At 51.3% G+C, this 57,671-nt stretch carries 56 protein-coding genes and 1 pseudogene (2 of these 57 cut by a window edge); 32 read left to right on the top strand and 25 right to left on the bottom strand.

Features of this window, described 5'->3' with window-relative positions; all coding sequences use genetic code 11:
- Nucleotides 1-164, bottom strand: the 5' end (the start) of a protein-coding gene (locus tag A3849_RS07710) for a DUF1304 domain-containing protein (protein ID WP_074110881.1). The gene continues 205 nt to the left of window position 1, outside the view; 164 of the gene's 369 nt are visible here — the first part of the coding sequence; the start codon lies at nucleotides 162-164; its stop codon lies off the left edge, out of view.
- A gap of 24 nt (nucleotides 165-188) precedes the next feature.
- Nucleotides 189-686, bottom strand: a complete 498-nt coding sequence (locus tag A3849_RS07705; RefSeq protein WP_074110880.1) for a DinB family protein — start codon at nucleotides 684-686, stop codon at nucleotides 189-191.
- A 221-nt stretch (nucleotides 687-907) separates the two neighbouring features.
- On the opposite strand from A3849_RS07705, the gene A3849_RS07700 reads away from it, so the two are divergent.
- The 3 genes from A3849_RS07700 to A3849_RS07690 all read left to right on the top strand — a co-directional run bounded on the left by A3849_RS07700 (nucleotide 908) and on the right by A3849_RS07690 (nucleotide 4,301).
- Nucleotides 908-1,423, top strand: a complete 516-nt coding sequence (locus tag A3849_RS07700; protein WP_074110879.1) for a GNAT family N-acetyltransferase — start codon at nucleotides 908-910, stop codon at nucleotides 1,421-1,423.
- An 87-nt stretch (nucleotides 1,424-1,510) separates the two neighbouring features.
- Nucleotides 1,511-2,242: a ZIP family metal transporter gene (locus tag A3849_RS07695; RefSeq protein ID WP_074110878.1), complete on the top strand. Its 732-nt coding sequence runs from the start codon at nucleotides 1,511-1,513 to the stop codon at nucleotides 2,240-2,242.
- Between the two features lie 400 nt (nucleotides 2,243-2,642).
- Nucleotides 2,643-4,301, top strand: a complete 1,659-nt coding sequence (locus tag A3849_RS07690; protein WP_074110877.1) for an S-layer homology domain-containing protein — start codon at nucleotides 2,643-2,645, stop codon at nucleotides 4,299-4,301.
- Between the two features lie 90 nt (nucleotides 4,302-4,391).
- On the opposite strand, the gene A3849_RS07685 is transcribed toward A3849_RS07690, so the two are convergent.
- The 4 genes from A3849_RS07685 to A3849_RS07670 all read right to left on the bottom strand — a co-directional run bounded on the left by A3849_RS07685 (nucleotide 4,392) and on the right by A3849_RS07670 (nucleotide 8,110).
- The gene (locus tag A3849_RS07685) at nucleotides 4,392-5,300 is read right to left on the bottom strand and encodes an aldo/keto reductase (protein WP_074110876.1); all 909 of its coding nucleotides are present in this window, start codon (nucleotides 5,298-5,300) and stop codon (nucleotides 4,392-4,394) included.
- 129 nt (nucleotides 5,301-5,429) lie between these two features.
- Nucleotides 5,430-6,419 carry an aldo/keto reductase gene (locus A3849_RS07680; RefSeq protein WP_074110875.1) on the bottom strand — a complete coding sequence of 330 codons (990 nt, stop codon included), beginning with the start codon at nucleotides 6,417-6,419 and terminating at the stop codon, nucleotides 5,430-5,432.
- Nucleotides 6,420-6,742: 323 nt separating this feature from the next.
- On the bottom strand, nucleotides 6,743-7,591 hold the full coding sequence (locus tag A3849_RS07675; protein WP_074110874.1) for an AraC family transcriptional regulator: 849 nt from the start codon (nucleotides 7,589-7,591) through the stop codon (nucleotides 6,743-6,745).
- Nucleotides 7,592-7,798: 207 nt separating this feature from the next.
- Nucleotides 7,799-8,110 carry a (2Fe-2S) ferredoxin domain-containing protein gene (locus A3849_RS07670; RefSeq protein ID WP_083613397.1) on the bottom strand — a complete coding sequence of 104 codons (312 nt, stop codon included), beginning with the start codon at nucleotides 8,108-8,110 and terminating at the stop codon, nucleotides 7,799-7,801.
- Nucleotides 8,111-8,460: 350 nt separating this feature from the next.
- Between A3849_RS07670 and A3849_RS07665 the strand changes: the two genes are divergently transcribed.
- From A3849_RS07665 to A3849_RS33945, 7 genes and pseudogenes are all read left to right on the top strand, one after another.
- Nucleotides 8,461-9,177: a general stress protein gene (locus A3849_RS07665; protein WP_074110873.1), complete on the top strand. Its 717-nt coding sequence runs from the start codon at nucleotides 8,461-8,463 to the stop codon at nucleotides 9,175-9,177.
- Between the two features lie 537 nt (nucleotides 9,178-9,714).
- Nucleotides 9,715-10,236: a MarR family transcriptional regulator gene (locus A3849_RS07660; RefSeq protein ID WP_074110872.1), complete on the top strand. Its 522-nt coding sequence runs from the start codon at nucleotides 9,715-9,717 to the stop codon at nucleotides 10,234-10,236.
- Nucleotides 10,217-10,996 (top strand): Fe-S cluster assembly ATPase SufC, encoded by a 780-nt coding sequence (sufC, locus tag A3849_RS07655; RefSeq protein WP_074110871.1) that lies wholly within the window; start codon nucleotides 10,217-10,219, stop codon nucleotides 10,994-10,996. Before A3849_RS07660 ends, sufC begins: the two co-directional genes overlap by 20 nt.
- Nucleotides 10,997-11,019: 23 nt before the next feature.
- Nucleotides 11,020-12,366 (top strand): Fe-S cluster assembly protein SufD, encoded by a 1,347-nt coding sequence (sufD, locus tag A3849_RS07650; protein ID WP_372237751.1) that lies wholly within the window; start codon nucleotides 11,020-11,022, stop codon nucleotides 12,364-12,366.
- Between the two features lie 14 nt (nucleotides 12,367-12,380).
- The gene (sufB, locus tag A3849_RS07645) at nucleotides 12,381-13,778 is read left to right on the top strand and encodes a Fe-S cluster assembly protein SufB (RefSeq protein ID WP_074110869.1); all 1,398 of its coding nucleotides are present in this window, start codon (nucleotides 12,381-12,383) and stop codon (nucleotides 13,776-13,778) included.
- A gap of 288 nt (nucleotides 13,779-14,066) precedes the next feature.
- The gene (locus A3849_RS07635) at nucleotides 14,067-14,306 is read left to right on the top strand and encodes a NifU family protein (RefSeq protein ID WP_074083165.1); all 240 of its coding nucleotides are present in this window, start codon (nucleotides 14,067-14,069) and stop codon (nucleotides 14,304-14,306) included.
- A 24-nt stretch (nucleotides 14,307-14,330) separates the two neighbouring features.
- Nucleotides 14,331-14,513 (top strand): annotated as a pseudogene (locus tag A3849_RS33945) (transposase); the annotation flags it as partial.
- 246 nt (nucleotides 14,514-14,759) lie between these two features.
- On the opposite strand, the gene glpX reads toward A3849_RS33945, so the two are convergent.
- The 4 genes from glpX to A3849_RS07610 all read right to left on the bottom strand — a co-directional run bounded on the left by glpX (nucleotide 14,760) and on the right by A3849_RS07610 (nucleotide 18,943).
- The gene (glpX, locus tag A3849_RS07625; protein WP_074110867.1) at nucleotides 14,760-15,755 is read right to left on the bottom strand and encodes a class II fructose-bisphosphatase; all 996 of its coding nucleotides are present in this window, start codon (nucleotides 15,753-15,755) and stop codon (nucleotides 14,760-14,762) included.
- A gap of 53 nt (nucleotides 15,756-15,808) precedes the next feature.
- A complete protein-coding gene (locus tag A3849_RS07620) occupies nucleotides 15,809-16,621 on the bottom strand; it encodes a pyruvate, water dikinase regulatory protein (protein WP_074083168.1) in 813 nt (270 codons plus the stop codon).
- A 19-nt stretch (nucleotides 16,622-16,640) separates the two neighbouring features.
- Entirely contained in the window at nucleotides 16,641-17,285 is a 645-nt protein-coding gene (locus tag A3849_RS07615; RefSeq protein ID WP_074101131.1) for a helix-turn-helix transcriptional regulator, read from the bottom strand.
- 698 nt (nucleotides 17,286-17,983) lie between these two features.
- A complete protein-coding gene (locus tag A3849_RS07610; protein WP_074110866.1) occupies nucleotides 17,984-18,943 on the bottom strand; it encodes a DMT family transporter in 960 nt (319 codons plus the stop codon).
- Between the two features lie 204 nt (nucleotides 18,944-19,147).
- Between A3849_RS07610 and A3849_RS07605 the strand changes: the two genes are divergently transcribed.
- From A3849_RS07605 to A3849_RS07595, 3 genes are all read left to right on the top strand, one after another.
- Nucleotides 19,148-20,569: an aminotransferase-like domain-containing protein gene (locus A3849_RS07605; RefSeq protein ID WP_074110865.1), complete on the top strand. Its 1,422-nt coding sequence runs from the start codon at nucleotides 19,148-19,150 to the stop codon at nucleotides 20,567-20,569.
- 164 nt (nucleotides 20,570-20,733) lie between these two features.
- The gene (locus A3849_RS07600; protein WP_074110864.1) at nucleotides 20,734-22,002 is read left to right on the top strand and encodes an alkaline phosphatase; all 1,269 of its coding nucleotides are present in this window, start codon (nucleotides 20,734-20,736) and stop codon (nucleotides 22,000-22,002) included.
- 231 nt (nucleotides 22,003-22,233) lie between these two features.
- Entirely contained in the window at nucleotides 22,234-22,785 is a 552-nt protein-coding gene (locus A3849_RS07595; RefSeq protein WP_074110863.1) for a hypothetical protein, read from the top strand.
- Nucleotides 22,786-22,875: 90 nt separating this feature from the next.
- On the opposite strand, the gene A3849_RS07590 is transcribed toward A3849_RS07595, so the two are convergent.
- From A3849_RS07590 to A3849_RS07540, 10 genes are all read right to left on the bottom strand, one after another.
- On the bottom strand, nucleotides 22,876-24,285 hold the full coding sequence (locus tag A3849_RS07590) for a nucleoside recognition domain-containing protein (RefSeq protein WP_074110862.1): 1,410 nt from the start codon (nucleotides 24,283-24,285) through the stop codon (nucleotides 22,876-22,878).
- Nucleotides 24,263-24,994, bottom strand: a complete 732-nt coding sequence (locus A3849_RS07585) for a FeoB small GTPase domain-containing protein (RefSeq protein WP_074110861.1) — start codon at nucleotides 24,992-24,994, stop codon at nucleotides 24,263-24,265. The genes A3849_RS07590 and A3849_RS07585 overlap by 23 nt, the downstream gene beginning before the upstream one ends.
- Nucleotides 24,991-25,245, bottom strand: coding sequence for a FeoA family protein (locus A3849_RS07580; protein WP_074110860.1), 255 nt, complete (start codon nucleotides 25,243-25,245; stop codon nucleotides 24,991-24,993). The genes A3849_RS07585 and A3849_RS07580 overlap by 4 nt, the downstream gene beginning before the upstream one ends.
- Nucleotides 25,246-25,524: 279 nt before the next feature.
- On the bottom strand, nucleotides 25,525-25,980 hold the full coding sequence (locus tag A3849_RS07575) for an SRPBCC domain-containing protein (protein WP_074110859.1): 456 nt from the start codon (nucleotides 25,978-25,980) through the stop codon (nucleotides 25,525-25,527).
- Between the two features lie 101 nt (nucleotides 25,981-26,081).
- Nucleotides 26,082-27,038, bottom strand: a complete 957-nt coding sequence (locus A3849_RS07570) for a helix-turn-helix transcriptional regulator (protein ID WP_074110858.1) — start codon at nucleotides 27,036-27,038, stop codon at nucleotides 26,082-26,084.
- Nucleotides 27,039-27,189: 151 nt separating this feature from the next.
- A complete protein-coding gene (locus A3849_RS07565) occupies nucleotides 27,190-28,287 on the bottom strand; it encodes a GerAB/ArcD/ProY family transporter (RefSeq protein WP_074110857.1) in 1,098 nt (365 codons plus the stop codon).
- A 253-nt stretch (nucleotides 28,288-28,540) separates the two neighbouring features.
- Nucleotides 28,541-29,773 carry a Ger(x)C family spore germination protein gene (locus A3849_RS07555; RefSeq protein WP_074110855.1) on the bottom strand — a complete coding sequence of 411 codons (1,233 nt, stop codon included), beginning with the start codon at nucleotides 29,771-29,773 and terminating at the stop codon, nucleotides 28,541-28,543.
- Complete coding sequence (locus tag A3849_RS07550) at nucleotides 29,770-30,873, bottom strand: GerAB/ArcD/ProY family transporter (protein ID WP_074110854.1); 1,104 nt, start codon at nucleotides 30,871-30,873, stop codon at nucleotides 29,770-29,772. Before A3849_RS07550 ends, A3849_RS07555 begins: the two co-directional genes overlap by 4 nt.
- Entirely contained in the window at nucleotides 30,870-32,495 is a 1,626-nt protein-coding gene (locus A3849_RS07545; RefSeq protein WP_074110853.1) for a spore germination protein, read from the bottom strand. Before A3849_RS07545 ends, A3849_RS07550 begins: the two co-directional genes overlap by 4 nt.
- Nucleotides 32,496-32,727: 232 nt before the next feature.
- Nucleotides 32,728-33,882, bottom strand: a complete 1,155-nt coding sequence (locus A3849_RS07540) for a phosphodiester glycosidase family protein (RefSeq protein ID WP_074110852.1) — start codon at nucleotides 33,880-33,882, stop codon at nucleotides 32,728-32,730.
- 225 nt (nucleotides 33,883-34,107) lie between these two features.
- On the opposite strand from A3849_RS07540, the gene A3849_RS07535 reads away from it, so the two are divergent.
- Together A3849_RS07535 and A3849_RS07530 are read left to right on the top strand one after the other, a co-directional pair.
- A complete protein-coding gene (locus A3849_RS07535; RefSeq protein ID WP_074110851.1) occupies nucleotides 34,108-34,695 on the top strand; it encodes a histidine phosphatase family protein in 588 nt (195 codons plus the stop codon).
- 261 nt (nucleotides 34,696-34,956) lie between these two features.
- Complete coding sequence (locus tag A3849_RS07530) at nucleotides 34,957-35,868, top strand: GGDEF domain-containing protein (protein WP_074110850.1); 912 nt, start codon at nucleotides 34,957-34,959, stop codon at nucleotides 35,866-35,868.
- A gap of 30 nt (nucleotides 35,869-35,898) precedes the next feature.
- On the opposite strand, the gene A3849_RS07525 is transcribed toward A3849_RS07530, so the two are convergent.
- The gene (locus tag A3849_RS07525) at nucleotides 35,899-37,155 is read right to left on the bottom strand and encodes an SLC45 family MFS transporter (RefSeq protein ID WP_074110849.1); all 1,257 of its coding nucleotides are present in this window, start codon (nucleotides 37,153-37,155) and stop codon (nucleotides 35,899-35,901) included.
- Nucleotides 37,156-37,157: 2 nt separating this feature from the next.
- Complete coding sequence (locus tag A3849_RS07520; RefSeq protein WP_074110911.1) at nucleotides 37,158-37,895, bottom strand: glycerophosphodiester phosphodiesterase; 738 nt, start codon at nucleotides 37,893-37,895, stop codon at nucleotides 37,158-37,160.
- A gap of 465 nt (nucleotides 37,896-38,360) precedes the next feature.
- Here A3849_RS07520 and A3849_RS07515 point away from each other — a divergent pair, with 465 nt between their 5' ends.
- Nucleotides 38,361-38,894, top strand: a complete 534-nt coding sequence (locus A3849_RS07515; RefSeq protein WP_256700688.1) for an NAD(+) diphosphatase — start codon at nucleotides 38,361-38,363, stop codon at nucleotides 38,892-38,894.
- On the opposite strand, the gene A3849_RS07510 is transcribed toward A3849_RS07515, so the two are convergent.
- A complete protein-coding gene (locus A3849_RS07510) occupies nucleotides 38,895-39,494 on the bottom strand; it encodes a hypothetical protein (protein WP_074110848.1) in 600 nt (199 codons plus the stop codon).
- Nucleotides 39,495-39,762: 268 nt separating this feature from the next.
- Between A3849_RS07510 and A3849_RS07505 the strand changes: the two genes are divergently transcribed.
- The 5 genes from A3849_RS07505 to A3849_RS07485 all read left to right on the top strand — a co-directional run bounded on the left by A3849_RS07505 (nucleotide 39,763) and on the right by A3849_RS07485 (nucleotide 44,245).
- Nucleotides 39,763-40,215 (top strand): NanQ anomerase/TabA/YiaL family protein, encoded by a 453-nt coding sequence (locus A3849_RS07505; RefSeq protein ID WP_074110847.1) that lies wholly within the window; start codon nucleotides 39,763-39,765, stop codon nucleotides 40,213-40,215.
- Nucleotides 40,216-40,460: 245 nt separating this feature from the next.
- Nucleotides 40,461-41,408, top strand: a complete 948-nt coding sequence (locus tag A3849_RS07500) for an AraC family transcriptional regulator (RefSeq protein WP_074110846.1) — start codon at nucleotides 40,461-40,463, stop codon at nucleotides 41,406-41,408.
- 6 nt (nucleotides 41,409-41,414) lie between these two features.
- A complete protein-coding gene (locus tag A3849_RS07495; protein WP_074110845.1) occupies nucleotides 41,415-42,491 on the top strand; it encodes a Gfo/Idh/MocA family protein in 1,077 nt (358 codons plus the stop codon).
- Nucleotides 42,492-42,544: 53 nt separating this feature from the next.
- Nucleotides 42,545-43,276 (top strand): ThuA domain-containing protein, encoded by a 732-nt coding sequence (locus tag A3849_RS07490; RefSeq protein ID WP_074110844.1) that lies wholly within the window; start codon nucleotides 42,545-42,547, stop codon nucleotides 43,274-43,276.
- Nucleotides 43,277-44,245, top strand: a complete 969-nt coding sequence (locus tag A3849_RS07485; RefSeq protein ID WP_074110843.1) for a sugar phosphate isomerase/epimerase family protein — start codon at nucleotides 43,277-43,279, stop codon at nucleotides 44,243-44,245. It abuts the gene before it with no gap.
- Nucleotides 44,246-44,343: 98 nt separating this feature from the next.
- On the opposite strand, the gene A3849_RS07480 is transcribed toward A3849_RS07485, so the two are convergent.
- Nucleotides 44,344-44,853 carry a GNAT family N-acetyltransferase gene (locus A3849_RS07480; RefSeq protein WP_074110842.1) on the bottom strand — a complete coding sequence of 170 codons (510 nt, stop codon included), beginning with the start codon at nucleotides 44,851-44,853 and terminating at the stop codon, nucleotides 44,344-44,346.
- A gap of 102 nt (nucleotides 44,854-44,955) precedes the next feature.
- Between A3849_RS07480 and A3849_RS07475 the strand changes: the two genes are divergently transcribed.
- From A3849_RS07475 to A3849_RS07465, 3 genes are all read left to right on the top strand, one after another.
- Complete coding sequence (locus A3849_RS07475; protein WP_074110841.1) at nucleotides 44,956-45,663, top strand: copper homeostasis protein CutC; 708 nt, start codon at nucleotides 44,956-44,958, stop codon at nucleotides 45,661-45,663.
- Between the two features lie 96 nt (nucleotides 45,664-45,759).
- On the top strand, nucleotides 45,760-46,815 hold the full coding sequence (locus A3849_RS07470; protein ID WP_074110840.1) for an SPFH domain-containing protein: 1,056 nt from the start codon (nucleotides 45,760-45,762) through the stop codon (nucleotides 46,813-46,815).
- Nucleotides 46,812-47,837, top strand: a complete 1,026-nt coding sequence (locus A3849_RS07465; protein ID WP_074110839.1) for a diacylglycerol kinase catalytic domain-containing protein — start codon at nucleotides 46,812-46,814, stop codon at nucleotides 47,835-47,837. Before A3849_RS07470 ends, A3849_RS07465 begins: the two co-directional genes overlap by 4 nt.
- Nucleotides 47,838-47,953: 116 nt before the next feature.
- Here A3849_RS07465 and A3849_RS07460 read toward each other — a convergent pair whose 3' ends face one another.
- Nucleotides 47,954-48,424, bottom strand: coding sequence for a hypothetical protein (locus tag A3849_RS07460; protein ID WP_074110838.1), 471 nt, complete (start codon nucleotides 48,422-48,424; stop codon nucleotides 47,954-47,956).
- A 242-nt stretch (nucleotides 48,425-48,666) separates the two neighbouring features.
- Between A3849_RS07460 and A3849_RS07455 the strand changes: the two genes are divergently transcribed.
- From A3849_RS07455 to A3849_RS07420, 8 genes are all read left to right on the top strand, one after another.
- Nucleotides 48,667-49,629 (top strand): L,D-transpeptidase family protein, encoded by a 963-nt coding sequence (locus A3849_RS07455; RefSeq protein WP_074110837.1) that lies wholly within the window; start codon nucleotides 48,667-48,669, stop codon nucleotides 49,627-49,629.
- A 106-nt stretch (nucleotides 49,630-49,735) separates the two neighbouring features.
- Nucleotides 49,736-50,293: a P-loop NTPase family protein gene (locus A3849_RS07450; RefSeq protein WP_178382632.1), complete on the top strand. Its 558-nt coding sequence runs from the start codon at nucleotides 49,736-49,738 to the stop codon at nucleotides 50,291-50,293.
- A gap of 3 nt (nucleotides 50,294-50,296) precedes the next feature.
- Nucleotides 50,297-50,608, top strand: coding sequence for a hypothetical protein (locus tag A3849_RS07445; protein ID WP_083613394.1), 312 nt, complete (start codon nucleotides 50,297-50,299; stop codon nucleotides 50,606-50,608).
- Between the two features lie 447 nt (nucleotides 50,609-51,055).
- Nucleotides 51,056-52,882, top strand: a complete 1,827-nt coding sequence (abc-f, locus tag A3849_RS07440; RefSeq protein ID WP_074110836.1) for a ribosomal protection-like ABC-F family protein — start codon at nucleotides 51,056-51,058, stop codon at nucleotides 52,880-52,882.
- Nucleotides 52,883-53,011: 129 nt separating this feature from the next.
- Complete coding sequence (locus A3849_RS07435; RefSeq protein WP_074110835.1) at nucleotides 53,012-53,440, top strand: hypothetical protein; 429 nt, start codon at nucleotides 53,012-53,014, stop codon at nucleotides 53,438-53,440.
- A 26-nt stretch (nucleotides 53,441-53,466) separates the two neighbouring features.
- Nucleotides 53,467-53,952 carry a hypothetical protein gene (locus A3849_RS07430; protein WP_074110834.1) on the top strand — a complete coding sequence of 162 codons (486 nt, stop codon included), beginning with the start codon at nucleotides 53,467-53,469 and terminating at the stop codon, nucleotides 53,950-53,952.
- 15 nt (nucleotides 53,953-53,967) lie between these two features.
- Nucleotides 53,968-54,534: an RDD family protein gene (locus A3849_RS07425; RefSeq protein ID WP_074110833.1), complete on the top strand. Its 567-nt coding sequence runs from the start codon at nucleotides 53,968-53,970 to the stop codon at nucleotides 54,532-54,534.
- 234 nt (nucleotides 54,535-54,768) lie between these two features.
- Nucleotides 54,769-57,671 carry the start of a chitobiase/beta-hexosaminidase C-terminal domain-containing protein gene (locus tag A3849_RS07420; RefSeq protein ID WP_074110832.1) on the top strand. Its footprint extends 2,965 nt past the window's final position, so the window shows 2,903 of its 5,868 coding nt (coding positions 1-2,903); it begins with the start codon at nucleotides 54,769-54,771; its stop codon lies beyond the right edge, outside the window.

Below are 57,671 nucleotides of genomic sequence, written 5' to 3'. Positions count from 1 at the left end.
AGACCTTGATTGGCTGCTAGCGATTTCGTATCCTGCGCGAACTCCTTGGTGGTCCCGAACGCCTTCTGCGCTCTGGGGGTAGTCCACATAAACATCTCCAAAGCTAAAATATACACATGCTCCAGCGCTACGAGCGCCACAAGTATAGTACTCACAATCATCATTTTAATACCCTCTTTTGTATTGGATTAGGCGGGATAGCCTCCGCCGGGTGGCGGCCAGGCCCCGTGTAGACGGCGAAGCAGAACAATTTCTCCTAAATGGTAGGAATTATGAGAGGCGATATTACGTAAAATCCCGCCCTTGGTCTCTCCTGGAAAACCGGGGAGCGGTTCGTCCAGCTGTTCAGTCCGGGCAAAAGCAACCGCCTTCTCCACGCCTTGCAGCAAATGCCTCACGGTGTCCTGCCATTCTGCCTCGTCCTTGGGGGCCTCCTCTTCAGGCCAGCTCTCCATTACACTACCTGGAGCTTGCGGCTTACCCCCCTCCACGAAGGTCAGCATGAAATCCTGCCAATAGCTCATATGCTTCAATAATTGATAAATGCTGTACGGAATTCCTTCCGTACGTTGTCCGGCAAGCTCCGGTGTAATATCCGGCAAAGCTCTGGCAATCGGAATATGTCCCCGTTCGCCAATTAATGATTTCACAAGAGCTTGACCAAAGGCAGAATTGGACTCGGACATCATGAAGCTCCTTTCCATATTTTAATATTTGTATTTAAATTATATTTTGCAAAATCGAATTTTACAAAAGTAAATATACCTAAGTTCAGTAATTTTGTCAATTGTTCAGGCGGTCTGCCCCTCCAATGTAAGTCGAAATATCTAAGCCCAGAATACAGGGGAAACCGGTATAATGTTAACAGGCAGAACCGAAATTTAGAGTTGAGACCGGAGGGATACCCTTGTACATAAGAATACTGACATCCGCCGATGCGGAGATTTACCGCGAGCTCCGGCTGCAGTCGCTGCTGCAGAATCCGGAGGCTTTCCTCAGCTCCTATGAGTCGGAGTCCAAAATCTCCATGGTCACCACCCGGATCAGGCTGGAACCCTCGGATAATAATTTTACCCTTGGAGCGTTCATTGCTGAGGAAAAGCTGGTGGGTATCGTAACCCTTTTCCGCGAGAGCAGGCCGAAGATCCGTCACAAAGCCCATGTATATTCCGTATACGTCGATCCGTGTGCGCGTAAGCAGGGGGTAGGGCGGCTCTTGATGCTGGAGCTGATTAAGAGGGCTAAGCTGGTTCCGGGTCTGGAAATCCTTATTCTGACCTTAACCTCCACTAACCTCTCCGCCAAACGGCTGTATGAATCTCTGGGGTTTATCCGTTATGGCACAGAGCCGAGGGCGATGAAGCTTGGGCCTGATTACCAGGATGAGGATCTGATGTATTTGCCGCTAGTGCCGGAGCTGTAGAATATAAATGGGAGTTACAGACATAACTGTGCCTGCAGGCAGCATAAGCTGGGTCTAGGAGTCCTGTCCACCAAAGGGGTTGAAGACTTGCAAACTGCGCTGCTTGGCAGCTTTTTATCAGCTATGGCTACTGTACTTGGGGTGGTTCCCATTCTGTTCGTCCGAAGATTGTCCGAGCTGTGGAAGGATGTGCTGGTCGCCTTCACTGCCGGGATCATGGTATCTGCATCCACCTTTGGGTTAATGCCGCAGGCGATCAAGGAATCGGGAATCCTTGCGTTAACCCTGGGTCTGATTACAGGTGTACTGCTGCTCGATCTGATTGAGAATAATATTCCGCATATTGATGTGGAGAACAAGACCGGCTTCACTAACTTGGATTCCAAAGCACTGCTGGTGCTGATCGCATTGTTTATTCATAATATTCCCGAAGGTCTCAGCACGGGCTTCAGCTATGCGAGTGAACAGCCGAGCCTAGGTCCCATGGTAGCGATAGCCATCGGAGCACAGAATATGCCGGAGGGTCTGATTCTGGCTGTATTTTTGCTGAACTCCCAGGCAACCCGGCGCAAAGCATTGATTATGGCAACCTTAACCGGCCTCATGGAGATGGTGTCCGCGGTCATCGGATATTTTACAGCCAGCTATATGCAGAACGTGGTGGGGTACGGACTGGCTTTTGCCGCTGGAGCGATGCTCTTTATCGTCTACAAGGAGCTGATTCCGGAGAGCCACGGACACGGGTATGAACGCCCCTCAACGTATTCATTTATCTTTGGCCTGTTGGCGATGGTGTATATTACTCAAGCTTTTGGGTGAGGGAACAGGGAGGAATTCCGTCAGACCTTGTCGAAAATCGGATTTTTCAATTCCCCATATAATCCGAACTCCTGGGTTAATGAAGGAAGTGAAGTTCCTCTTTAGTGGAAAGGAGCCCGGTTACGCGCTTCAACCCAATGAGGTACTGGCATCATTCGTTGTATCAGGAAACGCTGTAGACCAGCCAGATACATGGAAAGATTTGACTATGGTTTTATTTAATGCTTCTTCGGGTTATCTTTCTGTCCCGTATACAATAAACCATTCAGAATTGAGTGCTTCAGATTTTGAATTAGTCGATAAGGATGGAACTGTGTTTCCAGTAAGCAACTTCTATAATTATAAAAATTACTTTAGGTTTAAATTTCCAGTTCCACTAAAAATCGACCAATAATTTATCTTGAAGCTTACCCCTTCAGCTTCGGGTCATGAGATCAGCTTACCCAACGCTAACTCTCAATATGGATGTGCTCACCTTTATGCCTCAGCCTATAAAAAAGGCGAGTCCCTTGATTATGACTATGAATACCGTGAGAATGGCATCGTAACCGGCGATCCATTCGCACCTGCTAAGCCCACAGGATTGAAGGCATCTGGCAACGGAAGCCTGTATGTAACCTGGGACAACAATAAGGAAGAGGATCTAGAAGGTTACCTAGTCTGGCTGGATGGCAGTCTGCTGACAGAACCTATTAAGCGAACAAACTTCACTATTAACGGTTTAACCAATGGTAAGATTTATCATGTTAATGTAGCAGCTGTAGACAAAGTGGGCAATCGCTCGCTGCAAGCTTACATCTTTCCAGTGCCTCAGGCTTCTGGAGGGGGGACGTCAGGAGGAGGAAGTACACCAGGCGGAGGCGGAGGTAGTGCAGCAGGAGGCGGCGGGGCCTCAGGACCAAGCTCATCTGTCCCTGCGGTGGTAGCGGTTAAATCTCTTATCAGTGTAGTCGACCTGGCTGGAGTCACGAAGGCCTTAGACATAGCACTCAAAAGTGAGAACGGGAAGGTATCTGTACCTGTAGCCAGCGATATTAAGCAGCTCCTGTTGCCTGCAAGCTCTGAAGTAATCAACAAAGACAATGCGCTGGTTGTCTCCAAAGATAATCTGTCTATTGAAATTCCAAGTGGTGATCTGGACAAGCTTAAGGCTTCTGTGCCAGCAGAGCAGCTAAAGGATGCGAAGATTTCCGTCTCCTTTACTCCGCTTAGCAGTGATGATATTGCCAAGGCAACAAGCGGAACTACCGGTAAATCGGCGAATACTGCAATTACCTCCGCTGGTGCGGCTTTTGATTTTGGCTTATCGCTCATAACGGCAGACGGCAAAGAAACGAAGCTGTCTGAGTTCGATTTTCCGGTCACGTTGAAATTGAAGGTTAACGAAGGCGTGAATACCCCGCTCACTGGTGTTTATTATTTGGATGCACAAGGCGGACTGCAGTACACAGCAGGACAACTGGAGAGCGGCTATCTGAGTGTTCAGACCAGCCATTTCAGTAAATACGCTGTGCTGCAATACAGTAAATCGTTCAGTGACGTTCCCGCTACTCATTGGGCATCCGGTGCCATTCAAGCAATGGTGGCTGAGCAGGTGGTGACAGGGACAAGTGATCTGCACTTCTCCCCTAATCAAAAGGTGACACGGGCCGAATTTGCTGCGTTTATTGCCCGCAAGCTGAATCTGAAGGCAGGCAATGCAAGCAGCTTCAGTGATGTTGGAGCGGCCAAATGGTATGCGGATGAGGTTGCTGCAGCTTCTGCGGCCGGTATCGTAACGGGAATCTCCGGTTCGGCATTTGCACCGGACAAGCTTATTTCCCGGCAGGAGATGACAGCCATGCTGATCAAATCTTATCTCTATAAAAATAATAAGTCACTGAGTACGGTAGAAGCCTCCAGTGCTTTTGCCGACTACAGCTCCATTTCAAAGTGGGCCCGGCCATATGTGGCTTATGCTCATGAGCTGGGTCTGATTCAGGGCCGGAGCGGCAACAAGTTCCAGCCTCTGCAGAATGCGACCCGGGCCGAAGCGGTTCAATTGATCTCCAAGCTGTAGAACCGGCAAATCATGTATTATGAAAAGAGGCTGTTCCTGAACTGTTATGACCTAACAGTTACAGGGACAGCCTCTTCGTCATACATGTTCTTAGCGGTGCTGCGCATACCGGTTGCTTTTACTGGCAGCATGGACAGCTGCCAGCTCTGCGGGAGAGAGCGGGGCGGATTCAGCGGCAGCCGCATTCAGCCGCAGTTGCCCCAGGCTGCTTGCGCCCGGAATAATGGCGGCAACTGCGGGATTTGCCAGCGGGTAATTCAGCGCTGTCTCGGTAAGGGTACGGGTGCCGCCGCTCTGCTTCAGCAGATGTTCATGCAGCCCTACCAGTTCCTCGCTACTGTAGCCAAGATACTCCCGGTTGGCTTTACTGGCGCCATGTTCGGTTAATATGCCGCTTGCCAGCGGTCCCCGGGCAATGAGACTAATGCCTTGCCGTTCCAGCAGGGGCAGAACCTCTTCTTCAGGCCGCCGGTCCAGCATGCTGTACTGGCTCATGACACTAACAATATTGGAACGGGAGACGTATTCCCTGATCACATTCGGGCGGATGGAGGAGATGCCGTAATAGCGGATCAGTCCTTCCTGCTTCAGCTCCTCGAAGGCTTCAATGGTCTCAGCAATCGGATCTTCGAGCGTACCGCCATGCAGCTGGTACAGGTCGATATAATCCGTCTGCAGTCTATGCAGGCTCTCTTTTACTGCCGACTTTATATAAGCTTTGGAAGGGTCCCAGGTCCAGCCTTCCTGACCGGGGATTCTGCGGTTGCCGACTTTGGTAGCGAGGATAACGTCTGCCCGGCGATGACGCAGCGCTTGCCCGATAATTTCTTCATTCCGCCCGCCATCATAGAGGTCGGCAGTATCCAGGAAGTTGACGCCTAGCTCAAGCGCCTCATGAATAATCGGAATCGCCGTGGCTTCGTCGGTCCCCAGGGACATGCAGCCGAGTCCCATGGCACTTACGTATAGATCAGACTTCCCTAAACGGTTCTTGTTCATTTGCTTCCCTCTCTGTGTTGTTTTTTGTGTACATTATAGCATCCCTACGGTAAAAGACGGCAATAGCACCGCCGCAGCCTGCCAGCTGTGTGGTCGCTATTGCCGTCTTTGTGTGTGTAAGTGTTCAGCTTATCCCCGCAAAATACTCTCGATTTGCTCCAGCTCTTCCGCGCTGAGCTCAGGTGCGTTCAGGGAGGCTACGGCATCCTCGATCTGGCTTACCTTGCTTGCGCCGATCAGAGCCGAGGTCACTTTGCCGCCGCGCAGCACCCACGACAGGGCCAGCTGCGACATTTTCTGTCCGCGTGCAGCAGCCAGAGCGTTCAGCCGGCTGACCTTGCTGATCACCTCTGAGGTAATTTCTTTCTCTGAGAGGAACACGCTCGGTCCGGCCGCACGGGAATCCGGTGTGATTCCGTTCAGGTAGCGGTCGGTCAGGATACCCTTTTGCAGCGGGGAGAAGGCGATGGTGCCAATGCCTTCCTCAGCCAGCACATCCTGCAGCCCTTCTTCAATCCAGCGCGACATCATGGAGTAATTCGGCTGGTGGATCAGGCAAGGTGTGCCGAGTCGGCGGAGAATCTGCGCTGCTTCACGCGCTTCCTCAGCCTTGTAGTTGGAAATGCCGACATACAGCGCTTTACCTTGACGCACAAGCAGATCCAGTGCAGCCATTGTTTCTTCCAGTGGTGTATTCGGGTCCGGACGGTGATGGTAGAAAATATCCACATAATCCAGTCCCATCCGCTTCAAGCTCTGATCGAGACTGGAGACGAGATATTTCTTCGAGCCCCATTCGCCATAAGGGCCCGGCCACATGTAATAGCCTGCTTTGCTGGAGATGATCATCTCATCGCGGTAAGCGTCGAAATCTTTGCGCAGAATCTGCCCGAAGGTCTCTTCAGCCGATCCGGCAGGCGGACCGTAGTTATTGGCGAGGTCGAAGTGGGTAATGCCTAGATCGAAGGCCCGTCTGATCATAGCCCGTCCGTTCTCGAACACATCGTTGCCGCCAAAATTATGCCACAGCCCGAGTGAGATCGCCGGGAGGAGCAGGCCGCTGCGGCCGGTACGGTTGTACTTCATATTTGCATAACGTTCAGGACTAGCATTGTACATTTTTTTACCTCCTCAGAGTTTGTGAGCGTTACATCCTGCATTTACTTCGAACAAACTAGCATCGTAAGCATAAGCTTAAGTTTTGTAAGCCTGGCATCATCGTGTTACTCCGTACAAAACTGGCACCGTAAGCATTGGCTTAAGATTTGTAAGCGCAATCATCGTGTGGTAGAGGAGAGGCGGCTTGCTCTCATTTTTACAAAAAATGAAACCGTTGGAATCACCAAGAATAATCACACGTAAGTATTTGTTTCATACGATCCTGGTCACGCTCTTATTGTAGCGGATGCACGGAGACAAACGTATGTCAGCAAGGAAGAAGTTTATAGAACAATGTCATTATCGGCATGGCGGATGCGGTACTCCTTGGGCGAGCAGCCCTTAACCTTCTTGAACATACGCGAAAAAAGCAGCGGGTCCTGGTAGCCGACAGACCGCGAGATTTCACCAATCGTACAATTCGTATCCGTTAAAAGCTCACACGCTTTGGCGATACGGAAATTGAGCAGGTACTGTTGCGGCGGCAGGCCGACGGTCTTTTTGAACAACGCGGATAAATATTTGCGGTCCAGCTTCAGGGAGGATGACATCATCTCCACGGTAACATTTTCACAGTAATGGGCATGTAGATAGTGGAGACATTGCTCAACGTAAATACTCTTTTGGCGTGGAACCGGGAAAATGTCCGCCGCCGCAGGAACTGTGCGCAGCAGCAGGCCAAAGAACTCATACATAATCGCTTTAAGCGGTAAATCGAGACTACCCGTCTGGTCAGCCACAGCACTAAGCCGGTCATAGAGTACGGGCATCAGTGATTCATCCATCGGAAAGATAGGGTGCTCGGGCGTGAGAGAGGTTTTGGACAGCAGATATCCAATCTCTTCTCCCGTAAAGGCAACCCATGAATATGTCCAGGGATGATCCGTGTCTGCCGCATAATGGGTGACAATATGAGGATAAGTCAGGAAGGCTTGTCCAGGCTGCAAAATGTGAGTTTCTTCTCCTACAGTGACTTTGCCGGTTCCTTCGTGAATGAAGTGGATTTTGTACAGGTCTCGCACGCCGGGGCCAACGCTATGTCCGGGAGCACACTGCTCACGTCCCCAATAATGAAGATGCAGATCAGGACTGCCCCGGAAGGGACGCTCTGAATTATATTTGAATATGGCCATGCTTCAGCCTCTTTTCAGTGTGGGATGGCTCCGGGATGGATATACACTTCATTATACAATAGATCTTCCAAGGCAGATCAACCGCAAAAAAGTCCCAGACCCCAGGCTTAAGGGCGGGACTTCCAGGATTTAGATTGGGGAGGCATAGCGGGGCACAGCTTTCCGTACCGGATGACGGAAAACCAGCCAGCCCGGGGTGGACCGGAATCAGGCGTCCATTTTGAGCATTACCAGTTCTTCGACTGGCTCGCCATTCAAGAGATGCTCCTCTACAATACGCGCCACATCATCCGTAGTCACATTGTAATACCAGATGCCGTCGGGATAGACGATAACAAAAGGCCCGTTGCCGCAAAGGCCGAGACAGCTGGTTTTGTTGATTTTTACGGTTTTGTTAATCCCTTTTTCCACGAGCTGTTCCTTGAATTCCTGCATGACATCCTCCACATCCTGATTATTGCAGTGCTCGCTGCAGCAGAAGAGCAGGTGCTTCTTCAGCACCTTGAGTCGCATATTCATCCTATACCTCCTTGGTTGTGTGAAAATAGTTGACCCTATCTTACGAGGAGTATAGACCCTTTTGCATCATCTGTAATCAGGTAACGGTCAAAGTTCCAAAAGGCTTAACAAATGTCCTAAAATCAGGATATTCGCGTTAGATTATCTAACCCGAATTCTATAATTTTGATGAAAATGTGTCTCGATTATTATTTCCCGAATGTTTTCCTGTTTCATAAATTGTTTTGTGGATTCAGGAGGGAAAGGGATATTCTACAGTTTCGGCCCCGGCTGTTTGGTTAAGTAAGAGGTGTGAAACAAGCTGCATCATCAATGGACACCCCAAAACATGCTATCAGGAGGGAATCGTTATGAATAAGAAAATTGTAGGTGTATTTTATACCGAACATGAGGCTTCGCAGGCTATTGAGGAGTTAAAAAGCCGCGGATTTATGACAGATGATATCTCAGTGATTGCACGGAACAAACAGGATGTCGAAACCATCAATAGTGAAACGGGTACCAAAGCGCCTGAGGGAATGGCTTCAGGGGCGGCAACCGGTGGTGTACTGGGAGGTGTGACCGGACTTCTGGCAGGTATCGGAGCACTGGCGATTCCAGGGATTGGCCCAATTCTTGCGGCGGGACCCATTGCGGCTACGTTGGCGGGAGCTGCGGTGGGAGCGGGAACCGGCGGACTTGTCGGCGGACTGATTGGACTCGGCATACCGGAGGATGAAGCACAGAGCTACGACAACTATGTAGACGAGGGCCGGATTCTTGTCATGGTGGATGCGGACAGCGCCCGGGCCAATGATGTATATTCCGTACTCCGCAATCATAACTCTGCCAATGCCGACCGTTATGTAGATGAAGCGATTCCTGAAAGTGAGGCTGCAGCGAGTGCCCGTCATTCAGTCAGTGACACCGTAGATGCCGCATTCAACGGCTCCGGTCTGGAAGGACGCGAGGATACTGGGCTGGACACGATGAATTCAGAGCGGAACAGAGAAGAGGAAGAACGCAGGCAGCGCCAGCTCCGCCAAGATGAGCTGAATGCTTCCAACAGGCAGAATACGAACCGGTAAAGTGTAAGTTAACAGGTATAGTGGTGTATGACTTAACATATTTTCCATGCAAGAAGGGTATCTCAGGTCCAGCTGGACCATGGGATACCCTTTTTGCATGGAGTGAATCAACGGAATGTGGTGTCTGTATCCAAGCTAGTACATAACAGCTGAAACAAACTATCATATAGGCACAGAGGGGCTTGCTCGCGCGCAGTCCAGTGACTGACGGGGCGTCCACAAGCCTTCGGCTCCTCACAGGCAATCGCAACGATTTGCACCATTTGTTGCTTCGTTACACCGGAGCGAAACGGATAAATCCCGGATAGTGGAGATGAGGCCCCATTGGTCGGAACGCAGAATGAAGCCGATGAGAATGACAACGAACCAATGAAAAGCGTCTCCAGAATTGCGTCACACTGAACATAATCGATATTGATAATCATTATCAGTTATGTTAATATAGTTTTGTTCACTAGTGAACAAAAAAGAATTGCAATCTATTGCTGACACTGCACCTTGGTCTGCAACTACTACAAGAGAGGGGAGACTGCAAAATTGGAGTTTCAAAATCATTTTAAAGGTCATCTTTACGAGCAATATATAAGAATGCTGCATCTGAACGAGTTGTATACCGAACAAGAATTTAATTCGTTTCGGCAACAGGCCAGAAAGTACCAGATTGACATGCTCTCCAACAATATTACTAGTGTACACGTTATTGATTGCATTGGTGATTATGAACCGATAAATCATACCGGGATTGTGGAGAAGATGGGGTTGTCCAAAGCTGGCATTACTAAAATTAGTTCAAAGCTGCTGGAAATGGGCTTCATTATGAGAAGTCAACTGAACAACAATCGTAAGGAGATTTACTTTAGTTTAACGGATAAGGGAAGACACGTTTATCATTTGCATAAGGAGCTGCACAAAGAAAAAGAAGAAAGGTTCTACCAATTCATTGAATCCTATACAGAGGCTGAACTGCAGACTATTGGAAAATTTATCAGTGATTTGGTGGCGCGTGCTGAAGAATACTCCGAAGGGAAGTTTACGATAAATGACGACATTAAAGATTGAGGAATTAAGATCCGAGATTGAAGGGAAAGAAATTTTAAAAGGGCTCACACTGGAGATTCAGGGCGGAGAGATTCATGCAATTATGGGGCCTAACGGGACGGGGAAAAGTACGTTGGCTTCTGCGTTAATGGGCCATCCAAAATATGAGGTTACCGGCGGCAAGGTGACATTGGACCATGAAGACCTTCTGGAGATGGAGGTGGATGAGCGTGCCCGGGCAGGCTTGTTCCTCGCTATGCAATACCCAAGTGAAATTGCCGGCGTAACGAACTCGGACTTTCTCAGAAGTGCCATCAATGCACGGCGTGAAGAAGGCCAGGAGATATCAATAATCCGTTTCATCCGTGAATTGGAGAGCAAAATGAAGGGGCTGGAGATGAACCCGGAATTCGCGCATCGTTATTTGAATGAGGGATTTTCGGGTGGTGAAAAAAAGCGGAATGAGATTTTGCAAATGATGCTGCTTGAACCCAAATTTGTGATTTTGGATGAAGTAGATTCCGGGCTTGATATTGATGCACTGCGTATTGTAGCCAATGGTGTAAATGAGCTGCGCAGTCCAGACAGAGGATTTATCATCATTACCCATTATCAGCGCCTGCTGAACTATATTACCCCGGATTTTGTGCATGTCATGATGCAAGGCCGGATTGTCAAATCTGGCGGCCCGGAGCTTGCCCATCGTTTAGAGGCAGAAGGGTACGATTGGGTAAAAGAGGAGCTTGGGATAACGGATGAGACGGTGGGCGGGGAAGTTTGAAAGCTGAAGAGGAGGAAAAGCAAGTGGGTATACAAGCAAACACTTCAATGAATGCGAACGCTCTATGCGCTTGGTCAAGTGCTAAGGATGAACCTCGTTGGTTGCTTGAACGCCGGATTCGGGCACTCGAGCTGGCAGGGACGCTGGAGCTGCCAAGCGTGGAGAAAATCAAGCTTGAAAAATGGGACATCTACGAAAGTGGTGATTACAAAGCTGAGAATGCGTGGTCAGGTTTGGAAGATGCGCCGGAGGTTGTTCGAGGTTTAATTGCCTCCCCGGTGGAAGGCGGACTCATCGTTCAGATCAATTCGGATGTAGTGTACACAGAATTGTCGGCTGATTTAGCCGCCCAGGGAGTAATTTTAACGGACCTGCATACTGCGGCAAAAGAACATGAGGAGTTGGTTCAACGTTATCTCTTTCAGGCTGTGAAGCCGGAAGAGCACAGATTGTCTGCTGTGCACAGTGCCTTATGGAGTGGTGGCGTTTTTCTATATGTCCCAGACGGTATAGAGGTTGAAGTTCCCATTCAAGCGATCTTTTATAGCGATACGAGCGGGGCGCTTTTTGCTCCTCACATCTTGATTGTGACTGGGAACAACAGCAAGATCAGCTATGTGGATCATTGTATATCGAGAAGAGATGATATCAAGGTTCTGCATAATGGTGTGGTAGAGGTGTTTGCAGGGGCAGGCTCCAAGGTGCAGGTCGCTTCTGTTCATCAGCTTGCTGCAGCAACAACGGACTTCACCCAGCGTCGTGCGGTTGTGCTTGCGGATGGCGGTGTAGAATGGATTGTCGGCGAGATGAATGATGGCTATACCGCCAGTGATACCAAGACATTACTTCAGGGCAACGGGTCCATCTCTGATGCTAAGGTGATTGCGGTAGGATCTGGGGACCAGAAATTGAGTTGTACTACGCAAGCCCAGCATTTTGGCAGAAGCTCGGTGAGCCAAATGATCACACGCGCAGTAATGCGTGAAGAAGCTACAGCCATTATCAACGGGATTACAAAAATTGAAAAAGGTGCAACCCATTGTGATGGTCAGCAAACAGAACGTGTACTGATGTTAAGTCCAAATGCGCGCGGCGATGCCAATCCGATCCTGCTGATCGATGAGGATGACGTAACCGCCGGTCATGCTGCATCCGTGGGGCAAGTAAATGCGGAACAAATCTATTATCTGATGTCGCGCGGGATCTCACGGAGTGAAGCCGAATATCTTGTTATTTTCGGATTCCTTGCTCCTGTCATTTCGGAGATTCCGCTGGTGGGAGTGCGTAGCCGCCTGCAGGATGTAGTGGAGAAAAAGCTTGGCAGATCGCAGGGAATCAGAGCCGATCAAAGTGAGGCTTATGAAGGTTAAAAGGAGCGGTAACAATGGCTAAAAAAGCGCCGGATATGGGCGAATATAAATATGGGTTTCGCGATGAGCACCAGTCTATTTTTCAATCCGGAAAAGGTCTGACTGAAGAGATTGTCCGGGAAATTTCCCGGATCAAGGAAGAGCCGGAGTGGATGCTCGATTTTCGGCTGAAAGCTTTGAAGCAATTCTACAAAATGCCGATGCCCAAGTGGGGAGCGGATTTGTCTGGACTAGATCTTGATAATATCCAATATTACGTTCGCCCTTCTGAGAAACAGGGAAAGACCTGGGAGGAGGTTCCCTCCGAGATTAAAGCAACCTTTGACAAGCTAGGGATTCCTGAAGCGGAGCAAAAGTTTCTAGCAGGAGTATCCGCTCAATACGAGTCGGAAGTAGTCTATCACAGTATGCGGAAGGAACTGGAGGATCAGGGCGTTGTTTTCCTTGATACGGATACTGCCTTAAAGCAATATCCTGAAGTGTTCAAGCAACATTTTGGAACGATCATCCCGCCCTCTGACAACAAATTTGCTGCGCTTAACAGTGCGGTTTGGTCAGGCGGCAGCTTTGTATACATCCCGAGAGGTGTGCAGTGCGAGGTTCCGATCCAAGGATACTTCCGGATTAATTCTGAAAATATGGGACAATTCGAGCGGACATTAATTATTGCCGAAGAGGGCAGCTTTATCCACTATGTGGAAGGATGCACAGCACCTATTTATAGTACCAGTTCTCTGCATAGCGGAGTGATTGAAATTATCTGCCGCAAAGATTCCCGTGTCCGTTACACGACCATTCAGAATTGGGCTCCTAATATCTACAACCTGGTAACCCAAAGGGCTGTGGCAGAGGAAAATGCCACAATGGAATGGGTGGACGGCAACATCGGCTCCAAGGTAACTATGAAGTACCCGGCTGTAATCTTGAAAGGAAGGGGAGCCAAGGGGTCCATCCTGTCTATTGCCGTAGCCGGTAAAGATCAGCATCAAGACGCTGGTGCGAAGGTAATTCATCTTGCTCCCGAGACAACATCTACGATTATATCCAAATCCATCAGCAAGCAGGGCGGCAAAGTAAACTACCGGGGGTTGTCGAGCTTCAGCCGCAATTCTGCAGGGTCCAAGTCCAATATTAAGTGTGATACGTTGATTTTGGATAACCAGTCAACCTCAGATACGATTCCGTACAATGAAGTTAAAAACGATCAGATTACTTTGGAGCATGAGGCAACAGTATCCAAAGTGTCCGAGGAACAATTGTTTTACTTGATGAGCCGCGGGCTTACAGAACAAGATGCCACACAAATGATTGTAATGGGCTTTATTGAGCCGTTTACCAAAGAATTGCCGATGGAATATGCCGTTGAAATGAATCGCCTGATTCAATTTGAAATGGAAGGAAGCATCGGTTGATTCATTAAGGAAGTACGAGGTGTTAGTAATGAAGAAAAAGAATTCGGACAATACAGAACTAGCTCAAATTACCCGAGAGATACGGAAACTTCAATTCTACTTCAATATGTTGTCAGGATTGAGCGCAAGTTGTGGTGTGATGATACCTTTAGATTCTGTGTATACGGCTATAAGGGAACTTTCGGATCAAGAGGCCATTCTTAGGCAAAAAGTAAAGGATCACTAAGACTATCTAGGTGAAAAAGGCTTAAATTGACTGTTGGGAAAATAATGAGAGGAGCTGGCATTATGGAGGAGAATGGAATTTTATTCGATGAAGTATCGGAAGTGCTTCTCAAACTACGTCCTTTCTTACTGCGTGACGGTGGAGATGCTGAACTCGTCGAGGTTGAGAACGGTATAGCCAAATTAAGATTTTTGGGAGCTTGCAACGGTTGCCCAAGTGCTACGATTACGCTAAAGGTTGCTATTGAGCGCGCAATTCTTGAGGAGATCGATGAGATTAAAGAAGTTGTACAAGTATTCTAAACTTCTTATAACAGAGACGAATTAACATTGCAGTTGAAGGTCATCAATCTCGTCATAGGGATTAACCAGCTCGGCCATCGGGAGATACTCGGATTTTACGTGGAAGGCCATGAGAGTTCAAACGGTTGGCGTGAGGTCCTGGAAGACCTGTATCACCGTGGAGCGAGGGAGGTATGGTTAGGCATCTTTGATGCTCCTCCTCCGCTGCTGCCGCCGATTTTTTGGGTTTTTCACTGTATGCTCAGAGGGGCTAATTATCTCTACCTCTGAGCATAAATCCCCGTAGTCAATCCCCTCTATACCATCCTCCAGACAGGCTAGTACATCACAGCTGAAACAAACCATCATTTAGGCACAGAGGTACTTCCCTTCCGGGTCTTACTATCTCATACACATTTTAGGAGCCAGTGAATTGCTGGGATTATTCAGCTACGCTGTACTAGCCGACATCAATTAGATGAGAGCCGCATTTTGCCGGCTGATGGCCACCTGCGGAATATCCTTGCCAGGCAGGAAGTGTATGCTGCGGATATAACGGATGGTGCGGCTCTGCGCCCGCATAATGACGGAATGGGTCTCGGCACGCTCCTTGCCGATGAAGCGGACTCCGTTCAGGAATTCGCCGGAGGTTACACCGGTCGCCGCGAAGATGACATCTCCCGTACCAACCATATCCTCCATCGAGAGCACGCGTGTCGGGTTCTCAATACCCATTAAGAGGCAGCGCTGCATCTCGAAGGGACCGTCCGGCAGCAGCTTGCCCTGCAGCTCCCCGCCGAGGCATTTCAGTGCGGCAGCAGCCAGCACGCCTTCCGGTGCTCCGCCGGAGCCCATGTACAGATCGACATCGCTGTCCGGCAGTGCTGCCGCGATGGCTCCTGCGACATCGCCGTGGCCGATCAGCTTGACGCGCACGCCCAGCCCGCGCAGGGTGGCGATCAGCTTCTCGTGCCGCTTGCGGTCAAGGACCATTACCGTTAGCTCAGAGAGCGCTTTGCCGGTGATGAGGCTGGCTTTGTGCAATGTGACTTCCGCCGGATCTTCCAGGCTGAGCCTGCCGGCGAGCTCTGGACCGCAGGCCAGCTTCTCCATATAGATGTCAGGCGCATGCAGCAGGCTGCCCCGGTCGGCGATGGCAATCACGGATTGGGCATTGTGAAGCCCACAGGCTACTACTTCCGTGCCTTCCAGAGGATCTACGGCTACATCAACGGAGGGACCGGTACGGTTCCCGACCTGCTCGCCGATATAGAGCATCGGAGCTTCGTCCATCTCACCCTCCCCAATGACCACAGTCCCATCAATGGAGACGGAATCAAACATGGAACGGATGGCGGTTGTAGCCGCATCATCCGCAGCATTTTTATCGCCTCTTCCGATCCAGCGGGCTGAGGATAAAGCGCCCAGTTCAGTTACCCGTACAATTTCCAGTGCCAATTCGCGTTCCATATGATTTCCCTCCAGTAAATATTTGTATTGGTTCAGGCCTGAATGAGTAAAGCTTACGGAGAATCGGTAATATAACCCATAATAATACCTGCTGTTTCTTCAATCGCCTTGTTTGTAATATCAATAACAGGACAGCCCAGCTTGCCGAACAGCAAGGCAGCGTATTCCATCTCTTCAGTAATGCGCTCCAGGCTGGCATATTGCGAGCCTGCCGGAAGTCCAAGCTGCTTCAGACGTTCGGAGCGGATCTTCAGCATATACTCGGGCTTCATCGTAAGCCCGATGAGCCGGTTCGGCGGCAGGCTCATCAGCTGCTGCGGCGGGCCGATTTCGGGAACGATCGGGTAATTCACGACCTTTTTGCCCCGGTGAGCAAGAAAGATGCTGAGCGGGGTTTTGGAGGTGCGTGACATGCCCAGCAGTACAATATCCGCCTTTAGCATCGCGCCAAGATCGCGCCCGTCGTCACAGGCCACGGTGAATTCAATCGCCTCGATCCGGCGGAAGTAATCCTCGTCGAGCTGATGAAGCAGCCCGGGCCGGGCCTGGGGCGCATCATCGAAGGTATCAATGAAGGCTTGCATCATCGGGCCCATGATATCTACAATCCGCAGGTCGAGGCGCACCGCTTCTTCACGGATCATCTCCCGCAGCTCCGGTTGGACCAGCGTGTAGGCGACAAAGCCCTGAAGCTGGGCGGTCTCCTCCATCAGCTTCCTGAGCTCGTCTTCATGTCTTACGTTGCCGTATCTTCTGATCGTGACACGCTGATTCTGGAATTGGTGGATAACAGCCTGCACGACAGCCTCCGCTGTATCCCCAATAGAATCTGAGCATATCGTTATGAAATGTGAGGATGGCTCCATGCGCTTTTGATTCCTCCCGTTATCCTTTGGCTTCTAGATCGAGGAGTAGTTTGACAATAGAAGTTTTCGTCAGCCGTCCGACAACATCGAGCTTCGGGCCGCTTTCCTCCACAATACCGGGGATGACCACCGGCAAACTGTCCACCTCGTGAAAAATCATTTTTTGTGCGGCATCAAGCACCGTATCCTCGGGCGAAACGGTCACGACCTTGGGCTGGCGGGTCATTACCATGCTTACGGGCATGGACACTGCTCCGGGATTGCCCAGCGTAACCTTCAAGAAATCCTTGCGCGAGGCCACCCCGGTCAGCTTGCCGTCCCCGTCGCAGATAATCAGCGTGCCGACATCCTGCAGAAACAGTGTGACTACAGCATCCTGAATCGTTGTTGTCTCGCGGATAATAATCGGGATGCTCTGAATGTCCTTGACCTTGGTTTCTTTCAGCAAATAGCTGCCGCTGAGGCGCTGCGAGGTTTTTTTGCCGGGAAAATATCCTACCTTGGGTTTCGCGTCAATGTACTCCAGCATGACGAGCACGGACAAGTCCGAGCGGATCGTCGGCTTGCTGAGATTGAGATGCTCCGCAATTTGCTCGGCGGTGATGGGTGCTCTTTTTTTGACGATTTCAATAATTTGCAGTTGACGGGATGTCAGTTCGATCACAGGTTCCCTCCACTTTCCGGATACATTCAGGTGTTCCTTAACAGAAAAGGAGCACCAATAATCGATTCCCCCTTCCATTCTTACGTCCTATTAGAGTATTAAGCCCTTAACTTGCTTATATAATACGCAATAATGATCATTAATGCAATATATAATACGTCATATATATTTTCGGCAGAAGATATTCTAGAGTTATAGAATGTGAACTTCAGTATTTCGGGCTCTTCCTTGAGGGCTAGTACGTGCGTGTATTGGATTAGCGGAGCATGTGCAAGCGTTGAGTTAATGAGAGATATAAGTACTGGTTAGTCCCTCCATATATCTCGTTTATCCAGCTACCGTTCCAATGCAGATGGACTAAATATTGCGGACTCAGGTGACCCTATTTTGCAGAAATGCACGATATATTGGTGGTTACGGACACAGGTGCGCTTATTTCATACTTTTCTGCTGCCAAATGGAGTGTATGCCACCAATAGTGTCATCTGAGTCCGTAAGTGTTAGATGGCGGAATAATTTTACATAATAACGGCTCTCCTGTCCGCCAGGGTGGAGGGGACTCACCGTTCATTAGGGGTGAACGACACTTCGGCCGGCGTGCCGTTCTCCGGCCATCGTCGTGTGCCACGACTCCCGCTGAGCAACGCACCCGGTCCGCTGTGCCCGCCCCATCTGCCACCCTGGCAGGCCAGCCGCTTTTACAGAATCTGCTTCCGCGGATAAGCCTCTCCTGCCACTGGCTGTACCAGCGGGGTGCTGCGCTTCGGCTTGAACAGCAGTTGCTTGAGCGCACCTGCATTGACGAGCACAGTGCCGGCGATGATGGTGAATACGCCGAGCAGGGCGATCCAGGTTACAGATTCTCCGTAGAAGAGGAAGCCTACACCAACCGCGATCGGCGGGGAGATATACAGCCAGGTGGACGGAAAGACAGGATTGGTTTTCGCCACCAGCCAGTAGAACAGCGTATGGCCGACCATGGAGCCGATTACGGTCAGGTAGAGCAGAGAACCGGCTGTACGGAAGGACAGCAGTACCTCAGGATGTACCTTTTCCGTGAATAGGGACAGGAGGAACAGCAGCGCGCCGCCGTACATCATCTGCGCGGCATTCAGGGCAACGGGCGATTCGCCGGAGAAGGTGCTGGTTACTTTTTTGGAATAGATGGCTCCCGCTGCGTAGCAGATTTCTCCGATCAGCACCACAGCACAGCCGGTGACCCACAGGGGAGAAACCTCAATGGCAAGGCTGGGCAGCACAAGCAGCAGTACGCCGGTGAAGCCGATGATGCAGCCGATCAGCGAATAGGAAGGCGCTTTTTGCCGGAGAACAGCGGTCTGCATCAGCAGAATCATCATCGGACCGGTAGCGGACAGTACAGCGGCAAGCCCTGAAGAGACATATTGCTCGGCCCAGTACAGTGCGGAAAAGGTTCCGAAGGTTAGTGCAGCGCCGGTGAACAACATCTCTTTGTGCAGGAGCAGGGCGAAGCTGGCTTTGCCTTTCCAGGCCATAAAGAGGAAGAGTACAGCACCTGCAACGAAAAAGCGCAAACCCGCCGAGAAGAAGGGAGGTGTACCGGCGTCCACGCCGATTTTTATAGCCAGGAAGGTCGTGCCGAAGATCAGACAGACGAGCGAGTAAGCAAGCATAATCATGTTTCAGTTCCCCTTTGTGATGGTAGTGTGGCAGTTGGCTCAAGTGATCGATTCATCATACTGGAAACTGGACAGAACAGATTGTAGACAATAGAACAGATAGGAGGCGGAATATTGTACAATAGGACCAAGAGAAGTGAACACAAAGACGGTTATTGGACTTGATTATTTGGCAGAGTCATCTGGTAAAGGAGCGGCAGACTGATGAGAAAAGCGGCAGGAGCAGAGCAGAACTCCCCATTGTTTCGCCAGGTGTATCAATACATGCACAACCGGATGGAGCGCGGAGAATGGAAGGCGCATGACAAGCTGCCGTCGATCCGGTTGCTGGCTGAGGAGCTGAAGGTTCACAGGCTTACGGTATTCAAGGCCTATAGGGATCTAACGGAAGACGGCAAGGTGTATGTAAAAGACAAATCGGGCTATTATATGTCACCGGTCAGCAGATTGGCGGAAGAAGCGGCAGAGGGTACGGCGGTATCCGCCTATATCCTGACGAACCCGATGTCCGATATTCAGCGGATACCGGTCAGCTACCAGTTCTCACAGGCGCTGATTGATCCTGGACTGCTGCCCAACCTGTTCCTGTCCGACTACGTCAAAAAAGTATTCGACCTCTATCCGAAGGTTATGGGAACGTACTCTTCGGTCCAGGGAGACGAGGAACTGCGGGTTACACTCAGCCGTCATTTCAGGGAGAAGCACAAGCTGCAGTTGTCGCCGGGCGAGCTGCTGGTAACTTCAGGGGCTCAGCAGGCGATCAATCTGATCGCGGGCATTATGCTAGGACCGATGGATTCGGTGCTGGTGGAGCGGCCGACGTATAGCGTGGCGATGGATATTTTCCGGCGTCTGGGAGCCCGGCTGGTACCAGTGGAGATTACTCCGGAGGGTTATGATCTGCAGCAGGTCGAGGAACTGATGCGTAGACACCGGCCAAGGATGTTCTATATGAATCCGACCCATCACAATCCTACCGGTTATACGGTTCCGGCGCGGCAGCGCAAGCTCCTGGTGGAGCTGGCGGAGCGCTACCGCTGTCTGCTCGTGGAGGATGACCCGTTCCGCGACATGTATTTCAAGGAAGAGCCGCCACCGCCGTTTTTTGCGTATGATACGGAAGGCTGGGTAATCTACATCAGCAGCTTCAGCAAATATGTCGCCCCGGGCCTGAGGATCTGTGCGGTTGGCTGCCGGTACCCGTTCATGGAACAGCTGATTACCGCCAAATCGCTGGCGGACAACGGAACGCCGATTTTGAACCAGAAAATCTTTCAGCACTACTACACCTCGCCGCGTCTGCAGCAGCATCTCGGGAAGCTGCGGATCGCACTACAGGTGCATAAGGAGATTGTGGAGGAGGAGCTCGCCGCTACCGAATGGGAATGGACGCCTCCGCAGGGCGGGCTCAATCTTTGGGTGAAGCTGCCGGAGTCTGTTTCCGTGTCTGCACTGTTTGAGCGTTCTATGGAGCAGTCCATCTCCTTTGTCCCCGGTGAAATTCTCGATCCGCTGGGAGAGATGAAGTCCTGGCTGCGGTTGAGCTACTCCTTTGCCAGCGGAGGTGTGCTGCGCGAAGGAATACGCCGTCTGGCGGCGCTTGCGCTTGAGCTGCAAAAGAGATGACTACATGCTCAATAAAGAATATCCGGGTTCCTCAGGAGAATGATTAAATTTTACAAAAAAAGTATAGTTCTCGTGTTGTTTTACATTAATCGGGCGTTCATGAAATATCCCCTTAATATAATTGCTCTAGTATGAAATAGTAATTAACCTTAAGGAGGGTATATATGAATTCTCAGAAAAAGAATAGATTCAAGACTGCATTAACTGTAACAGCAGCAGGGGCGCTTTTGGCTACGAGTGTAGTGGCTGCACAGCCTGCCAAACCGGCAGAGGCGGCTTCCTCCAAAACGAAAAATGTCATTCTTTTTGTCGGCGACGGCATGGGGACAGCAGCGCGTAATGCGATCCGGCTGGCGACCGTCGGTGAAAAAGGCAAATTGGCCATGGATGATATGCCCTACGCGGGGCTGGTACATACGAGCTCTACCGTACCGGTTACAGATTCAGCTGCATCCGCCACAGCTTATGCCAGTGGAGTGAAGACATATAATGGCGCTATCGGCATGGATGCCAACAAAAAATCGGTTAAAACCATTGCAGAATACGCCAAAGATGCAGGCATGTCCACAGGCGTGGTAACCACCAGCCAGATTACGGATGCTACAGGCGCAGCTTTTGGCGCACATGTGGATGACCGTAAGAAGCAAAGCGACATCGCACTGCAGCTCCTGACCTCGAGTAAAGTGGACGTTCTGCTCGGCGGTGGTGAGGACTTCTGGTATCCGGCCGGCGAAGCAGGCAAGTTCCCGGATGCTCCGGCAGAAGATCCTTCGGAGAAGAGCAAAGGAACCCAGGGCAATCTGATCACCAAAGCGAAACAGCTGGGTTACAATTATGTATCGACCAAAGACGGCTTGAAGCAGGCCAAGAACGGTAAACTGCTCGGGTTGTTCGCCAACGAGGAGATGTTTCAACAGAATGAGGAGGGCCAAGGAGATATCTACAACCCTGTAGTCTCCTTGCCGGAAATGACCCAGAAAGCGATTGACACCCTGTCCACGAATAAGAAAGGCTTTTTCCTGATGGTGGAGGAAGAAGGTACGGATGAATTCGGTCACAAAAACAATGCCAAAATGACAATTAAATCCGGACAGGCACTGGATGCATCTGTGCAGGTGGCTAAGGATTTTGCCAAAAAGAACCCGGAAACGCTGGTGCTGGTGCTGGCTGACCATGAAACCGGAGGACTTTCCATCGAACCGGTCGATGCAGAGGATGAAACAGGTGACGGCATCTCCAAAGAAGACGGCCCGTTCGCAATCGCTAATTCCAAAGAGAGCTTTGTTGTGGACTGGACAACCTCCGGTCATACGGCGGTGGATATTCCGGTTACAGCAATGGGTAAAAACGCCCAGCTCTTTACGGGAGTTTTTGAGAACACAGCCGTGTTCGAGAAGATGATGCAGGCCTATGGTTTTAAAGCAAAGAAATAGAAAGTCAGAGGCAGCAGCTAATGCCTTTGTAATAGATAAGCTGGCCGGATTTTTCGGCTGGCTTTTTCTATATATAACGATTGTTATGTTTGAGCTAAAAAGCTATCCGCTGTGTTTGGGCTTTGTTCCATGTATTTACATTTTTCTAGTAACATTTGTAACTGACGGAATTGCTAGAAATTGATAAATATAGATTGTAAGCGTTTTAATCATAGGACTGGGGGAATGGTTGTGAAAAAAGTAACAAAATTATTGCTGGTAGCCGGTATCTCACTGGCTGTTGTAGGCGTAGGAAACAGCGGCGCCCTGAACAATGTATCTTCTGCTGCAAGTGCACCGCTTAAGGTTGGCCGGGTAGAAGCTGCCGCTCATGGCACGAAATGCTTCACTGTGGCAGTTGCCGTAGTCCAAAATGGTGTAATCGTAGCCGCTTCACTGGACGATTATCAATTCCTGGGCTCTGATGTGGCAACGGGAGTGCCTAACTCGGACAAGGACTTCGGACAGAACTACAAAGATCCTGCAATGGTTCTGGCTTCCAAGAAAGCCAATGCCAAATATTATAGCGAACATATGAAAGAAGAAGCCAATTCTACGGTTTCTTATGACAAGAATATGGCCGCCATTGAGAAATATGCAACGGGCAGAACGATCAAGTCGCTGGAAGCTACACTGGCTGCAAAGAGCAAAGAGCAAATGGTTGACGCTGTAAGCGGAGCTACTCTTGTAGATACCCAAGGCTACCTGAAAGCTATTGTAGCTGCTGCCAAGGCTGCCAAGTAAACTATTAATTGCATCAGGTTCATATAAAAGCTCCTACACGGTTACGGCTGTGAAGGAGCTTTTTGTTTTTTACTTCTATAGTTTTCCGCATCACACCCAGCCGAACAACCGGGCGGCCTGGGCAACAGCGAAGGTTACCGCAATTGCGATTCCGAGCGGGATGACCGCAGAGAGTACGGCCCATTTCATACTGCGGGTTTCTTTATAAATATTGATAAGCGTGGTGCCGCAGGGATAGTGAAGCAGGGAGAACAGCATCATGTTCAGCGCGGTCAGCCAGGTCCAGCCATGACTCAAGAAAATATCCTTGATGCCGCTGAGGCCATCGATATCGACCATCGCGCCTGAGGACATATATCCCATAAGCAGGATCGGCAGCACGATTTCATTGGCCGGCAGTCCGAGGATGAACGCCATAATAATGAAGCCATCCAGACCCAGCAAATTCGCAAAAGGATCAAAAAAAGCAGCCATATGGTTAAGTACACTGTCTCCTCCGACCATCACATTACCCAGAATCCAGGTGACGATCCCCGCCGGTGCTGCGACGACGATTGCCCGGGTCAGCACGTTCAGGGATTTTTCTTTGGAGGAGATTAATATGGTTTTCCAAATTTGCGGGCGGCGGTATGGCGGAAGCTCCAGTGTGTAGTGAGTGGGTACTCCGCGCAGCGCAGTCTTTGACATGACCCAGGAGACGCTTAAGGTGACAGTGATTCCAACCAGGACAATGCCCATTAACACCAGTGCCGTTGATAGTGTGTGCAATGCGCCTGCTGCAGCACCTCCGACCATGAACAGAGATGAGAGCAGAATCAGTGTCGGCCAGCGTCCGTTGCAGGGCACGAAGTTGTTGGTCAGAATGGCCAGCATCCGTTCCCGGGGGGATTCGATAATGCGGGTGGAGAGAATGGCAGCAGCATTGCAGCCAAATCCCATCGACATGGTCAGGGCCTGCTTGCCGTGGCCGCCGGATTTTTTGAACAGCCGGTCCATATTGAATGCCACGCGCGGAAGATAGCCGAAATTCTCCAGCAGGGCAAATACCGGGAAGAAAATCATCATGGGCGGCAGCATGACACTGATCACCCAGGAGGTTCCGCGGTACAGTCCAAGCACAAGTACGCCATGCAGCCAGGCCGGTGCGTTCAACGCCTCAAAACCCGCCGTCAGATAGCCTTCAATCCAGCCGAAAAAGGAAGCGAGCCATCCTGAAGGATAGTTGGCACCTGCAATGGTAATCCAGAATACGAGGCCGAGGGCGGCGAGCATAATGGGGAAACCCCAGATTTTGGAGGTGACGATCTGATCCAGCTTATAGGTGCTGGCGAGCTTCTTCTGGTCCTTGTAGGTCACAGAGTCACGGCAAATACCGGCCGACACCCCGTAGATACCACTGACAATTTCGTCCCGGATAGCCCCTTTGTCAGCCAGCTTCTTTGCGAAGGGCAGCAGGGAATCCATGGCATCTGTTCCCTTAATGACATGCGGTGACTCCATGACCCACAACCCCCTTTGCTTCGGAAATATTTGTGCGTCCCATATGGGCCTTAAGCGACGCGAGCAGGCTGTCATCACCGTCCAGCAGCCGGAGGGCAATCCAGCGCGCCGGATATCTGGTGCCAATGGTCTGCTCGACCAAGGGGATCAGTTCAGCGATGCCCTGTTCAATTTCGTCACTATAGCTGATGCGAAGCGGCTGTGCTGTAAAAGCGCCAGTGGCGACACGCTCGACCTGATCCAGAAGAGCATCAATGCCGATTTTGCCCCTGGCGGAGATGGCCACAACCGGAACACCGAGCCGCTTTGAGATCGCCTTCACATTGATGTCGATACCCAGTCTGCGGGCTTCATCAATCAGGTTGATGCAGATCACGGCCCGCCCGGTAATCTCCAGTACCTGCAGCGCGAGGTTGAGATTGCGTTCCAGCGAAGTGGCGTCCAGAACGACTAGCGTCACATCCGGTTCCTCGAAAATGATGTAATCCCTGGCCGCCTCTTCGTCGGCGGAATTGGAGTACAGCGAATAGGTACCCGGAAGATCGACTGCGCGGTAAGTGTGGTGATTGTGGGTGAATTCGCCTTCAGCCGTAATGACGGTTTTGCCCGCCCAGTTGCCGGTGTGCTGTCGCAGTCCGGTCAGAAGATTGAAAAGCGTGCTTTTACCCGTATTGGGGTTGCCGGCAAAAGCTACAGTAAATGGATTCATTCGTCTCCACCTCCAATCAAAGTCCCGTAGATTAATTCACTTTCTTCGCGCCGCAGCGCAATCGTTGTATTGCTCACGCGGAATGCCGTAGGGTCGCCCAGAGGGCTGCGCCGCAGCACCTCTACTGCGTTGCCAACGACAAATCCGAGATCCAGCAGCCTTCTCCGCAGCACGCCCTGCACTTCGATGCCGCTAATCACGAGTTTGCTGCCATTTACCGCCTCAGACAATGGAATTAGAGCTCCAGCCATAACTTCCCCTACTTTCATATTAGAAATTAGTACATATTGTGCACTAGGGATAGATTTTTGTAGTGTGCCATAATAGTAGTATACGTGAACGAATTTGTCCCTGCAACAAAAAAGTTTCCCTAGGGAAAGATAAATAACTCATAATTACCATTTCTTTTGATTCAGCCGCCGAAACAGGAAACAGCCGAATCCAAGGTAGAAAACCTTGATTCGGCTGCCGGGGGTGAAGATGTCCGTATGCATCGTACGTAAATGAACAGAGGTTAGTTCGGTCTGCTGCTAATGGCTGCCAAAATCCAGAGTGCGGCCGGTCTCGGTCAGGGTTTTGATATTGCTCAGAATATGCCACCAGGCGCTGTCACTGGCTGCATAAGAAGGGTCGTCCGGATGCCAGTTATCGTGTATTAATGTCAGCCGGGTGCAGCCGCCTGCCGCCTCCAGCTGCCAGGAGATACGGGATTCATAGTTTTCCCGGTCCTTGAGATAGGATGGGCCAACCTTGTGTGTGAAGCTTAAGCTCTTCTCCGGGATGTATTGCAGCACCGTTCCGTATACATGTACTGTCTCGTCACCCGCGGCTCCGGGACCCACGTATTCCAGCAGTTCGCCTGGCTTGAAGCTGGAGCGGATTACGCTACCGTAATAGATTTGCTTAACCTGCCCCGGCAAAACCAGTGTGTCCCACACCTGGGCCGGGGAACCGGCAATATAAAATTCATATTTCAATTCGTTCATTTCAATCATTCCTCCTTGAAAGGATATTCTTAAAGTCTAAACCTGTCTCCACTATACAAAAGGATCACTGACAGATATGGTCAGTGATCCTAAGAAAGACATTATGCTGAATAATATGCTGCAAGATCTGCGGTCACCGCTGCGAGCTTCTGCTTCAGGGCTGCAGGTTCAAGGATGGTCAGCGCTTTGCCATAAGGCAGCAGAAAGTAGGGGGCGTAACTATACAGGGTGGCTTCATCCAACAGGAATTTTGCTGTATCTGCACTGCGCTGCTCCAGTGTATGGCCGAACAGCCAATGGCTGCAAAGATCATTTAGTACTCCTTCTGCGGCTGTTATGACAACTTCTGTCAGCTGTGCCGGATCGTTATAACCGGGCAGAAGGCTCTGAAGCAGGAACTCACGCGCTGAGAAGCTGGAGGGGCGCTCAAAGGCTTCCCCCGTCCTCCGCAGGCCCGTGATCCGGTCTACCCGGAAGCTGCGGATTTCCTGACGCTTATGGCAGAAGCCGGTGAGGTACCATTGGCCTTTCCACAGCACCAGTCCGTAGGGATCTATAACGCGGGCGGAAGGGGGGGAACCGTTGCCCTTGCGGTAATCCATCTCCAGCATCAGGCTGTCCGCTGTACAAATCTCAAGCTCTTCCAGCAGTTGCGCAAGCGGAGCAGTAGGTGAATGGAGCGTCTCCAGACCGCTCTCGTGACGCTCCATGTGCGACAGCTGTTCGGCATTGCTGTAACGCTTAAGCTTGGCAATCGCTCCATCCAGCGCCTGCTCATAAGGATATCCGCTTCCCCGTGCGAAGGATGAGGCCTGGACAAGCGCCCGCCGTTCCCCGGCGTCGAAGAACAGCGGAGCTGAGCTGAAGTGCTCCGGGAGACTATAACCGCCTCCTGGACCGGCATCTGCGATTACGGGGACACCGCTGGCGCAGAGGGCGTCAATATAACGGTAGACCGAGCGGACACTCAGCTCCAGCTCTTCGGCCAGCTCTGCAGCAGTTCTCTTGCGCTGCTGCAGCATCCATAGAATGGACAACATGTAATCGGCTTTGGACATGAGTCCTGATCCTCCTTGTACATTGGCTTATTCATTATAGCCAGTGTACCTGTAGAACAGCCCGCCGTCCAACCGGCACAGTGACCTACCGGATAATGATCTGATACAGGACCGGACGAATCACTACCAGTGTCTGCACTGCTGCGACATTCTAAGATGAGGAACGCGCAAATCTGCTGCGCAGCAGGATGGAAAGGGCCAGCAGCAGAGGGATTGCCACCTGGAACACTGGATCAATCCTCAGACTTGGTCCCAGGCCGATAGCAATGTGCTGCGTGTAGTCCCTCTCCAGGAAAGAAGCGCCATAAATAACCGCGCCTACGGGGAATACCCACCATTTAGCCGGTTTTCCGGTCAGCTCCGCTACTGCCTTCACAGAACAGAAGAAGAACAGCATCATCTTGATCAGCAGACCGATGAAGAGCTGGATGGAAACCAGAATATCCAGGCGTTCAATGAACTTCAGGCTGGACAAGGTGCGTACCGTTTTTAAAAAGGGCAACTGGCTGATCCCTGCAACGTTTGGCCCCAGGACGGCTATATTCAGCGCATTCATGAAAATCAGGAATATACTGATCAGGAGATAGGCTACTACAGTGTTTTTTACGGGAACCCCCGGTTTATCCCATAAGGACCACAGCATCAGGAATACAATCATCTGCCCGAAGGGGAAGGAGACAATCTCCGGCAGTGCGGCGTCAGCAATCGGCTTAAATCCGTTCTCGAAGACCGGGCCTAGACGGTTGAAATCCAGGGAACCCATGATCCCGAGCAATAGAACAAGCAATACATAGAAGGACAACACCAGTGGAAGCAGGACCTCCGGCAGGCGGAAGACGACCTCGGCCCCTTTCCAGATCGCGTAAAGAGCAATCAATACAAAAATAAGCATCGTGATAGACATTGGAGTTTTCTGCAGCATGGTTAAAGAGGTCAGCTCACCCAGGTCACGGACATTGCGCATCGACTGGTAAGCGAAATACAGGCTGTAAATTCCGCCAATCACAGAACCTGCGTAACGTCCGAAATGGAGCTTAAGCATGCCGATAAGGTCTGTGCCCAGCGAACTTTGCTGAATCCACATCAGAAGCATAAGCAGAATAAAGCCGGCCATCGAGCCGGTAAACATAGCGAGCCAGGAGTCCTGCTTGGCCTTGCCGCCAAGCAGAAACAGTGGCGTGCTGCCGATCTCAAACAGCATGATCATGAACGAGATTTGCAGGGCAGACACCTGTTCCTTTTTTTGCATGACGGAATCAACCTCCTAACCATTTGATCATTGCTCTGCCCGCCGGCTGAAAGAAAGCTATATACAGGCTAGACACACTTAGATGCGGAGTTCTGGTTAAGCCGCTAATATTAACATAGGCACAGTAAATCAATATACAGCCGTACCACAGCCTATTCAGCTTACGCCTCTTTCCCTTCAGCATGGTGCATCCCCGCCAGAACACGAGGACATAGAGCCCCAGAATTACAGCTATATTCATAGATATGCTCCTTTATTTCTCGTGAACAGATTCGAAGGATTTATTGCTGAGTCCTGTCCGCTCAATTTTCATCGATACATGGGGCCGGATTTCAATCATCTGGAACGTGCTGTCCCAGTTCTTGGCCTTCTTGATCTGCTTGAAGCGTTTGCGGTCACTTCGGTGTATTCTGACCGCGAAGCCTGTAACATCGGCCCTCAGCGTTCTGATCTCCTTCCAGGAATTGTTCACCAGCTCCAGCACCTGCTGTTCAATTGAATGTTCCATTTCTGTAATCGAAGCTCGATCGTTCAAATCCATAACGCTGCCAACTTCGGATAATACACCGCTCCCTTTGATATCTATATCTATCACGTAATGGTCCTGCTCCCACTTGGGATGGACGATGGTTTTGGATTTTTGGAGGATAAAAGAGGCATCCGGCTCGTCGCCGGATTTGGGCTTCGAAGAGAAGGCTATGGTCGCTGTCTTAATCTTGTCTGTCATGAAGGACAAACCAAAAGCCTGTTTCTGACTTAGCCAGCCAATCAGCTGATCTCCCTTCAGCACACCCAGCCTCCCCAGGGCCAGCCGGGTCTGGAGATCAGTACGTCCGGTTTCTTTCGTTTCGTCCATAATCTCCGTCCCGGTAAGCAGGATCTCCGGAAGGACCGCGCTGCCTGATTCGGAGGATAAGGCCATTGCCAGTTCGAACATCTGTACGCCTGGGTAATAGGAGAGCAGCCGGGATTCCTGTTCGATCATCAGCTGGACGCCAGCCCCCTGGTTTTTGGACAACTGCATGAGCTGATCCAGAATATTGCCGGCTTCTCCCTTGGTAATAAATACATAGACGGTTTCCCGGGCATCCTGCTTGCGCAGGAACATATCAATTAATTGGTTAATACCATGTCTGGCGACACTTTCTCCCAGCACGGTAATCCGTGAATGGGAGAAGAACATTTCACGTGTGCTTGTCAGGTTGGTTTTTTCAATCGCTTCCATAATCGTCCTTCCCTTGACTGTAAAAGTCACAAACGGAGGCGAACTGGTGCTTCCGCCTGTACTGCCCCCCATACCGCTGGATCCTGACGAGGGGTTGATGACCTGGTAGGTGGCCTTCCACTGGTTATCCTCCCAGTCATATGCAGACCCGGATGTAATGCCAAGCTCACTCAGCTCCCGGGCATCCCAGCAGCCGGTCAGCAGAGTGGATAAGAGGGGAAGGCACAGGAGGGGAATGATGATTTTTTTGTGAATATTCATGTTTCCCATCCTTTCTGCTTAGGTTTGCCCTTCTTGAACCGGTCCAGTCCGATCGCCCCCAAAGGAACGAGTACATTGAAGAGGAAGAAGACGAGAAATCGTCCTTCCTTGTTATAGAGGTTTAATTTCTCTGTGCTCTGCCAGGTATACAGACACTCCAGCAGGATGAGCAGACCCAAGGCACCGATGAAGGGCCGGCTGCTGCCTACCCTGAAGGTTTGCTTAAAGCACTCTACGGTAGCAAACAGGAAGATTGAAAACTTCAGGTAGATGGACATCACCCAGTAGGAAATGAAAAGAATATCGAGCTTCTCGATAAATTTTCCGATGCGTACAACACTGGCTGCTGTGAATCCGGGATAAGCACTGAGTTTGATAAAATCAGGGCCAAACACCATGAGCGCCGTAACCAGAGAAAACATCATGATTAAGGCAACAACAATCAGGCCACTCCAGCCGATGATCCGGGCCCGCTGCGGATCTTTCAGATATGGTGCAAGGAACAGCAGCACCGCAACCTCGGACATCCATGTGGTTGGAGTAATACTGGCGAGCGTCAGCTCGGCCAGTGAATGGTCAAACATCGGCAGCAACTGGTGCACATTCATCTCATTGGACAGTCCAAACAGATACAGCGGCACAAAAAACACATAGAGCAATATCACAAGGCTGTTCACCCGCGCAATGGCTTCCAGACCTTGTCTTACCATATAGATGGTAATGAGCAGGATCAGTGTGCACAGTAACGGGATTGGCGTATTGAACAGCACATTGTCCTTCAGGAAATTGACGAATTCACGCAGAATGGTCGAGGTAGTGTCCAGGTAAAACTGCAGCATCAAGAGGCCAAGGACTGTGGCGATAACAGGCGAGCTTTTCTCCCCGACCCATGTGAGAAACGGAGCGCCGTTGGTGCGGCGGACGGCGCTGCCGACCAGGGCTGCGATAAGGAGTCCGAAGAAAGTGGACAGCAGTACGGCCAGCGGCGCATCCTGTTCCGCATAGTTGCTGATGATCACAGGCAGTACGACGGTGGCTGTTGGCAGAATTGTATTGACAATCAGCATGGCTGCCTGGGTGGTGCCGATTTTTCCATTCATGCGGGGTCCTCCCCTTGTGGTTTGGGCTGCCCGGATTCTACCTGGCCATTCTTGCCTTCCGCCGGCTTGGGCTTCTGATCCGGGCCTTGTCTGCGTGTTTCCTTGCCAAGGTTGGTCTTGGGACGCATCGTCATGCTCCAGAGAGGAACACGGATTAAGATATCCTTAAGATAACGCGGAACCATGGGTGCAACTGGGGATAGGTACGGCACACCAAACGAGCGTAATCCGGCCATATGAATCAGCAGTACCATCAGAAAGGACATGATGCCAAACAGTCCCAGTGTCGCGGCGATAAACATCATCACAAAACGGATCAGCCGGATGGAGTTGGCGATGGCCAGTGAAGGAATTACAAAGTTGGAGATCGCCGTAAAAGAAACCACAATAACCATAGCGGCGGAGACAAGTCCCGCCTGAACGGCAGCCTGTCCCAGCACCAGTGCGCCGACAATGGATATCGCCGGGCCGATAGTGCGCGGCATGCGTACCCCGGCTTCGCGCAGCACATCGAAGGTCAGCTCCATAAGCAGCGCCTCCGCCAGCGCCGGCAGCGGGACCCCTTCCCGCTGGGCGGCGAGGCTGACCAGCAGGGTGGTCGGCAGCATTTCCTGATGAAAGGTGGTAACGGCAATATAGAGCGCCGGCAGCAGCATAGATACAAAAAAAGCCCCATAGCGGATCAGCCGCAGAAAGGAAGAAATATCATAACGCTGATAGTAATCCTCACTGGACTGAAAAAAGTTGAAAAACGTAGATGGTGCAAGAAGTGCAAAAGGTGTGCCGTCAATGATGATTCCGATTTGCCCTTCCAGAATGCCTCCGGCCATCGCGTCCGGGCGCTCCGTGTTCTGGATGGTCGGAAAGGGTGTCAGGCCCCCGTCCTGGATGAACTCTTCAATATAATTGCTCTCCAGAATGCTGTCTGTATGGATTGCATTCAGGCGGCGGCGGACTTCTTTCAGCACCTGCTCACTTGCGATGCCATCCAGATAGACCAGAGCTACTCCGGTCTGGGTGCGCTGGCCGATTTTATACTCTTCGATACGCAGATCAGAGGTTTTGAGTCTGCGCCGAAGCATGGATGTGCCTGTCCGCAGGCTTTCGGTGAAGCCCTCCTTGGGACCACGGATGACGCCCTGCGAGGTCGGCTCATTGACGCTGCGTTTCTCCCAGCCCGAAGTATCGGCGGCCAGTGCCATCTGGAGCCCGTCGAACAGGATTAGAGTATAGCCGTCGAAGAGCATGGACAGGAGCGCTTCCAGCGTTTTGCCTTCTTTGACGCCTCCAATGGGCAGGATTTGATCCTTGATCATCCTGAAGGCATCTGTGGCGGGGATGGAGTCGCTCTTGAGTGTGACTGTTTCCAGTAGGGGCTGAAGCACAGTTTGATTGACCACATCGGCGTTGACCAAGCCGTCAATATATACAAAAGCCAGCGCTAGCGAGCTTAAAGACTCGTTGGTGAACCTGCGGAAGACGACATCCGAGCTTTGGCCGATCCGCTTGCCAAGCTCCTGCAAGTTCACCTCGAGTGAAGGATCAAGTGGAAGCGGGGCAGGCACGGAGTTCTCTGCGGATTCACTGGCTTTTTTGCGGACCGGCTTCTGTTTGTTTGCCATCGTAACGCCTCCGTTCTGCTGGAATCTGGATTCTTTGGTGTTATTATCCCCGCGTCTTCTATTCCTTATTCTGCCTGCATGAGGGAACGGTCCTTAAGGCCTGCATACAACAAAAGCTCCGTCCATAGCCGTGATGGCTGTGAACGGAGCTTTTGTCTGAGGGTTCTGGCAAAGCCGTATACCTGTAGGTTTTGGGGATTAAAAAAACTACGAACCGGGTTACCGGCAGTTGTTATTTGGTTTTGACCACCAGCGCATTGCTGATCAGCCGTCCTGGGGTAGTCAAGTATTTGCCGCCATAATATAGGCCGCTGGAGGCGCCGCCATCCAGATTCATCGCCTGGTATGCCCCGGCTTGCTTCATGATATGGGCCAGCTGCGGGATGGTTGCCCCGCCGGTGGTCAGCAGAATCAGCTTATGGTCTTTGGTCAGTCCCAGTGCGCTGCGGGAGCCGCCGCCCGTTAATATTTTAGGGTCGCGGAAGCCTTCCCCGGCCACATTCAGGGCTATTTTGCCGTCTACAAGCAACCGTGGACCGGCTTGGATCGCCCCTGTGACAGCTCCGGAATTAAAGTGATCCATAAATTCACTGCCCGGGATCAGCTCTGCCAGAAGGTTGTTATCATAAGCGAATACGGTCCGCTTGTCTGCCGGGCTGTTCTTGAGCATTTTCCCGCCGCTGATAATATATCCATAAGGAACTTTGTAGGCTCCGTCTGTGTAGGCATTAAAATAGGTGCCGTTAATGGCGGCAACTGCTCCGCTGCGCTTGGCAATGCTGCCCAGCGCTTCTGTTCTGCCTATGGTGTTGCCCGCAAGGACAACATCGAGTTTGAGAGCAGGATGCAGCAGGGACACGGTTACCATTTGCACGGTAAAGGATCTGCCGCCCACCTTGTAAGTATGCTTAGAATTTACGACTGCCGGAGAGCCTGCCGAGATCAGCGTGCCGGATAATACAGGAAGCGTGGCAGTGGCATCGCCTGCAGCTAATGTAAGGGAAGCGGCGTCTTTGCTCCACGCCAGCTCAATACCGAGGGTTCGGCTGATAAGGGACAAAGGCACATAGGTTGTCCCATTGCTGCTGAAAGGCCGCTCACTTAGTGTAACGGATTTGCCGTTAACAGAGGCTGCCGTTTGACCGGAAGCCAGAACTACGGAGTTCCCGTCTTTAGATACGGTAATTTGCTTCCCGGTTTGGCCGCCGACACCTGCCTGAATACCGGCAAAACCGTTCAGGAAGCGCAACGGGATGAAGGAGTGGTTATTCTTGTCGACATAGATGGTGGTTTTGGGTGCCGCAGCAGCGGCAGTGCTGACGGGTACAGAGGTTAGTGCAGAGAACATTAGGATGAGAGCGAGCGATAGAACAGACAACTTTTTCATTGTAAACAGTAATCTCCTTTTGAATTATAGGGTGCGGATGCTGGAATGTGGTAAACAGACCCATAATATCATATATCCGGGTAGCGGTTCCGTCAATTATTTCCACTCGTTATAATCATGTTCGCTGCGAGATCCTGGGGGTGCCAATATGCATCTGCCGGAGCGATGGTTTATAATCTACAGATGGCATTCGTCCATTCATATTGAATAAAGGCGGTAAGCATAATGACAACTATTGGCTTGATTCGGCATGGCAGCACACTGTGGAATAAAGAAGGCCGGATTCAGGGTCATACCGATAATCCGCTCGATGAGGAAGGGCTGCGCCAGGCAGCGGCCATAGCTGAGCGTCTTCGCGGAGAAGAATGGGATTACCTCTATTCAAGCGACCTGCTCAGGGCGGTACAGACAGCAGAGGTGATCTCGGAGCGGCTCGGTATTCCGGTCACAGGGCTGGTCCCGGGGATCCGGGAGATGAATGGTGGTCTGATTGAGGGCACTACAGAGGACGAACGAGTGGAGCGGTGGGGCAGCGGATGGAAGAGCATCGATATGGAGCTGGAGAGCGACAAGTCCGGCCAGGAGAGGGGCAGCAGGGCCATCGAAGAAATTGCGGCACGGCATCCCGGCAAAAAGATCCTCGTGGTCAGCCACGGTGCCATTTTGCGCAGTACGCTAAGAAGACTGGTTCCCGGACTTGATGTAACCGTACTGCTGAAAAATACCTCGATCACTCATGTCGTCAAGGACGGCAACGGTTGGACTTGTGCGTTGTACAACTGTGTTTCTCATATTGATGCTGAGCGGCCATAGTGGGTGATCCTGCGGGGTCACCCGTTCTGACGATCCGTCCTGTCGGGGACGGATTTTTTAATGCGCCAGTCTGCAGCATAGGCTTCCAAATGATCCCATGCAGGAAGGAGTTCTTCCTGCCGATAATAAATATATCATGCAAACCGCCTGCTTTATTTCAGAATGATTCATGGTGGTGTTCCGTTCATGTTCAGTGTATTATTGTACTGTAAAGCTTCAAAGTGCGAAATTATTCACACGCAAAAGGAGTGCAATTGGACCATGGAAGCCCGAAATTATATGCTGGCCGCATCCTCGGTGCTCATAGCAGCATTGACTGTCTATAGCATGTTCTATCTGTCCCGGAAATTCAGCGGCAGAAATCAAAAAAACCGCGCGGTCCGCGCGGTCTTAATAATCTTTATTGCAGGTGCCGGAATGAGCGCCATGCACCTGCTGGGCCTGAAGTCCCTCCAGGGTACTGGATTCGCATCCGGTAAAGACGGATTCGTCCTTCCGCTTACACTGTATGTTCTGACGTTGACGGGAATGCTCTACCTGTTCTCCCGGTTGCGTATGCTGCTAGCTGAGCGGGAACAGCTGAAGGAACTGGCTTACTGTGATTCATTAACCAGTCTCCTGAACAAGAACGGCATGGACCACTTCTGGGATCATTGCAAACCTAATGAACAGCTCGCGGTACTGTTTCTGGATCTCAACCGTTTCAAATCCATCAACGATACGCTGGGGCATCATGTGGGCGATTTACTGCTTCAGGCGGTCGGTACCACACTGAGCCAATTCTCGAGCAAAGGGAAACGGCATATTTTCCGCATCGGCGGCGATGAATTTGTGATTATCGCTAAGCGCTGCGGCCGCAAAGAAGCGGAGCAGCTGGCATTACGGATTCTGGAGAAGACGACCCGGAATTATAGACTGGAGAAACATGAACTGTTTGTTTCAGCCAGCATCGGCATCACCATGAGCCATGGGAAGATCGACCGCCAGAAGCTGCTCAAAGAGGCCGATTCGGCCATGTATAATGCCAAGCAGCTGGGGAGCGGCCGCTACTCCGTGTATAAGGAGGAGAATACCAACCCTGCCAAACCGGCTGGCCAATCGGTGAGCCTGCTCCACGGCGGTGTAACCAGCCCCAAAGAACTTGATCATAAGCGAAGCTCCATGCGGGCGTAAGCTGGTGTTATTGCCGGGTTTGTTTTCTAATTACGCTTTTTTAGAGTAAACGGTGTTCACTGTCTTTGCACGCCCCTTCATCATCAGCAGGCACACCAGGGCGAATGCCATACTAACCGTGGCAGCATAGAACAGGATGGAGTAATCCGTAAGATCAATTAGCAGCCCCAGCAGGGGCGGAGATGTAATGGCAGCGAGTGATGAGACTAAATAGTAGATTCCCGTCCGCGTACCGATACTCTCTTCGTCCCCTGTAGCGACCACATAGGGATAGGAATTGATATTGATACAAGCCCAGAACATCCCGCCCAGCAGAAGCAGACCACGCAGCAGGAGTACATTTTCCGCAAACCCCACGAGAGCAAATACCGCCATCAGTCCGCATACACCGAGAATAATGATGTTTTTCTTCCCGAACCGCCCGCCCAGCCAGCCGCTGGGAATCGCAAAGGTTACAAAAGCAAGCGAAAAGAACGTGAGCGAGAACGAAGCCGCTTGCTCGCTAAGCCCCAGATGATGCTTGCCATACAAGGTAAACAGCGTCTCGACCCCCTGATAAGCCACAAACCAGAAAAAAATCGCCGCCAGCAGCCAGACCGTTGTCCGGTCCAGCTGTTTGGTGAGGGAGATGCGTGCTGGCCTGCCCATCGGGCCGCTTCTGCCCGTCACTTGGGAACTACGCTCAGCGCCTGGAATGACTTCGGCATTCACTGCGGCTCCCATGAACCCATCCCGATCCTCCCGAATAAACCTCGACACGATGTACAGACATAACAGCGTGATCAGTCCGGCAGCCGCAAATGGCAGCACAGGGCTTACATCATAGAGATAGGACCCTGCGCCAAAAGCCAAAATAGATCCTACTCCGCCCATGAAGTTAATCAGTCCGTTAGCCTTGGTGCGCTGAGGCTCCGGCGTTATATCCGGCATCAGTGCGACGGTCGGCGAACGATACAGGCTCATGGCCAGATTCATCATCATCATGAACAGCAGGAGAGTGAACAGTCCGGTGTGGAAAGGAATCAGCAGGGTCAGCACGGCAGCCAGCGGCATGCCGATCATCAAATAGGGCATTCTTCGCCCGAAACGGGTAGCTGTCCGATCACTGCGGTTGCCAATCCACGGCTGCAGAAACAACGCAAAATAGTTATCGATGGTCATCATGAAGCTGATCAGGGCGACGCTATGCACATATTTCTCCAGGAAAAAAGGGACAAACGCGTTGTATAAGCTCCAGGTGATGCTGATGCTGAAGAAACCGAAGCCAAGCAGCCAGACTTTTTTCACAGTCACACTCCTTTGGACGCCATTAGTCCTGCGAGTACATCTGGAACATCGGTAATAATGCCCGCTACACCGGCATCGATCAGGTATTTCATCCGCTCGGGATCATTTACAGTCCACGGATGATAGACAATTCCATGCTCCGACGCCTCGGCAACAAACTCAGGCAGTACAGCAAAATGATAGGCATGCAGCGCATCCGCCTGCAGGGAAGCCGCATAATCCCAAGGCCGGTATAAGCCCTCTCCATACAAAATGCCCGTGCGGATCTCCGGTGCCAGCGACTTGCAGTACGCAAGTGAATAGTGGTTGAAGCTGGACAGCACTACGCGCTCACTCATGCCGTATTCCCGCACGGCGGCAATGACCTTTTCCTCCATGCCGGGGTAGAGGAACATGCCGTTTTTCAACTCAATATTGAGGATTGTGTCACGTCCGTGCACCAAATCCAGCAGCTCTTCAAGGGCGGGAATGCGTTCCCCCGCGAATGCAGCTCCAAACCATGAACCGGCGTCCGCCTCCAGTACCTCACTCAAAGTTTTATCCTTCACCAATCCGCTCCGGTTCGTAGTACGGCTTAGATCCTCGTCATGAATGAGGACCAGCCCTCCGTCCAAGGTCATCTGTACATCGGTTTCGATGCCGGTTGCACCCAGCTCCAGTCCCTTGCGGAAAGCCGCCATCGTATTCTCCGGGCAGACCGCGGATGCACCACGGTGTGCAAAATTAATCGTCTTGTTCATGTCGTTCAGTTCCTCCGTCTCATTTGTGTTGGTATACTTCTGCCGCAGCAGGTGCGGACTTCCATATTTCTTATTCCACACTACAGCATGAAACCCTGTCCCCGGGTAGCAAAAAGGCGATGATTTGGAAATTTTAACATTGGGATGACGTTAATGGAACAGAAACAAGCAGTAAGGGCATTTTTGCATGGTGTGTTCTATTGGAATGGCTTAAAATAAAATTTATGTTCAATAAGCGGGATTGGAAAGTTCGGTCTCAGGATGGACAGAGAAAGATTCCACAATGAGCAGTCTGACCCGTTGTCCCAAGGAACGGAGTGGAAAAAGGTACACTAATTCACCAATCCAGGTGTGAAAATCAGAAATAGGTGGTGGAGAATTTCCACCTGGTGTGCCTGTAACCTTTATTCTGTGTGACAAATCTTAAGTTCGATTATGGGATCATAACAATCATAGAAAGAAGAGATGGCTGTGAAATATTGTCTGGAATGCGGAACAGAGCTGGTGATGAAGGAATGCAACGGGGAGGGGGAGGTTCCTTTTTGCGAGGCTTGCGGGGTGTTTCGGTTCCCGGTCTTTAGTACAGCAATGAGTACGGCAGTTCTAAACCGGGGGCTGGACAAAATACTGCTGATTCAGCAGTATAACCGCCCCGTCTTCATCCTGCTGGCAGGTTACGTGAACAAGGGCGAGAACGCGGAAGAAACGCTGATCCGTGAGGTGAAAGAGGAGGCAGGGCTGGACATCATCGCTTATGAATATATGCGCAGCGAGTATTTTGCTCCTTCGAATACATTAATGCTTAACTTCATTAGCATTGCGGATACGGAGGATTTGAGCGGAATGAGCGCGGAGCTGGACCACGCCCAGTGGTTCACGCTGGAGGAGGCCGCCGATGCCATATTGAAGGGCAGCCTAGCGGAGCATTTTTTGCTGAATATCCTGGATAAGCTGACCAAGGGCCGGACCCTGGAGAGCTTCACACCTGCAGTCCGGTAGTCACGCCGACATAATGCCGCGAAGCATTTCATGGACCTGTTGAGCCTCTGAGAAGGCTTGGGAGTAGGCGGAATCGGATTTTTTGGCCGGGGACGGTCCCGGTAGGAACGGAATGGAGAGCACCGGAGTATCCGCGTTGTCGAGATAGATTTTTAGAGTGAGTTCATTGATAACTTCGGTAGTTTCAGCACCTGGATTGGTTTCGATTGTGTTCGAATGGGCGACTGTGCCCGGAGTCCGTCTGACCGCACTGGTCGTAATGCGGCTGGTTTTGCTGACTTTGGTGAGCGTTAGCGCATTTTCTACAATTTCCGATCCCAGAATGTTCTCATACAGGAACATCGCTGGTGCTGTGCCTTCCGGGCTGATGGGATCATAGATGCCGACCGCCATGTGCTTACCTTCTTCATCCAGAGCGATGATGTGGGATTTATCCGGGGTGATATAATGCCCGGGGAATTTGGAATTGAAGGATGCTAGGCCATGGGCCGATACGTTCCGGGTGGACGACGGGTGGGATCGTCTGATTTGCAGCACTGCTGCTGTGAGCAGCAGCGAAATACCCAATATGGCGAACATATACATCAGGAAATGGAGCATTAGACCGCCTCCTAAAAGTTTTGTGAGCGTTACTTCTGTGAATCCCCAGCGTGCAAAACTTACTCCGAAAGCATATGCCAAGTTTTGTGAGCGTTACTCCTGTGAATCCCCGGCGTGCAAAACTTAGTTTGGAAGCGTATGCCTCCAATAGTAATAGATATGCTCAAGGGACGTGAACAAATACATAGACTGTGCTTCTGCGGATACTATATTATTTTTTTTATTCCGCAAGGTGGAACAAACTAGAGATTACAGGGGGATATCGGCGATGATTGTAGATACATTGGGCCATTTGCTGGAGAATGAGGCGGCTTACGGAGAGAAGATTCAGAGAGGGCTGCAGTTCCTGCGCGATACCGACTTTGCCGGACAGGCGGCTGGACGCCATGATGTGGACGATGAAATGTTTTATTTCATTAATGAATATGAAACTAAGGATGCCGGGGAGTGCTTCTGGGAAGCGCACAGAGTGAACCTGGATCTGCATTATATTCTGGAAGGCACAGAGCGGATTGGCTACGCCGCTATCGAACAGCTTGAGGTGCGGGACGATTACAGCGCTGATAAGGATGCGATTTTCTTCACAGGTGCAGTGAAATCCACAGTAACCGCAGGACCGGGAGCGCTAGTGGTCTGCTATCCGCAGGACGGGCATATGACAGGGATTGAGGCGGGGAAACGCGAAGCGGTGCGGAAAGTAGTTCTGAAGATTAAGCTGTGATTACCGGGACTGCACAATATACTTCTTATTAATAACACAATCTGAGGAGCCGTTAGGCTCCTTTTTACATGCTTGCAAAGCTGATCCAGAGTATAATGAATTGCATCTGGAATCTCCGTTTCAAGACGAAACACGTGAGATTCAAGGATTTCTCAAATACAGCAAGTTAGTTTCTCAACTTCACTCTACATAGCAGGCAGATTACAACGATAAGCAGTGCATCATACGGACAAGGAGCCGCACTCATGAGTATATATCTGGAACTTCCGGATGTGGATAAGCACTTTCCCTTTCGCAGTCTGATTTGTGGAGGGGATGAGCTCTGTTATCCGCATTGGCATAAGGAAATCGAAATCATCTATGTTACTAAAGGAAGACTAAATTTGGGAATTAATGATACCCCAATCCGTATGGAACAGGGCGAAATTCAGTTCATTAACGGCGGGGACGTGCATTATTTTCTCGCTTCGCCCGAAAGTGAGCGGGTGGTGATCCAGTTCGACCTGAATTTGTTTCAGGAAGTTGCTGCCCTGGGAGACAGCGGCTATTCCCTGCGGGATTTGTTCACGGAGATGGAGCACTCAAGCCAGTCATGGCCGGAGGGGGCGGCTGCCCGGATCATTCCCCTGATTGAGAGCATCTACGAGGAAGATACCCAGCGGCGGGAAGGCTATGCCTATATGATCAAAGCGAGGATGTTCGAGCTGTTGACCGTTATTTTGCGGGAGATTCCGAAGAGCAGAATCAAGCGGGAGCCTAAGTTCTCCGAGGATACGCTAACCCAGTCCCGGGAAACGATGGAACGCCTGGAGCGGATTTTTGCCTATGTGGAGCAGCATTATCAAAAGGCGATTTCCCTGAACGAGTTGGCCCGTTACATGGGCTTCAGCCCGTATTATTTCACCAAGCTGTTCAAGCGTAATACAGGGATGACCTTTGTTGCTTTTCTGAATGAATACCGGCTGAACAAAGCGAAGTGGATTCTGTTAAATGAGGACTTGCCCATGTCTGCTGTGGCCGAAGCCGCGGGGTTTGGGAGCGTGAAGACCTTTCATCATTTTTTCAAGGATGCAACCGGAATATCTCCGCTGAGGTACCATAAGACAATATTCAGGAATAATTCAGCAAGAATGCAGGAAGAAAGCGCCGGGGCGGATTTGTATGATAGAGATATCAAAACCAGTGGAGGTTAGGCCTGAATGACATTAAGAATAGGAATTATCGGCTGCGGCGGAATCGCGAACGGCAAACATATGCCCGCATTGCAAAAAGTAGAGGGAGCCGTGATGGTAGCCTTCTGCGATATCGTACCTGAACGAGCCGAGAAGGCAAAAGTGGACTTCGGTAATGAAAGCGCTGTGGTCTACACCGATTATAAAGAGCTGCTTAAGGATACAAGTATAGATGTGATTCATGTGTGCACACCGAACATTTCCCATGCGGAAATTTCCATCGCTGCCATGGAAGCCGGCAAACATGTGATGTGTGAGAAGCCGATGGCCAAGACAACTGCGGAAGCGCAGGCAATGATTGATGCTTCTAAGCGGACCGGCCGCAAGCTGACCATCGGGTACCAGAACCGCTTCAGACCGGATTCGGCTTACCTGCATACCGTATGTGAGAATAACGGACTTGGAGAAATCTATTATGCCAAAGCCAAGGCGATCCGCCGCCGCGCGGTACCAACTTGGGGAGTATTTCTGGATGAGGAGGCGCAAGGCGGCGGACCGCTGATCGACATCGGGACTCATGCCCTCGACCTTACCTTGTGGATGATGGACAATTACAAGCCTAAATATGCCGTGGGCAATGCTTATCACAAGCTGTCCGGCCGTAAGAACGCCGCGAATGCCTGGGGGCCATGGGACCCGGAGAAATTCACTGTTGAAGACTCTGCTATCGGATTCATTACCATGGAGAACGGAGCGACCATTGTTCTTGAAGCCAGTTGGGCGCTGAATACCCTGGATGTAGGCGAAGCCAGAACCGTACTCTGCGGCACAGAAGGCGGAGCCGATATGGAGAAGGGGCTGCGGATCAACGGAGAAGAATACGGCAAAACATATGAGAAGCATATTGGCCTGGATGCGGCCGGTGTGGATTTCTACGACGGCGCCGGGGATGATCCTGCGGTGGCTGAGGCCAAGCAGTGGATCGACAGCATTGTGAATGACACGGAGCCGGTGGTGAAGCCGGAACAGGCGCTGGTGGTCACCCGTATTTTGGAGGCCATTTACAAATCGTCGGAGACGGGAATGCCCGTATTTTTTGAATAAACAGAGAAATCCCGAATACGATCAACGACATAAGAGCCAGGAGTGTGTTCATAGTGACCAGAGTAACCGTATGGAATGAATATCGTCATGAACGTGAGGAAGAGCGCATCCGGCAGGTCTACCCGCAGGGCATTCATGCCCAGTTGGCTTCTTTTCTCAGCGATGCCGGACTGGATACAGCGACAGCAACGCTGGATGAGCCGGAACACGGCTTGACAGAGGAAGTGCTGAATAACACCGATGTGCTGGTATGGTGGGGGCATGTGGCCCATCAGGAAGTGAGCGATGAGGTCGTGAACCGTGTTCATCAGCGTGTGCTTCAGGGCATGGGGCTGGTAGTGCTGCATTCAGGGCATATGTCCAAAATCTTCATGAAGCTGATGGGGACAAGCTGTGATCTGAAATGGCGCGAAGCCGGTGAAAAAGAACGCTTGTGGGTCATGGACCCGAGCCATCCGATTGCCGAAGGCATAGGCGAGTATATTGATCTAGAGCAGGAAGAGATGTATGGAGCTCACTTTGATGTTCCGGCACCGGAGTCGCTGATTTTTGTCGGCTGGTTCGAAGGCGGGAACGTATTTCCGAGCGGATCGACGTACCGGCGCGGCAGCGGGAAGATTTTTTATTTTCAGCCCGGACATGAATCGTATCCGACCTATTACAACAAAGAGATTCAACAGGTCATTATCAACGGCGTGAACTGGTGTGCCGGAGCCAAGCGCGACTACCCTGTGTATGGACATTCCGAGGCGCTGGAGCCAATCAAAGAAAAGGTGGGAGTCTAGATGAAATTAGGAGTATTTGATCCCGTATTTGGAAGTCTGAGCCTGGATGAGATGCTGGATAAAATCGCTGCCGCCGGCCTGAATGCCGTCGAGATCGGTTCCGGGGGTAATCCCGGCAATCCGCATTGTCCTACGGATGAGCTGCTGGCGAGCGAAGCGGCCCGTGAGGCCTATTTGGAAAAGTTCACGAAACGCGGCATTATGATCAGCGCCTTCAGCTGCCATAACAACCCGATTTCACCGGATAAAGAAGAAGCTCGCCAAGGCGACGAAATCCTGCGTAAGTCGATCAAGCTCGCTTCACTGATGGGTGTTGCCGTGGTCAATACCTTCTCGGGCACAGCCGGGGACAGCGACGAGGCCAAAGCACCGAACTGGCCGGTCACACCTTGGCCTACAGTGTACAGCGATATTCTAACCTGGCAGTGGGAGCACAAACTAATTCCTTACTGGAAGGAGATTGCCCAGCTTGCGGAAGAACATGGCGTAAAGATTGGCATCGAGCTGCACGGCGGCTTCCTGTGCCATACTCCGTATACGATTCTCAAGCTGAGAGAAGCGACGGGACCGGCGATTGGAGCAAATCTGGACCCGAGTCATTTGTGGTGGCAGGGCATTGAGCCTGTGGGTGCGATCAAAATTCTCGGCAAGGCCGGAGCGATTCACCATTTCCATGCCAAGGACACATACCTGGATCAGGACAATATTAATATGTATGGTCTGACAGATATGCAGCCTTACGGCGATGTGCAAACCCGGGCATGGACCTTCCGTTCAGTCGGCTGCGGGCACAGCCTGTCCGAATGGTCCGATATCATGAGCGCGCTGCGCACCTATGGCTATGATTATGTGGTAAGCATTGAGCATGAAGATCCGCTGATGTCTGTGGATGAAGGCTTTCACCGCGCAGTGACCAACCTGCAGTCCATCCTGATCCGCGAGCAGCCGCTCGATATGTGGTGGGCGTAGGGGAATAAGAGCTGTATAAGTAAAATGTTCAAAAGCCATCACCGGCCTGCTTATTGTGCAGGCAGTGATGGCTTTTTCTTCGCTTGCCCACCCTTGCCCTACTGATGCTTATAATAAATCACCGTGGCGGACATTTTCCCATCGCCGGAAATTACATAATCCGGGATTTTGCCTGCTTCCACAAATCCGCGTGATTGGTAGAGCAGGTTGGAAGGATCACCCTCGCGTGTGTCCAGCACCAACAATGTCCGGCCATTTGCCGCAGCTGCCTGCTCTGCGGTATCCATCAGCAGGCGGGCAATGCCTTTGCGGCGGTGCTCAGGATGCACCATCAGCTTGGCGATCTCTGCCCGGTGCGGGGCGTTCGGCTTCAGTACGAAATGGAGCTGCACCGTGCCCACTATGGTTTCTCCCTCGAGTGCTACCCAGAGCAGGACGCCCGGTGCCAGCACATCCTGCCAGAAGGCAGAAGCTTCTACCGCTGCCATCGGAGGCAGGAATCCGATAGATGCGCCATCTTCTACGACATCAATTATTAGTTTGTTCAGTTGCTGCAGGATCTCTGGTTGTAGCTCTTCAAGCTGTGTGATAGTAATTTCATGGCTCATCCGTTGTTCATTCCCTCCAACTAAAAAATATCGTATGAAATTCATTATAACGATAAGATGGAAGTATTCAATTTTAACTGCTGCACGGAGAGGAGATATAACATGCTGCTGGAAGTTATTGCAACGACGGTGAGTGATGCGGTTATAGCTGAAAGGAACGGGGCGGACCGGATAGAGCTGATTACCGGCATCCGGGAGGGCGGGCTGACTCCAAGTCTGGGACTGATAGAAGGTGTACGGGAAGCCGTCAACCTCCCGGTAAGGGTGATGGTGCGCCCGCATGCCCGTTCTTTCCGGTATGATGAAGCCGATGCGCAGACGATGCTGCGGGATATCCGTCACATTGCAGCCGTAGGCGGATTATCCCTTGTCATGGGAATGCTCCATCCTGACCGGACGGTTGACGAAGAACTGCTCAAGAGGCTGCTGCAGGCTGCGGGCGGGATGGAAGTTACGTTTCACCGGGCTTTTGACGAGGCAGAGAATCAGCTTGCAGCATTGGAGATCTTATCGCGCTACCCTCAGATTACGGATATTCTGACTTCCGGAGGACGGGATACGGCGCCCGAGGGGAAAGAGCGGATTTCAGTTCTTGAGCAGCTGGCCTCCGGTTCTTCCGTCTCCATCCTTGCGGGCAGCGGCTTAACCGCCGATGGTCTCAGTGAGTTCATCACACAGACAGGAGTAAGCCGGGTGCATTTTGGCTCTGCAGTAAGGGAAGACGGAGATCCGCTGAAGCCGGTAGACCCGGTGCGGGTTCAGTCGGTACGCAGTATTCTGAATTCACTAAAGGGAGACCGGCCGCTATAATTCTGATATTAACAACTTGATAATATCAACTACCTGTGCTAAAATGTTGTTAATAACAAAATGTTAATAACAAAAAGTTAACAGGAGGTAATTTCTATGTTCGGATTCAGATTCGTGAAATTCCAGCCCAGTGACTATGTGCTTAAGGTGAAGAACGGCAAGGTAGTGCGTGAAGGAGTGGGGCTTTCTTTTCATTATTATGCGCCTACGACCTCGGTTGTTGTGGTTCCGGTATCCTCGATTGATGTTCCGTTCATGTTCGAGGAAATTACGAATGATTACCAGACAGTGACCGTACAGGGGCAGCTGACCTACCGGATTGTCGACTACCGTAAGACCACACAGATTCTTAATTACACCTACAATTTGCGTAAAAATACGTATCTCTCCGACGATCCCGGCAGGCTGGCGCAGCGCGTGATTAATATCGCCAAGGTGTTGACGAAGAAGCAGCTGGAGCAGATGCCGCTGCGCGAAGCGATTAAGTCCAGTGAACGTCTGGCAAAGACCATTACCCAGGAGACCGGACGAAATGAGGAGATTGAGAAGCTGGGCATTGAGCTGATGGGTCTGTCGATTCTGGCCATTGTCCCGAATAAGGAAACACTGCGTGCCCTGGAAGCACAAGCCCGGGAAGAGATTCTACGGAGTGCGGACAATGCGCTCTATGAGCGCCGCAATGCCTCCATTGAGCAGGAGCGCCGCGTGAAGGAGAATGAACTGAATACGGAAATTGCTGTCGAGACGAAGAAAAAACAGATCCGTGAAACCCAGCTGGACGCCGAGCGGTCAGTGAAGCAGAAGCAGAACGCGATGATGGAGGAGCAGCTCAGCTTCGATACCGCGCTTGAAGAGAAGAAGCAGGAGCTGATCGGTTTGACCGTAGCCAACCAGCGGGCCGAAGCAGATGCCAAAGCCTATGAGCTGTCGGCGGTGATGAATTCGCTGCAGGGCGTAGCGCCTGGTGTACTGCAGGCCCTGACCAATGTAGGGATGAAGCCCGATAAATTGATTGCAATCGCCTTCCAGGAGCTGGCGGAGAATGCTGGCAAGATTGGGCAGCTGAATATTTCACCGGATCTGCTTCAGGGACTGATGGGCGGTTCAGCCGGAAACGGCGGGAATGCTGCAAGAGGGGGCGGGGGACGATGAGCGGGATCCGGAGCTCGGAGAACAAGATCATCCTGATCAAGCGAAAAACCCGGCTCGAAGAACTGGTGGTCCGCTACAATACGATTCAGCAGGCGCAGTTCTATATTGAACGCTTGGGAGCGGATTTCAGCGATTATATCAGCGAGGACTTTCATTACCGCAAGGCAGTGGAGACCGCAGTGATCGAGCTTGGTGCGGTGGGCCGGGTGCAGCTGCTGGAACGCCAGCATGTGCCGAACTTCATTTTTGGGGAGCAAGATACCGTTGTGGTGTTGGGGCAGGATGGACTTGTGGCTAATACGTTAAAATACTTGCACGAGCAGCCGCTGATCGGGGTCAATCCCGATCCGCAGCGCTGGGACGGAGTGCTGCTGCCATTCACCGTCAAGGATCTCCGGCATTTGGTGCCGGAGGTGTTCCGGGGGCAGCGGCAGGTGCGTGAGGTCACGCTTGCCAAAGCGCAGCTCAACGACGGACAGAGCCTGTATGGCGTCAATGATCTGTTCATTGGCCGCAAGACCCATGTGTCCGCCCGCTATCAGCTGGAGCTGAACGGTGTCACCGAGCAGCAGTCCTCCAGCGGGATTATCGTCTCCACCGGCATGGGCTCCACCGGCTGGCTCAAAAGCGTGCTCGCCGGAGCGGCGGGGATTGTTCACAGCGCGGCGCAGCTGCAGAATGCAAGCGGAGCACGCACAGTCCCGGCTGCAGGAAGAGGCGGACATCCGGCAGGACAGCCGGTAACCGGAGAGGCTGAGGTATACACCGCGATGGCTGAGCGGCTGCCTTGGGATTACCCGAACCTGTACTTTACGGTTCGGGAGCCTTTTCCCAGCCGGACGACTTCCGCTGACCTGGTCTTCGGAGAGATCGGCAGCCAGGCCCCGCTGAAGATTACCTCACAGATGCCGGAGGACGGGGTCATCTTCAGCGATGGGGTCGAAAATGACTTTCTGGCGTTCAATTCCGGCGTGGAAGCGACGATTACGCTCGCCGAAAAGCGGGGACGGCTGGTGGTATGAATGCAACATTCAGCAGTAACGGGTTCGGTCTGCTTGCCAGCCGGACAACAGAAAGGGTTCCCCGTCAGCCACAGAGAGGCTGCTGAGGAACCCTTTTGAAATTGAAGTGCTGTTGATTACTGGAAGTTGCGGCCCTGATTCATGGATGAACCAAAGGATTGATTTGGAGACATTGGCGAATGCATTTGCTGCGAATTGAAGGAAGGCATCATTGGGATATGTGGCATCGGTGATGGCTGCTGGTTCATGGAAGAATGGAAGGCTGGATTGAAGGATGGGTTAAATCCTTGAGCCCCTGTGCCGATTCCGGTACTGAAGCTGGAAATCTGGGAGTTCTGTTCCATCTGTCTAACCAGTTGGGATACATGCTGCAGCTGTTGCATAGCTGTCTGATGCCCTTGCAGAGCCTGTTGGATCATCTGGATAGCCTTTTGACTGTGTTGGCTCAGCTCCTGGAGCTTGGCGGCATGCTGCTGCTCTTGTTGAAGCAACTGTTGATAATTTTGTGTCCCCTGTTGTGTTTGAGTCATCAGCTGCTGAATAATTTGCTCACATTGGTTGATTTGGCTGGAAATGTTGGAATTCAAAATATTTTGCCTCCTTGGCATTTCGGTTTGGTCATGCGTTCTTATTATCTCTGAGAAAAGTACTGAATATTCATGTGCTTGATTTGCTTGAGCTGACGGCTAGAATTCCCTCAATTACTCCTTCGCTGCCGGAAGGACGGGCTCAAAAGAAAGGTACAGGCAGCACAGCAACTTTTGTGGCCTCCTTTCGTCTATCTAGAAAAAGGTATCCATAATCACCCATAACCTGGAGGAGGGGCAGCATGAATCTGCATGGTTTATTTGCTAGACCAAAGGCTTTTTGGAACTATAATAATTTAGCTGTTTTACGTTACAAATTTTTCTTCTATTTCTCACTGAAACGGAGTATTACATTACCGCTTGTATTTGTGCTTCTATTAACATTAAGCTTCCCGGGAACGTCCACGGTATCGGCAGCATCGTCCTCAGAACTGATTGTTGTGAACAAAAAGACGAATACGCTAGGCTATTTCAGTGGCGGCAAGCTGGTCCGGACGTTTCCGGTTGCCACAGGCAAAACCAAAAGCCTCACTCCAGAGGGCAGCTTCAAAATTGTCGTTAAGATCAAAAACAGGCCTTATTATAAGGAGCACATTCCCGGAGGAGATCCGGCGAATCCGCTTGGGGACCGCTGGCTGGGACTCGAAGTGAACGGTACAAAGGGAACCACGTACGCCATTCATGGCAATAATAACGAATCGTCCATCGGCAAATATGTCAGTGCCGGGTGCATCCGTATGCATAATGAAGACATCCACTGGCTGTATCCGCAAATTGCCAGGAATACAAAAGTGGTGATCATTTCATCATCACTCAGCCTGGACAGCATTGCTGCCAATAACGGCTATTCATTCGGGATTACCGCGTTTGCAGGAACCTTCATCATAGATGGCAAACCGCTGAGGCTTAAGGATGACCTCATCCTGGAGAGTTCGCGTGTTTTTGTTCCGTTGAGAGAAACAGTGGCCCTGCTGGGAGGTACGCTGAAGCCGCAAGCTGGAACCGGTGCGCTGGAGATCACTATAGGAAACCGTACGGTTACACATAAACCGCTAACCACACAAGCCGTGGTACAGGGTCAAACCCTATCTATGATTGCCTCCAAAAATGTGAATAACCGTCTCTATCTCCCGCTTGGCAGCCTGACAGAGTTGTTCGGTCTTCCGTTCAAATGGAGCAAGCAGGAAGCCACAGTCACTTTCTAGGACGGATCAGCTTCGAACGGGCAGAAGTTTCAGGATAAATATTGAAGAAGTTATAGAGGGAAAGGGCAGAGGCCTGTCGTAGAGTACGGGATTATATAGGAGGCGGGTGATTGAGATTCGAATCCGGATCATTGGCGGCTGCGGAAGCGGGAAATCCTATACAGCCAAGGAATTATCCAAGCGCTACAGTATTCCTTACTTTGAAACCGATAATTTTGTATGGGACAGAACGGCTCCGAACCTGCGGAACACACCAGAGGTCAGGGACGCGTTATTAGCAGAAACCACAACTTTGAACTCATGGATCATCGAAGGGGTGCACTATAAATGGGGCAGCGAGAGCTTCCGGCAGGCAGATTACATTGTCGTGATCAGACCTAACCGGGTAGTTCAGGACTTGCGGGTAGTGCGGAGATTCGTGAAAACCAGGCTTGGCCTGGAACAGGGGAATTATAGTCAAACATTTACGAACTTGTATCAGATGCTGTTTGAATGGAACAGGAAATATGAACGGATAGATATGCCCAGAATTATGGAACTGACAGAGGAATATGCCCACAAGCGGATAATTGTCCAAAATAATCAGGAGATCCTGCGCTGGAGCAGCTCTAATATCCATTTGGCTGAAGCCGCAGGAGGAGTTCCTACTCAAGTGGAGAGGTGATGTATGATGAGTAAGCTGGCAACCTTTGTGCTGGAAATATTGCGGATGTGTCTTTTGCTGCTACTGACTCTAGGGTTACTGGGCGGCTTGGAATATGGGCTATTTAAGCTGATGTACGGCTGGACGATCTACCCGGGGGGTGCTGCTGCGGGGAATCTCATTTTGTTTTTTGTGCTCTACCGCAATTATTGGCAGTTCAAGGGCTGGTTCAAATCAGACAAAAATCAGAGGCTGGGACGCAATCTGACGTTCAGCCTAACTAGTCTCTCACTGCTGCTGATCCTGCTGCCGTTTGCTGTCCCGCTAATGATGTAATATCAGAATGGGAAACTTTAATTATAAAGGTTCTCGACCTTGTTTATACTTGTAGAGTTGCATATGCTGTAAGAAGTATTACATTTCGGACAATTACGGAGGTTCACCGAAGCGATGAATAACTAACACGTTTCCTTCTCAAAAGACCATGAACTAGGGATGTGCTTATGCACAAGCCACGGGACACCCTTTGGAATAAAGCAGGTAAGGACGGCGCAGCCGTTGCTGCTTGGGGTGTACGGTCAGGGGATACGTGTGTCGATCGGGGACCTTACGATGTTTGTAACAGATGAACGCAGCTGATAAATATACGGTTCGCCTTGCGATAAAACAAGGGAGGAATATATCTATAGCGTTGTTTCATGGCATCCTCCTCCTTCATACATGCTCTGCCGCAGGCCGCTGGCTGCGGTTTTTTTGTATTTTTACGGAAGCGGAGGAATGGATATGACCATAATCAAGGTTAGACATATACGTAAAGAATGGAACGGGATTCCCCTGTTCGCAGATGTCTCTTTTGAAATTGCCGAGAGAGAACGTGTGCTGCTCTTCGGACGCAACGGGATCGGCAAGACGACGCTGATGCAGGGGCTAATCGGACGTTACACCTTCGAGGAGGGCAACGTTTACCACGGTCTGCCCCCGGAGGAGCGAGGAGTACTAGATCAACAGCTGGAGATTGGGCCAGATGTCAGCACGCTGGAGTATGTTCTGTCCGGTTTGCCGGAAGTGGATAACCTTAAGCGCAGGCTGGAGCAGATGGGCCGTGTGCTCCAAGAGACTGGCGGCAGCGATGAAGTGCTTGTGGCCGAATACGGTGAAGTATATGAACGTTATCTGCAATTGGACGGGTATGGCTGGGAGGCCAAGGCAGAACAAAGCCTTAGCCGGCTGAACCTGAATCCGGAGGTGTGGAACCTGCCATACCGCCAGCTCAGCGGGGGGCAGAAGACCAGGGTTCAACTTGCCGCGCTGCTGGCCCGTCAGCCGAAGCTGCTGATCCTGGATGAGCCGACGAACCATCTGGATGAGGAGACCGTGGTCTGGCTGGAAGAGTGGGTGCAGAATTATCCGGGGACGGTATTCTACGTGTCCCATGACCGCAGATTCATTGACCGGACGGCTACGGCAGTGCTGGAGCTAAGCCCGCAGGGCTGTCGGCGATATCCGGGAGCCTATACTCAGTACCGGGAGCAGAAGGAGGTAGAGTCACGAACGCTGGCGGTGCAGTACAGAAAGCAGGAGCTGGAGAAGGAAAAGCTGCTGGCGAGCATCCGTCGTTACGCGGAATGGTTCCAGCAGGCCCACCTTGCCGCCGGCCAGAACGATTTCCGGCGCGCTCAAGCAAAGAAGAACGTCTCCCGGCTCCATGCCAAGGAAGCGAGTCTCGAACGCCTGGAGCAGAACCGGGTGGAGCTGCCGCGTGCCATATCCCAGCTGAGCATGAAGCTGGAAGGTGAAGTTTTCCGGGGAGATTCGCTGCTTGAGATGAGCGGCATTCATTATGCTTACGGCGGCGTTCCTGCGCTGCTGGAAAATTTCAATCTAACTTTACGGCGCGGGGACCGTCTTGCTGTTCTTGGACCGAACGGTGCCGGCAAATCCACGCTGCTGAAGCTGATTGCTGGTCTGCTGGAGCCTGACGGTGGCGAGTTGCGTGTGCATCCCCGCACGCGGGTGGGTTATTTTGCCCAGGAACTGGATGATCTGCCCCTGTCATCCACCCTACTGGACAGCTTGCTGGAGCTTCCCGGCATGACGCAGACGGAGGCGCGGACCATTCTGGGCTGCTTCTTGTTCCCCCGGGAGGATGTGTTTAAGCGGATCGGTGATTTAAGCCTTGGTGAGAAATGCCGTGTTGCCTTCCTGCGGCTGTATTTTGGCCGTGCCAATCTGCTTGTGCTGGATGAGCCGACTAACTATTTGGATATCGATACCCGGGAGCGGGTGGAAGAAGCACTGGCTTCATATCCCGGCGGACTGGTTATTGTCTCGCATGACCGGTATTTGCATGCTAAAGTGGCCAACCGGCTGCTTGTACTGGAGTGTGGAGGGACACCCCGCCAGTTCACAGGTACCTATGAGGAATATTCGTCCAAGGACCGGAGCCGGGTACTTACAACGGATGAGCAATCACAAGAAGGGGAGCTGCAGCTGATGAAGCTGCGTCTGGCCCAACTGATGCATAGCGAAGCCAGGGATACGGTGGAAGAAGACCGCGAGCTGATGACTGAGATTGTGCAGCTGCGGCGGACCATCCATGAGCGGCAATAACCTCCCGTTCCATCCTGGGGTAGCGAGATAACGAAAAATCCAAAAAAATACAGATTCGTTGGAGGGTTATGGCATATTTTGGCGAAATGTATAAATCATACAGCTAAAATATGAGGGAGGCACTCTCAAATGCGTAATAAGGGAATTAGAATCATGGTAATGCTGCTGCTCCTGTTCAGTATGGCCATACCGGTACAGTCCACTTCGGCGGCATCCAAAAGCATCAAGGTTAAAGTAACCTTGGTCAGTGCGGAGCTGACTGAGAACAATCATGTGGGTAATGAGTGGTATACCACGGCATATATTAACGATAAAGAGATCAATGAGGGCTCATCCGTGGTTCTGGACCTGAAATCGACAGAAAGTGTTCAACTGAAGGCGTATGCGGAAGAGCAGGATAAAATTCCGGAATCCGCCACAGCTACCGCTTCTGTCAAAGCCTCAGCAATAACCAAAACCATCAGCAAAGCCATAGAGGTGACTGTCGTCGAAAACCGGGGGCGATATTCCGGCAACACAGCCACATGGACGTTCACATTTAAAGTTCAGAAGCAATAGACCAGAAAAGCAAACAAGGGGAAACAATGAATAAAAAAGTATGGTTAAGAATGGGGCTGACGCTAATTATACTTGCGCTGCTCTATCTTTGGATGAGGCCGCAGCAGGTGGAGCGGGAATACGGAAGTGTTATTTATTCGAATGAGGCCGGCATGATCAAAAGCACGACCATCCACTTCAAAGGACAGGTTGTCCGGGGCGTCCTCCTGTTCTCCAAAAGTACATTGAACGGAACACTGACTGTAGACCGGGACCTGACCTATAAGATAAAGCTGAAGGATAACGGAGGTTATTATCTGGGGGTTATGACGGCATGGGGTACTGATCACCAGACACGTACAACCGGGGTGATTTCTGCAGCGAAGAAGCTGGACCGGTTCTGGACTACGCTGACTGATCTCGATAAGCGCTATAACCTTAAGAGCGGTGAGGGGAATATTTCAGGTCCGGCAAGTACACTGGAAGAAGCGAAGCAGGTAGGAAAAGATATTTTGGCTGCGTACAGGTCTTAACTCTGGAGGTACAAGATGGATCGAAGGGTGGAAGAAGAGCTGGTTCCAGGGGACTTCACAGGATTTGGGAAAAGAGTGCTGATCAGTATTGTAGATGTTCTGGTGCTTCTTCTTCCGGCCTATGTTGTGAATAAGTTCTTCGTCTGGGCGACAGAACATTATCATTCGGGGATACCATTGTTTATCCAGTTTGCGCTGCTGTGCGCATTTAATATTTATATGGTGGTCAAATATGGCGGGACGCCCGGAAAGCTGCTCCTGAAGGTCAGAATTATAAATGCGGACGGACAGCTGCCCTCGGTGAAGCAGGCATTGATCCGGGATAGCTTCTATATTCTGAACTCATTTTTGGCGGTCATTGCAAGCTTGAGTGCGTACAAAACCCTGTCGATTTCCACTCATGCCGGGGAATGGCTTCCGCTTGTGATTGGTTTGAATGCATTTTTTGGCTTTGTGATTATAGTGGACTGCCTATGCGTCGCATTCATCAAGAATAACCGGGCCATACATGATCTGATGGCGGGAACGTACGTGGTTGATAAGTCGGCGATGGATAGTCTTAAGCCAGACAAGATAAGTTGATATGTTCCAAAAGGGATAGAACCGGCAGTTCGCTGCTGAGTTCTATCCCTTTACTGTTTAATCCAATTGCAGCTAGTGTTGCGGAAGAATTCAAAAAATAAAATAAATATTCGTTATTATCATTTTTTAATATAAAAATTAGAGGATTTGTACCACCTGCTGTCGAATTATGGAACCCATAATGCTTATATGCCCATTCATCTTAGAACTAATAAATTATTGGAGGCAGCGATTATGAAAATAAGGACCAAAAGGTCGAGTTATTCACTATTTGGTGTGTTTTTGCTTGGAATGGCAGTGTTCTTCTGCTTACGCCCGGTACATCTGTATGCTGCGGGTCCGGCGCCGGACAGTTTCACAACCTCCAGCTATACGAACTTGCCCTCAAATGCAATGACTGGTATAGCCTACGGCAACAATGTGTATATCGCAGTCGGCTACTACGGGGCCATTATCAAATCGGCTGATGCGGAAACCTGGGTGAATGTGAAAACCAAAGCTGACATTAACTATGCAGGAGTGGCGGCTCCCGATTCTTTTACTTTTAACGGGGCAGCTTATGGAAACGGTTTATTTGTTGTTACGGGAAGTGAAGGGGTTATTCTGACCTCGCCGGACGGCAACAACTGGACCCAGCGCACCTCCAATGTCACATTTGGCATTTCGGGTGTTGAATTTCTCACTTTTAATGGGAACAGTGCTTTCTACGCTACAACACAAGGGAAGCTGCTGACCTCAACAGACGGGATCAGTTGGACCGCTCTCGTTCCTACAGGGCTTGACCCCACGGCATACGTAACCAGAGTGACTGTAGGGAATAGCGGCACCAAATTGGCTATAGGGGCATCAAACGGAAAAATCTACTCTACGATTAATGGCTCCACCTGGACCTGGACGCAGCCCTCTACCGCGGCAGGACCATCCACCGGTACCAACATGCTGTCCTGGATGAACGGCCGTTACTATATTTCAGATCCTAGTGCTTATCTCTGGACCTCTACGGATCTCTCCACGTATACGCTGATGGGACTTCCTTTTAAGCAGAATGCCTCACAATACAATAATCAGATGTTTAACGGGTTTTATGATGGTACGAAGGTCTACTTGTTCGGTTATGAATCTCCAAACTATGGAGCAGTGTACACATCGGCGAACGGAACCACATGGACCATGCAGCCGTTCAAAAATTATTTTGTTACGCAGAACCCGCGTTTTCTGAACGGGAAATATTTTCGCTTGGGCAATGAAGGAATGATGGTTTCCTCAGATGGGGTGGATTGGCGCTATAAATGGGGAGGCGCTTTTACTGAGATTGTTCATGGCAGCGGATCACAGTATATTGCTGTTGGGAGAATGGGCGGCGACGGGGCGATCTGGAACTCGGCTGACCTTGCGAACTGGAACCAGGTAACACTGTCCTCAAGAGTGGCCGGATTCTCGGCGGCGGCATACGGTAATAACACCTATGTGGCGATTGGCGAGGCCAATCAGACAAGCACTACGCTGGCTACCTCGACGGACGGATCTGCCTGGACGCTGCAAAGCAGCTTGAATGATTCGACAGCTATAACGGACATTGCTTTTGGAAATGGGAAATTCGTTGCGGTCGGTTCAAGTGCGGGAGCTCCCAAAATAAAAACGTCGGCGGACGGTATCACCTGGCATGAGCCTACCCTGCCTGCGCAATCGATAGATGCGGTGTATTCCATTGCATACACGAATAATCAATTTATTGCTCTAGGGTACGGCTATGATAACCAAGGTAATATAGATGCATCCAGCATTTGGACTTCAGCGGATGGGGAGACTTGGACGAATCGTTCAGGAGCTTATCCTAACCAGACGGATGTCCTGAGTAATGTTCTGTATGACGGAAGCAAATATGTTCTGACTGGTTATAACTCTAGCACGTATGAGGTGTTCTCACGTACCAGTGATGATCTCACCTCATGGAGCTCACCAACAATGACGGGTTTGTCCACCTTTTACTCAACCTCAGCAATGATGGGGCAAAAGGGCAACAACCTCTACATGCTGGCTTATGGCAGTAACAATGTTCCGGTGGTATATTTCACGGATGATCACGGTTCGACCTGGCAGGATGCCGGTGTGGACTTGTCTTCCATTGATCCGAATGCAATCTATTCGCTGATGGAGGCGAATGGAAGAGTGGTTCTCTCCGGGAACTCACAGTTGGTTATGACGACAACGGGAACTATGGCGCAGGTAGGTGCTCCGACAGCAAGCCCAGTCGGAGGCGCAGTAGCGTCAGGAACGACAGTGGCGCTGAGCACCACAACCAGCGGTGCGGCGATCCACTACACACTGGACGGCAGCACGCCGACCAGTGCCAGCGCGGTATATAGCGGCGCGATCCCGGTGACGGGTGCGGTGACGATTAAGGCCATCGCCGTGAAATCGGGGATGACGGACAGTACGGTCATGAGCGAAGCGTATACGATCATGGCGCAAGCGGCTGCACCATCCGCGAATCCGGCGGGAGGGGCAGTAGTGTCAGGAACGACAGTGGCGCTGAGCACCACAACGAGTGGAGCGGCGATCCACTACACGCTGGACGGCAGCACGCCGACGAGCGGCAGCGCGGTATATAGCGGCGCGATCCCGGTGACGGGCGCGGTGACGATTAAGGCCATCGCCGTGAAATCGGGGATGACGGACAGTACGGTCATGAGCGAAGCGTATACGATCATGGCGCAAGCGGCTGCACCATCCGCCAATCCGGCGGGAGGCGCAGTAGCGTCAGGAACGACAGTGGCGCTGAGCACCGCCACCAGCGGAGCAGCGATCCACTACACGCTGGACGGCAGTACGCCAACCAGTGCCAGCGCGGTATATAGCGGCGCGATCCCGGTGACGGGTGCGGTGACGATTAAGGCCATCGCCGTGAAGGCGGGGATGACGGACAGTACGGTCATGAGCGAAGCGTATACGATCATGGCGCAAGCGGCTGCACCATCCGCCAATCCGGCGGGAGGCGCAGTAGCGTCAGGGACGACAGTGGCGCTGAGTACCACGACCAGCGGTGCGGCGATCCACTATACACTGGACGGCAGTACGCCAACCAGTGCCAGCGCGGTATATAGCGGCGCAATCCCGGTGACGGGTGCGGTGACGAT

The sequence above is a fragment of the Paenibacillus sp. P46E genome (assembly GCF_001909095.1).
Taxonomy (GTDB): domain Bacteria; phylum Bacillota; class Bacilli; order Paenibacillales; family Paenibacillaceae; genus Paenibacillus_AQ; species Paenibacillus_AQ helianthi.
This window is presented reverse-complemented; position numbering and strand designations above follow the sequence as displayed.

Bases quoted from the DNA above. Each gene is read 5' to 3' on its own strand.
- A3849_RS07705 (WP_074110880.1), bottom strand. From the start codon at position 686: ATGTCCGAGTCCAATTCTGCCTTTGGTCAAGCTCTTGTGAAATCATTA.
- A3849_RS07685 (WP_074110876.1), bottom strand. From the start codon at position 5,300: ATGAACAAGAACCGTTTAGGGAAGTCTGATCTATACGTAAGTGCCATG.
- A3849_RS07680 (WP_074110875.1), bottom strand. From the start codon at position 6,419: ATGTACAATGCTAGTCCTGAACGTTATGCAAATATGAAGTACAACCGT.
- A3849_RS07675 (WP_074110874.1), bottom strand. From the start codon at position 7,591: ATGGCCATATTCAAATATAATTCAGAGCGTCCCTTCCGGGGCAGTCCT.
- A3849_RS07670 (WP_083613397.1), bottom strand. From the start codon at position 8,110: ATGAATATGCGACTCAAGGTGCTGAAGAAGCACCTGCTCTTCTGCTGC.
- A3849_RS07665 (WP_074110873.1), top strand. From the start codon at position 8,461: ATGAATAAGAAAATTGTAGGTGTATTTTATACCGAACATGAGGCTTCG.
- sufC (WP_074110871.1), top strand. From the start codon at position 10,217: ATGACGACATTAAAGATTGAGGAATTAAGATCCGAGATTGAAGGGAAA.
- sufB (WP_074110869.1), top strand. From the start codon at position 12,381: ATGGCTAAAAAAGCGCCGGATATGGGCGAATATAAATATGGGTTTCGC.
- A3849_RS07635 (WP_074083165.1), top strand. From the start codon at position 14,067: ATGGAGGAGAATGGAATTTTATTCGATGAAGTATCGGAAGTGCTTCTC.
- glpX (WP_074110867.1), bottom strand. From the start codon at position 15,755: ATGGAACGCGAATTGGCACTGGAAATTGTACGGGTAACTGAACTGGGC.
- A3849_RS07620 (WP_074083168.1), bottom strand. From the start codon at position 16,621: ATGGAGCCATCCTCACATTTCATAACGATATGCTCAGATTCTATTGGG.
- A3849_RS07610 (WP_074110866.1), bottom strand. From the start codon at position 18,943: ATGATTATGCTTGCTTACTCGCTCGTCTGTCTGATCTTCGGCACGACC.
- A3849_RS07605 (WP_074110865.1), top strand. From the start codon at position 19,148: ATGAGAAAAGCGGCAGGAGCAGAGCAGAACTCCCCATTGTTTCGCCAG.
- A3849_RS07600 (WP_074110864.1), top strand. From the start codon at position 20,734: ATGAATTCTCAGAAAAAGAATAGATTCAAGACTGCATTAACTGTAACA.
- A3849_RS07590 (WP_074110862.1), bottom strand. From the start codon at position 24,285: ATGGAGTCACCGCATGTCATTAAGGGAACAGATGCCATGGATTCCCTG.
- A3849_RS07585 (WP_074110861.1), bottom strand. From the start codon at position 24,994: ATGAATCCATTTACTGTAGCTTTTGCCGGCAACCCCAATACGGGTAAA.
- A3849_RS07580 (WP_074110860.1), bottom strand. From the start codon at position 25,245: ATGGCTGGAGCTCTAATTCCATTGTCTGAGGCGGTAAATGGCAGCAAA.
- A3849_RS07575 (WP_074110859.1), bottom strand. From the start codon at position 25,980: ATGAACGAATTGAAATATGAATTTTATATTGCCGGTTCCCCGGCCCAG.
- A3849_RS07570 (WP_074110858.1), bottom strand. From the start codon at position 27,038: ATGTCCAAAGCCGATTACATGTTGTCCATTCTATGGATGCTGCAGCAG.
- A3849_RS07565 (WP_074110857.1), bottom strand. From the start codon at position 28,287: ATGCAAAAAAAGGAACAGGTGTCTGCCCTGCAAATCTCGTTCATGATC.
- A3849_RS07555 (WP_074110855.1), bottom strand. From the start codon at position 29,773: ATGAATATTCACAAAAAAATCATCATTCCCCTCCTGTGCCTTCCCCTC.
- A3849_RS07550 (WP_074110854.1), bottom strand. From the start codon at position 30,873: ATGAATGGAAAAATCGGCACCACCCAGGCAGCCATGCTGATTGTCAAT.
- A3849_RS07545 (WP_074110853.1), bottom strand. From the start codon at position 32,495: ATGGCAAACAAACAGAAGCCGGTCCGCAAAAAAGCCAGTGAATCCGCA.
- A3849_RS07540 (WP_074110852.1), bottom strand. From the start codon at position 33,882: ATGAAAAAGTTGTCTGTTCTATCGCTCGCTCTCATCCTAATGTTCTCT.
- A3849_RS07535 (WP_074110851.1), top strand. From the start codon at position 34,108: ATGACAACTATTGGCTTGATTCGGCATGGCAGCACACTGTGGAATAAA.
- A3849_RS07530 (WP_074110850.1), top strand. From the start codon at position 34,957: ATGGAAGCCCGAAATTATATGCTGGCCGCATCCTCGGTGCTCATAGCA.
- A3849_RS07520 (WP_074110911.1), bottom strand. From the start codon at position 37,895: ATGAACAAGACGATTAATTTTGCACACCGTGGTGCATCCGCGGTCTGC.
- A3849_RS07515 (WP_256700688.1), top strand. From the start codon at position 38,361: ATGGCTGTGAAATATTGTCTGGAATGCGGAACAGAGCTGGTGATGAAG.
- A3849_RS07510 (WP_074110848.1), bottom strand. From the start codon at position 39,494: ATGCTCCATTTCCTGATGTATATGTTCGCCATATTGGGTATTTCGCTG.
- A3849_RS07505 (WP_074110847.1), top strand. From the start codon at position 39,763: ATGATTGTAGATACATTGGGCCATTTGCTGGAGAATGAGGCGGCTTAC.
- A3849_RS07500 (WP_074110846.1), top strand. From the start codon at position 40,461: ATGAGTATATATCTGGAACTTCCGGATGTGGATAAGCACTTTCCCTTT.
- A3849_RS07495 (WP_074110845.1), top strand. From the start codon at position 41,415: ATGACATTAAGAATAGGAATTATCGGCTGCGGCGGAATCGCGAACGGC.
- A3849_RS07485 (WP_074110843.1), top strand. From the start codon at position 43,277: ATGAAATTAGGAGTATTTGATCCCGTATTTGGAAGTCTGAGCCTGGAT.
- A3849_RS07480 (WP_074110842.1), bottom strand. From the start codon at position 44,853: ATGAGCCATGAAATTACTATCACACAGCTTGAAGAGCTACAACCAGAG.
- A3849_RS07475 (WP_074110841.1), top strand. From the start codon at position 44,956: ATGCTGCTGGAAGTTATTGCAACGACGGTGAGTGATGCGGTTATAGCT.
- A3849_RS07470 (WP_074110840.1), top strand. From the start codon at position 45,760: ATGTTCGGATTCAGATTCGTGAAATTCCAGCCCAGTGACTATGTGCTT.
- A3849_RS07465 (WP_074110839.1), top strand. From the start codon at position 46,812: ATGAGCGGGATCCGGAGCTCGGAGAACAAGATCATCCTGATCAAGCGA.
- A3849_RS07455 (WP_074110837.1), top strand. From the start codon at position 48,667: ATGAATCTGCATGGTTTATTTGCTAGACCAAAGGCTTTTTGGAACTAT.
- A3849_RS07445 (WP_083613394.1), top strand. From the start codon at position 50,297: ATGATGAGTAAGCTGGCAACCTTTGTGCTGGAAATATTGCGGATGTGT.
- abc-f (WP_074110836.1), top strand. From the start codon at position 51,056: ATGACCATAATCAAGGTTAGACATATACGTAAAGAATGGAACGGGATT.
- A3849_RS07435 (WP_074110835.1), top strand. From the start codon at position 53,012: ATGCGTAATAAGGGAATTAGAATCATGGTAATGCTGCTGCTCCTGTTC.
- A3849_RS07430 (WP_074110834.1), top strand. From the start codon at position 53,467: ATGAATAAAAAAGTATGGTTAAGAATGGGGCTGACGCTAATTATACTT.
- A3849_RS07425 (WP_074110833.1), top strand. From the start codon at position 53,968: ATGGATCGAAGGGTGGAAGAAGAGCTGGTTCCAGGGGACTTCACAGGA.